The sequence below is a fragment of the Corynebacterium sp. AOP40-4SA-5 genome, from assembly GCF_052377355.1.
Taxonomy (GTDB): Bacteria; Actinomycetota; Actinomycetes; order Mycobacteriales; family Mycobacteriaceae; genus Corynebacterium.
Window position 1 is genome coordinate 1 of sequence record NZ_JBQSWS010000024.1, and the last position, 49,305, is coordinate 49,305.

The 49,305-nt window shown below is 67.6% G+C and carries 53 protein-coding genes and 1 tRNA gene; 21 read left to right on the forward strand and 33 right to left on the reverse strand.

Annotation, left to right across the window (positions count from 1 at the left end; genetic code table 11):
• The coding region (locus ACT3S3_RS12705) for a YkvI family membrane protein (protein ID WP_444626864.1) at positions 1 to 1,311 on the forward strand (1,311 nt) is incomplete at its 5' end.
• Between the two features lie 12 nt (positions 1,312 to 1,323).
• Here the strand turns inward: ACT3S3_RS12705 and ACT3S3_RS12710 are convergent.
• The 3 genes from ACT3S3_RS12710 to ACT3S3_RS12720 are packed head-to-tail and all read right to left on the reverse strand — an operon-like array spanning position 1,324 to position 4,329.
• The gene (locus ACT3S3_RS12710) at positions 1,324 to 2,322 is read right to left on the reverse strand and encodes a ferrochelatase (protein WP_441582495.1); all 999 of its coding nucleotides are present in this window, start codon (positions 2,320 to 2,322) and stop codon (positions 1,324 to 1,326) included.
• Positions 2,323 to 2,332: 10 nt separating this feature from the next.
• Entirely contained in the window at positions 2,333 to 3,700 is a 1,368-nt protein-coding gene (locus ACT3S3_RS12715; RefSeq protein WP_301443006.1) for a TIGR01777 family oxidoreductase, read from the reverse strand.
• A complete protein-coding gene (locus tag ACT3S3_RS12720; protein WP_441582494.1) occupies positions 3,697 to 4,329 on the reverse strand; it encodes an RNA polymerase sigma factor in 633 nt (210 codons plus the stop codon). Before ACT3S3_RS12720 ends, ACT3S3_RS12715 begins: the two co-directional genes overlap by 4 nt.
• Before the next feature lie 265 nt (positions 4,330 to 4,594).
• Here ACT3S3_RS12720 and ACT3S3_RS12725 point away from each other — a divergent pair, with 265 nt between their 5' ends.
• A complete protein-coding gene (locus ACT3S3_RS12725; RefSeq protein WP_301443008.1) occupies positions 4,595 to 6,208 on the forward strand; it encodes a catalase in 1,614 nt (537 codons plus the stop codon).
• 278 nt (positions 6,209 to 6,486) lie between these two features.
• A complete protein-coding gene (locus tag ACT3S3_RS12730; protein WP_444626908.1) occupies positions 6,487 to 7,242 on the forward strand; it encodes a GDSL-type esterase/lipase family protein in 756 nt (251 codons plus the stop codon).
• Positions 7,243 to 7,245: 3 nt separating this feature from the next.
• Here ACT3S3_RS12730 and ACT3S3_RS12735 read toward each other — a convergent pair whose 3' ends face one another.
• The 6 genes from ACT3S3_RS12735 to ACT3S3_RS12760 are packed head-to-tail and all read right to left on the reverse strand — an operon-like array spanning position 7,246 to position 14,323.
• Complete coding sequence (locus tag ACT3S3_RS12735; protein ID WP_301443010.1) at positions 7,246 to 7,671, reverse strand: Na+/H+ antiporter subunit G; 426 nt, start codon at positions 7,669 to 7,671, stop codon at positions 7,246 to 7,248.
• 5 nt (positions 7,672 to 7,676) lie between these two features.
• Positions 7,677 to 7,955, reverse strand: a complete 279-nt coding sequence (locus ACT3S3_RS12740) for a monovalent cation/H+ antiporter complex subunit F (RefSeq protein ID WP_301443011.1) — start codon at positions 7,953 to 7,955, stop codon at positions 7,677 to 7,679.
• Complete coding sequence (locus tag ACT3S3_RS12745; protein WP_444626868.1) at positions 7,952 to 9,103, reverse strand: Na+/H+ antiporter subunit E; 1,152 nt, start codon at positions 9,101 to 9,103, stop codon at positions 7,952 to 7,954. The genes ACT3S3_RS12740 and ACT3S3_RS12745 overlap by 4 nt, the downstream gene beginning before the upstream one ends.
• The gene (locus ACT3S3_RS12750; RefSeq protein WP_441582492.1) at positions 9,103 to 10,731 is read right to left on the reverse strand and encodes a monovalent cation/H+ antiporter subunit D family protein; all 1,629 of its coding nucleotides are present in this window, start codon (positions 10,729 to 10,731) and stop codon (positions 9,103 to 9,105) included. The genes ACT3S3_RS12745 and ACT3S3_RS12750 overlap by 1 nt, the downstream gene beginning before the upstream one ends.
• Positions 10,731 to 11,159, reverse strand: coding sequence for a sodium:proton antiporter (locus ACT3S3_RS12755; protein ID WP_301443685.1), 429 nt, complete (start codon positions 11,157 to 11,159; stop codon positions 10,731 to 10,733). The genes ACT3S3_RS12750 and ACT3S3_RS12755 overlap by 1 nt, the downstream gene beginning before the upstream one ends.
• On the reverse strand, positions 11,156 to 14,323 hold the full coding sequence (locus ACT3S3_RS12760; protein ID WP_441582491.1) for a DUF4040 family protein: 3,168 nt from the start codon (positions 14,321 to 14,323) through the stop codon (positions 11,156 to 11,158). Before ACT3S3_RS12760 ends, ACT3S3_RS12755 begins: the two co-directional genes overlap by 4 nt.
• Before the next feature lie 233 nt (positions 14,324 to 14,556).
• Between ACT3S3_RS12760 and ACT3S3_RS12765 the strand changes: the two genes are divergently transcribed.
• Both ACT3S3_RS12765 and ACT3S3_RS12770 read left to right on the forward strand, forming a co-directional pair.
• Complete coding sequence (locus tag ACT3S3_RS12765) at positions 14,557 to 15,420, forward strand: aldo/keto reductase (RefSeq protein ID WP_301443683.1); 864 nt, start codon at positions 14,557 to 14,559, stop codon at positions 15,418 to 15,420.
• 13 nt (positions 15,421 to 15,433) lie between these two features.
• A complete protein-coding gene (locus tag ACT3S3_RS12770; RefSeq protein WP_301443682.1) occupies positions 15,434 to 16,114 on the forward strand; it encodes a response regulator transcription factor in 681 nt (226 codons plus the stop codon).
• A 54-nt stretch (positions 16,115 to 16,168) separates the two neighbouring features.
• Here the strand turns inward: ACT3S3_RS12770 and ACT3S3_RS12775 are convergent, their stop codons facing one another.
• Together ACT3S3_RS12775 and ACT3S3_RS12780 are read right to left on the reverse strand one after the other, a co-directional pair.
• Positions 16,169 to 16,450: a GlsB/YeaQ/YmgE family stress response membrane protein gene (locus ACT3S3_RS12775; RefSeq protein WP_444626909.1), complete on the reverse strand. Its 282-nt coding sequence runs from the start codon at positions 16,448 to 16,450 to the stop codon at positions 16,169 to 16,171.
• Positions 16,451 to 16,467: 17 nt separating this feature from the next.
• Complete coding sequence (locus tag ACT3S3_RS12780; protein WP_444626870.1) at positions 16,468 to 17,775, reverse strand: ISL3 family transposase; 1,308 nt, start codon at positions 17,773 to 17,775, stop codon at positions 16,468 to 16,470.
• Between the two features lie 243 nt (positions 17,776 to 18,018).
• On the opposite strand from ACT3S3_RS12780, the gene cmtR reads away from it, so the two are divergent.
• The 3 genes from cmtR to ACT3S3_RS12795 all read left to right on the forward strand — a co-directional run bounded on the left by cmtR (position 18,019) and on the right by ACT3S3_RS12795 (position 20,666).
• Positions 18,019 to 18,378 carry a Cd(II)/Pb(II)-sensing metalloregulatory transcriptional regulator CmtR gene (gene cmtR, locus ACT3S3_RS12785; protein WP_027019174.1) on the forward strand — a complete coding sequence of 120 codons (360 nt, stop codon included), beginning with the start codon at positions 18,019 to 18,021 and terminating at the stop codon, positions 18,376 to 18,378.
• Positions 18,336 to 18,974, forward strand: a complete 639-nt coding sequence (locus ACT3S3_RS12790; RefSeq protein WP_444626872.1) for a cadmium resistance transporter — start codon at positions 18,336 to 18,338, stop codon at positions 18,972 to 18,974. The genes cmtR and ACT3S3_RS12790 overlap by 43 nt, the downstream gene beginning before the upstream one ends.
• Before the next feature lie 384 nt (positions 18,975 to 19,358).
• On the forward strand, positions 19,359 to 20,666 hold the full coding sequence (locus ACT3S3_RS12795) for an ISL3 family transposase (RefSeq protein ID WP_444626874.1): 1,308 nt from the start codon (positions 19,359 to 19,361) through the stop codon (positions 20,664 to 20,666).
• Positions 20,667 to 20,758: 92 nt separating this feature from the next.
• On the opposite strand, the gene ACT3S3_RS12800 is transcribed toward ACT3S3_RS12795, so the two are convergent.
• The 5 genes from ACT3S3_RS12800 to ACT3S3_RS12820 all read right to left on the reverse strand — a co-directional run bounded on the left by ACT3S3_RS12800 (position 20,759) and on the right by ACT3S3_RS12820 (position 25,734).
• Complete coding sequence (locus ACT3S3_RS12800; protein ID WP_301443457.1) at positions 20,759 to 20,956, reverse strand: CsbD family protein; 198 nt, start codon at positions 20,954 to 20,956, stop codon at positions 20,759 to 20,761.
• 226 nt (positions 20,957 to 21,182) lie between these two features.
• Complete coding sequence (locus tag ACT3S3_RS12805; RefSeq protein WP_444626876.1) at positions 21,183 to 22,229, reverse strand: hypothetical protein; 1,047 nt, start codon at positions 22,227 to 22,229, stop codon at positions 21,183 to 21,185.
• A gap of 140 nt (positions 22,230 to 22,369) precedes the next feature.
• Positions 22,370 to 22,443: transfer RNA gene (locus ACT3S3_RS12810), tRNA-Pro, on the reverse strand.
• 118 nt (positions 22,444 to 22,561) lie between these two features.
• Complete coding sequence (locus ACT3S3_RS12815; RefSeq protein ID WP_301443462.1) at positions 22,562 to 23,452, reverse strand: metallophosphoesterase; 891 nt, start codon at positions 23,450 to 23,452, stop codon at positions 22,562 to 22,564.
• A 95-nt stretch (positions 23,453 to 23,547) separates the two neighbouring features.
• Positions 23,548 to 25,734: a transglycosylase domain-containing protein gene (locus tag ACT3S3_RS12820; protein WP_444626878.1), complete on the reverse strand. Its 2,187-nt coding sequence runs from the start codon at positions 25,732 to 25,734 to the stop codon at positions 23,548 to 23,550.
• Positions 25,735 to 26,323: 589 nt separating this feature from the next.
• Here ACT3S3_RS12820 and ACT3S3_RS12825 point away from each other — a divergent pair.
• The 4 genes from ACT3S3_RS12825 to ACT3S3_RS12840 all read left to right on the forward strand — a co-directional run bounded on the left by ACT3S3_RS12825 (position 26,324) and on the right by ACT3S3_RS12840 (position 28,315).
• Positions 26,324 to 26,728: a WhiB family transcriptional regulator gene (locus ACT3S3_RS12825; RefSeq protein WP_301443459.1), complete on the forward strand. Its 405-nt coding sequence runs from the start codon at positions 26,324 to 26,326 to the stop codon at positions 26,726 to 26,728.
• 26 nt (positions 26,729 to 26,754) lie between these two features.
• Complete coding sequence (locus ACT3S3_RS12830; RefSeq protein WP_301443460.1) at positions 26,755 to 26,907, forward strand: DUF4177 domain-containing protein; 153 nt, start codon at positions 26,755 to 26,757, stop codon at positions 26,905 to 26,907.
• A complete protein-coding gene (locus ACT3S3_RS12835) occupies positions 26,907 to 27,386 on the forward strand; it encodes a RidA family protein (protein ID WP_444626880.1) in 480 nt (159 codons plus the stop codon). Before ACT3S3_RS12830 ends, ACT3S3_RS12835 begins: the two co-directional genes overlap by 1 nt.
• Before the next feature lie 104 nt (positions 27,387 to 27,490).
• The gene (locus ACT3S3_RS12840; RefSeq protein ID WP_301444189.1) at positions 27,491 to 28,315 is read left to right on the forward strand and encodes an MBL fold metallo-hydrolase; all 825 of its coding nucleotides are present in this window, start codon (positions 27,491 to 27,493) and stop codon (positions 28,313 to 28,315) included.
• Between the two features lie 62 nt (positions 28,316 to 28,377).
• Here the strand turns inward: ACT3S3_RS12840 and ACT3S3_RS12845 are convergent, their stop codons facing one another.
• From ACT3S3_RS12845 to glxR, 3 genes are all read right to left on the reverse strand, one after another.
• Positions 28,378 to 29,358: a DMT family transporter gene (locus ACT3S3_RS12845; RefSeq protein ID WP_444626882.1), complete on the reverse strand. Its 981-nt coding sequence runs from the start codon at positions 29,356 to 29,358 to the stop codon at positions 28,378 to 28,380.
• A complete protein-coding gene (locus tag ACT3S3_RS12850) occupies positions 29,355 to 29,933 on the reverse strand; it encodes a TetR/AcrR family transcriptional regulator (RefSeq protein ID WP_444626884.1) in 579 nt (192 codons plus the stop codon). The genes ACT3S3_RS12845 and ACT3S3_RS12850 overlap by 4 nt, the downstream gene beginning before the upstream one ends.
• Positions 29,934 to 30,103: 170 nt before the next feature.
• The gene (glxR, locus tag ACT3S3_RS12855) at positions 30,104 to 30,787 is read right to left on the reverse strand and encodes a CRP-like cAMP-activated global transcriptional regulator GlxR (RefSeq protein ID WP_441579686.1); all 684 of its coding nucleotides are present in this window, start codon (positions 30,785 to 30,787) and stop codon (positions 30,104 to 30,106) included.
• A gap of 237 nt (positions 30,788 to 31,024) precedes the next feature.
• Between glxR and nth the strand changes: the two genes are divergently transcribed.
• Genes nth through ACT3S3_RS12875 form a run of 4 tightly spaced genes read left to right on the forward strand, consistent with a single transcriptional unit; the run spans position 31,025 to position 34,582 of the window.
• On the forward strand, positions 31,025 to 31,741 hold the full coding sequence (nth, locus tag ACT3S3_RS12860) for an endonuclease III (protein WP_301444226.1): 717 nt from the start codon (positions 31,025 to 31,027) through the stop codon (positions 31,739 to 31,741).
• Complete coding sequence (locus ACT3S3_RS12865) at positions 31,738 to 32,478, forward strand: TlpA family protein disulfide reductase (RefSeq protein WP_444626886.1); 741 nt, start codon at positions 31,738 to 31,740, stop codon at positions 32,476 to 32,478. The genes nth and ACT3S3_RS12865 overlap by 4 nt, the downstream gene beginning before the upstream one ends.
• On the forward strand, positions 32,475 to 33,389 hold the full coding sequence (locus ACT3S3_RS12870) for an NUDIX hydrolase (RefSeq protein WP_444626888.1): 915 nt from the start codon (positions 32,475 to 32,477) through the stop codon (positions 33,387 to 33,389). Before ACT3S3_RS12865 ends, ACT3S3_RS12870 begins: the two co-directional genes overlap by 4 nt.
• Positions 33,386 to 34,582 (forward strand): MarP family serine protease, encoded by a 1,197-nt coding sequence (locus ACT3S3_RS12875; protein WP_301443374.1) that lies wholly within the window; start codon positions 33,386 to 33,388, stop codon positions 34,580 to 34,582. The genes ACT3S3_RS12870 and ACT3S3_RS12875 overlap by 4 nt, the downstream gene beginning before the upstream one ends.
• Here the strand turns inward: ACT3S3_RS12875 and ACT3S3_RS12880 are convergent.
• The 3 genes from ACT3S3_RS12880 to ACT3S3_RS12890 all read right to left on the reverse strand — a co-directional run bounded on the left by ACT3S3_RS12880 (position 34,575) and on the right by ACT3S3_RS12890 (position 37,111).
• Positions 34,575 to 35,501, reverse strand: coding sequence for an alpha/beta fold hydrolase (locus ACT3S3_RS12880; RefSeq protein WP_441582527.1), 927 nt, complete (start codon positions 35,499 to 35,501; stop codon positions 34,575 to 34,577). The genes ACT3S3_RS12875 and ACT3S3_RS12880 overlap by 8 nt on opposite strands.
• 35 nt (positions 35,502 to 35,536) lie before the next feature.
• Positions 35,537 to 36,043, reverse strand: a complete 507-nt coding sequence (locus ACT3S3_RS12885; RefSeq protein WP_441582520.1) for a phage holin family protein — start codon at positions 36,041 to 36,043, stop codon at positions 35,537 to 35,539.
• Between the two features lie 141 nt (positions 36,044 to 36,184).
• Complete coding sequence (locus ACT3S3_RS12890; protein WP_301443376.1) at positions 36,185 to 37,111, reverse strand: HAD family hydrolase; 927 nt, start codon at positions 37,109 to 37,111, stop codon at positions 36,185 to 36,187.
• 186 nt (positions 37,112 to 37,297) lie between these two features.
• Here ACT3S3_RS12890 and ACT3S3_RS12895 point away from each other — a divergent pair, with 186 nt between their 5' ends.
• The 5 genes from ACT3S3_RS12895 to ACT3S3_RS12915 all read left to right on the forward strand — a co-directional run bounded on the left by ACT3S3_RS12895 (position 37,298) and on the right by ACT3S3_RS12915 (position 42,523).
• Complete coding sequence (locus tag ACT3S3_RS12895) at positions 37,298 to 38,440, forward strand: hypothetical protein (RefSeq protein ID WP_444626890.1); 1,143 nt, start codon at positions 37,298 to 37,300, stop codon at positions 38,438 to 38,440.
• Between the two features lie 53 nt (positions 38,441 to 38,493).
• Positions 38,494 to 39,717, forward strand: coding sequence for a CpaF family protein (locus tag ACT3S3_RS12900; protein ID WP_444626892.1), 1,224 nt, complete (start codon positions 38,494 to 38,496; stop codon positions 39,715 to 39,717).
• A complete protein-coding gene (locus ACT3S3_RS12905; protein WP_441582517.1) occupies positions 39,626 to 40,810 on the forward strand; it encodes a hypothetical protein in 1,185 nt (394 codons plus the stop codon). The genes ACT3S3_RS12900 and ACT3S3_RS12905 overlap by 92 nt, the downstream gene beginning before the upstream one ends.
• 73 nt (positions 40,811 to 40,883) lie before the next feature.
• Positions 40,884 to 41,096, forward strand: a complete 213-nt coding sequence (locus ACT3S3_RS12910; RefSeq protein ID WP_444626894.1) for a hypothetical protein — start codon at positions 40,884 to 40,886, stop codon at positions 41,094 to 41,096.
• On the forward strand, positions 41,093 to 42,523 hold the full coding sequence (locus ACT3S3_RS12915; protein ID WP_444626895.1) for a recombinase family protein: 1,431 nt from the start codon (positions 41,093 to 41,095) through the stop codon (positions 42,521 to 42,523). Before ACT3S3_RS12910 ends, ACT3S3_RS12915 begins: the two co-directional genes overlap by 4 nt.
• 321 nt (positions 42,524 to 42,844) lie before the next feature.
• Here the strand turns inward: ACT3S3_RS12915 and ACT3S3_RS12920 are convergent, their stop codons facing one another.
• From ACT3S3_RS12920 to ACT3S3_RS12970, 11 genes are all read right to left on the reverse strand, one after another.
• Positions 42,845 to 43,393, reverse strand: a complete 549-nt coding sequence (locus ACT3S3_RS12920; protein WP_444626897.1) for a hypothetical protein — start codon at positions 43,391 to 43,393, stop codon at positions 42,845 to 42,847.
• An 11-nt stretch (positions 43,394 to 43,404) separates the two neighbouring features.
• Complete coding sequence (locus ACT3S3_RS12925) at positions 43,405 to 43,800, reverse strand: DUF2190 domain-containing protein (protein WP_444626898.1); 396 nt, start codon at positions 43,798 to 43,800, stop codon at positions 43,405 to 43,407.
• An 18-nt stretch (positions 43,801 to 43,818) separates the two neighbouring features.
• Positions 43,819 to 44,721: a major capsid protein gene (locus ACT3S3_RS12930; RefSeq protein ID WP_444626899.1), complete on the reverse strand. Its 903-nt coding sequence runs from the start codon at positions 44,719 to 44,721 to the stop codon at positions 43,819 to 43,821.
• A gap of 310 nt (positions 44,722 to 45,031) precedes the next feature.
• Positions 45,032 to 45,511, reverse strand: a complete 480-nt coding sequence (locus ACT3S3_RS12935; RefSeq protein WP_444626900.1) for a hypothetical protein — start codon at positions 45,509 to 45,511, stop codon at positions 45,032 to 45,034.
• Positions 45,508 to 45,660 (reverse strand): hypothetical protein, encoded by a 153-nt coding sequence (locus ACT3S3_RS12940; RefSeq protein WP_444626901.1) that lies wholly within the window; start codon positions 45,658 to 45,660, stop codon positions 45,508 to 45,510. Before ACT3S3_RS12940 ends, ACT3S3_RS12935 begins: the two co-directional genes overlap by 4 nt.
• Positions 45,641 to 45,772, reverse strand: coding sequence for a hypothetical protein (locus tag ACT3S3_RS12945; protein ID WP_444626902.1), 132 nt, complete (start codon positions 45,770 to 45,772; stop codon positions 45,641 to 45,643). Before ACT3S3_RS12945 ends, ACT3S3_RS12940 begins: the two co-directional genes overlap by 20 nt.
• A 136-nt stretch (positions 45,773 to 45,908) precedes the next feature.
• Positions 45,909 to 46,211: a hypothetical protein gene (locus ACT3S3_RS12950; RefSeq protein ID WP_444626903.1), complete on the reverse strand. Its 303-nt coding sequence runs from the start codon at positions 46,209 to 46,211 to the stop codon at positions 45,909 to 45,911.
• Positions 46,212 to 46,333: 122 nt separating this feature from the next.
• The gene (locus ACT3S3_RS12955; protein WP_444626904.1) at positions 46,334 to 47,089 is read right to left on the reverse strand and encodes a hypothetical protein; all 756 of its coding nucleotides are present in this window, start codon (positions 47,087 to 47,089) and stop codon (positions 46,334 to 46,336) included.
• A 111-nt stretch (positions 47,090 to 47,200) separates the two neighbouring features.
• Positions 47,201 to 47,455 (reverse strand): hypothetical protein, encoded by a 255-nt coding sequence (locus ACT3S3_RS12960; RefSeq protein ID WP_444626905.1) that lies wholly within the window; start codon positions 47,453 to 47,455, stop codon positions 47,201 to 47,203.
• Positions 47,452 to 47,685, reverse strand: coding sequence for a hypothetical protein (locus ACT3S3_RS12965; protein ID WP_444626906.1), 234 nt, complete (start codon positions 47,683 to 47,685; stop codon positions 47,452 to 47,454). The genes ACT3S3_RS12960 and ACT3S3_RS12965 overlap by 4 nt, the downstream gene beginning before the upstream one ends.
• A gap of 186 nt (positions 47,686 to 47,871) precedes the next feature.
• Positions 47,872 to 49,065: a hypothetical protein gene (locus tag ACT3S3_RS12970; RefSeq protein WP_444626907.1), complete on the reverse strand. Its 1,194-nt coding sequence runs from the start codon at positions 49,063 to 49,065 to the stop codon at positions 47,872 to 47,874.
• Positions 49,066 to 49,305: the final 240 nt, after the last annotated feature.

A 49,305-nucleotide genomic window follows, 5' to 3' on the forward strand; every position in this document is an offset into this window, starting at 1 on the left:
GTGAAGAAAGCACTCGTCATCGCGCTGGCGTACTTCGGTGTGACCGTGGGCGCAGGCTTCGCCTCCGGGCAGGAGATGCTGCAGTACTACGCGTCCTACGGATTCTGGGGCATCGCCGGCGCGGCGGTCGTGGTGGTCCTCATGCCGATCACCGCCATGGTCATCCTGCAGTACGGCAGCTACTTCCGGGCGCGGTCCCACGAGAAGGTCTTCACCGGGGTCACCTCGAAGCCGGTGGCGGTGTTCCTGGACTACTCGCTGTCCATCGCCCAGTTCTGCATCGGCTTCGTGATGATGGCCGGTGCCGGCTCCAACCTCAACCAGCAGTTCGGGCTGCCGTTGTGGGTCGGCTCCGCACTGATGGCCGCCCTCGTGCTCATCACCGGCATGCTCGACGTCGACCGGGTCACCCAGGTCATCGCCATGATCACCCCGGTGATGATCCTGCTGCTCATCGCCGCGGGCATCTACGCCGTGTCGTCCCCGCCGGAGTCACTGCAGGCCGTCAGCGACTACGCCGTGGCCAACGTCGACTCCCCGGTCTCCGGCTGGCTGCTCGCCACCCTCAACTACGTGGGCCTGGCGATGTTCAGCGGCATCTCCATGGCCATCCTCATCGGCGGCAGCAACTGGAACACCCGCACCGCCGGGTGGGGCGGGTTCATCGGCGGCTCGCTGTTCGCCGGCATCCTGCTGCTGATCACCGTCGCCCTGCTGTTCCGCATCACCGACGTCGCCGACAAGGCCCTGCCCACCCTCGAGCTGATCAACCAGATGAGCCCCGGCATCGGCATCGTGGCGTCCGTGGCGACCTACCTGATGATCTTCAGCACCACCCTCGGCGTGCTCTACTCGTTGGGCAAGCGGCTCACCGTGAACCGCGCCACCGGCTACCGTCCGGTGTTCGTGGTGCTCACGCTCGCCGCCTTCGCCCTGAGTTTCTTCGACTTCGCCCTGCTGGTCAACAAGGTCTTCCCGATCCTCGGCTGGCTCGGCATCGCCCTCGTCGCCGTGCTGCTGGGCACGTGGGTGGTCAACGGCCGGAAGCGCATCGGGCGCGAGGTCCTGCGCCGCGACCGCATCCGCACACTGATCCTGCGGCTCGTGGACCCGAAGGGGAAGTTCACCCGCAAGGACTGGGCCACGCTGGAGAAGTCCTTCAAGGAGTCCAGTGTGAGCGCCGGTCAGCTCCGCGACGACGTCACCGAGGACGTCGTCCAGGAGCTCGACGGCGACGACGACATCGACTTCTCCGCCGAGGACTTCGACGCCGAGGAGTTCTGGGAGGAAACCCGCGACGAGCTGCGTTAGCCCGCTAGTCCGCTAGTTCACCTGGTCCGGGACCAGGTCCAGGATCATCTCGGTGAACTCAGGGGTCGGGCCCGGCGTGGCGGCGCGGACCATCGTGATCCCCAGTTCGGCGGCGGTCTCGGCGGCCTCGTTGTCGAGGTCCCACATCACCTCCATGTGGTCGGAGATGAAGCCGATCGGCACCAGCACGATCGGTCGCCGGTCGCCGGCACCGACGGTCTCCTCGAGGTGGTCGCAGATGTCGGGGTCCAGCCACGGGATGTGCGGCGGGCCGGAGCGCGACTGCCACACCAGCTCCACGTCCGTGCCGTCCTCCCCGTCGGAGGCGAAGCTCGTCAGCTCGCGGACCTCGCGGGCGGCGGTGAGCACCTGCCCGGAGTAGCGGTGCGTGGAGTCCGAGGAGGCCGTCTCGTCCGCCGACACCGGCACGGAGTGCGCGGTGAACAGCAGGCGGGCGTCCTCCCGCACGTCGGCGGGAAGCTCCTGCCGGGCGGCGTCCACCAGGCGCGCGAAGGAGGACAGGAACAGCGGGTGGTCGTGGAAGGGGCGGATCTTCGTCATCGTCGGCGGGGTCAGGCCCGCGTCCCGGCAGGACTGCAGCGCCCGCTCGATGTCCTCGCGGTACTGGATGTCGCCGGAGTAGCCGCCCCAGGCCGACGTCGCGAAGACCACGACCTCGGTGATGCCGTCGGCCACCATCTGCCTGGTGGTGTCCTCCACGTAGGGCTCCCAGTTACGGTTGCCGAAGTAGACGGGGAGATCCAGGCCACGTGCGTCGATCTCGGTGCGCAGGTGGTCGATGATCTCCAGGTTCTGGTCGTTGATGGGGCTCTTGCCGCCGAAACGGTAGTAGTGCTCACCGACCTCGGCGAGACGCTCGCGGGGGATACCCCTGCCGCGGGTCACGTTCTCGAGGAACGGGACCACGTCCTCCTCTTTCTCGGGTCCTCCGAAGGAGAGGACGAGCAGTGCCCTGCGGGCGGTGGTGTCAGACATGCCAGACTCAGCCATGCCCGCGATTCTACTCGCCGGGTAGTCCCAACTCGTGGATCAGGGCACTGCGCAGGGTGGTGTGGCGGAACACGTGCCCGAGGTCCTCGAGCACCCGGGGCGAGACGTTCTGGTCGGCGAGGGCGAGCTCCTCGGCCCCCTGCACGCCCAGCAGCATCGCCGGGGCGGCCGCCGGCACCGGCAGGGACAGCGGGACGCGCACTCGTTGCAGGCCGGACAGGGTCGCGGTGAACTCCGCGTTCGTGACCATCTGCGGCCCCACGCCGTTGACCGCCCCGGTCAGGGTGTCGTCCACCACGGCACGGACGTAGACGTCCACCAGGTCGTCCACCGAGATCCACGGGAAGTGCTGCCGGCCCGAGCCGAGCACGCCACCACCGACCCGGCAGGACGCCGCCAGCGCGGTGAGCAGCGGCGAACCGCCCGCCAGCACCAGGCCCGTGCGCACCGCGACGACGCGACGTCCGGCGTCGGCCGCCGGGGAGGCGGCGTCCTCCCAGTCGGAGACGACCTCGGCGAGGAAGCCCTCGCCGGCACCGGCACGCTCGTTGACGCGTCCGGCGCGGCTGTGGCCGTAGAACCCCACGGCGGACGCACCGATGAAGGTGCCGACCCCGTCGGTGGCGGCGGCGAGCTCGGCGAGTCGACGGGTGGGGCCGATCCGCGAATCGCGCACGGCCGCCTTGTGCTTCTCGGTGAACCGTCCGGCGATGGGAGCTCCGGCGAGGTGGACGACGGTGTCCACCCCGTCGAGCAGGCCGCTGGCGGGGGAGTCCGGGTCCCAGATCCGGGCGTGCGGTTCATGCGGCATCCGCGAGCGCGACAGTGGGATGACCGTATGCCCGAGATTGCGCAGCAGTGCGACCAAGCGGGTGCCGACCAACCCGGTCGCCCCGGTGACCGCCACGGTGTGGTGGCCGGTCACCTCCGCCGAACCCACGCGGGCGCGGTGTGCCAGGTCGTCGGCGAGCTGGCGGTGGCGGTAGGTGAACACCCGGTCCAGCAGTGCAGCAGGGGCGTTGGCCTGCACGGAGTCGGTGAGCACGGTGCCCGCCGACCCGATGGCCCCGTCCTCGCGCAGGGTGTGGTTGTGGCGCCAGCCGGTGAGCTGGCGCAACGGGGTGCTCACGCACTCGTCGGTGAAGGCGTGGCCGTCCCTGAATTCGCCCGGCACGTGACGGGCCTCCCAGATCCGCAGGCCCGGCACGCGGCCGGGCAGGGAGAGCAGGGTGGTCCCGTCGCACAGGGAGTCCGCCTCGGCGGCGACACGGATGCGGGAGAAGCCCGGGGTCAGACGCGTCACCGCGCCCGGGCGGGTGTGCCAGTCCCAGACGTCCTGACGTGGGAACCGGAGATGCTGGTGGTGGAGGTGGGTCACGAACCCCAGTGTAGGACCGGTCCGGGATCTGTGTCGCCGGTGTCGCGGCCGGACGCGGCGAGCAGGTCCGCACGCGCCCGCGCCACGCGCGACCGGATCGTCCCCACACGCACGCTGCAGATGTCCGCGGCCTCGGCGTAGGTGTGCCCCAGGATCTGGGTGAGGATCAACGCCTCACGACGGTCCGGGGCGAGGTTGTCCAGCATCGCCCGGGCATCCACCAGCTCCGCCCACGTCTGCCCGCCGGTGGTGTCCGGGGAGGTGGTCAGCTCGGTGGCGTCCTCCCACTGCTCGGCGGAGCGGCGGGGACGGGCCATGTCGTGGCGCACGCTGTCGACCCAGGTGTGCCGGGCCAGCGCCAGCAGCCACGTGCGGGCCGACGAGCGGGCGGCGAACCGAGGCAGGCCGCTGAGCGCGCGCAGGTAGGTCTCCTGGGTGAGGTCGTCGGCGCGGTCGGCGTCCGCCAGGTGGGCCAGCAGACGCCAGACGTCGGCGTGGGTGGCCTCGATGAAGTCGTTGAGGGCCCGCCGGTCGCCACCGGCGGCACGCAGGGCGAGGTCGGTGACCGCGCGGTCCGACTCGGACACGGCGGAAGTGTCGCGGGCCGACTGGGCTGAACTTCTTCGCACGGTAGAGAATTCTAGCAGGACCGGCCGGTGACCGGCCACACCACAAGTCATAAATATACCCATTAAATCCGTCAGGATTGATAGTGCGAGGCATCGAGGTGGAGTGTATAACGGGAACCAGGCGGCAGGACGCCCCCGACAGGGCCTGCGAACCATCCCCGTGACCGACCATCACGGACAGGACCCTCCGGGAGCTCGACCGTCGACCACGACTGACACGTGCGCGACGCGTGCACGACACGGCAGCACCCAGGAGGGAACACTCATGAGCACGGACAAGCACACGAGCTCGAAGGACATCGCCCACCGCGGCGTCTGCCCGTACTCCGGGCACTCGACCAACGCCAACGGCTCCCCGGTCACCACCGAGGAGCACTCCGTGACCGTCGGCGAGCAGGGCCCCATCGCCCTGACCGACGTCCACCTCGTCGAGAAGCACGCCCACTTCAACCGCGAGCGCATCCCGGAGCGCAACGTGCACGCCAAGGGCTCCGGTGCCTTCGGCGAACTGACCGTCACCGAGGACGTGTCGCGCTACACCAAGGCCGACCTCTTCCAGAAGGGCCGGGTCACCCCGATGCTCGCCCGCTTCTCCACCGTCGCCGGCGAGCAGGGCTTCCCCGACACGGTGCGTGACGTGCGCGGATACTCGCTGAAGTTCTACACCCGCGACGGCAACTACGACATCGTGGGCAACAACACCCCGGTGTTCTTCCTGCGCGACGGCATGAAGTTCCCCGACTTCATCCGCTCCCAGAAGCGCCTGACCAACGGGCTGCGCAGCGCGGACATGCAGTGGGACTTCTGGACCCGCAGCCCCGAGTCCGCCCACCAGGTCACCTACCTCATGGGCGACCGCGGGATCCCGAAGGACTTCCGCCACATGGACGGCTTCAGCTCGCACACCTACCAGTGGATCAACGCCGCCGGCGAGCGCTTCTGGGTGAAGTACCACTTCAAGACCCGGCAGGGCTGGGAGTTCTTCACCGACGACGAGGCCAGCAAGGTCGTCGGCTCCGGCGACTTCGACCACTCCCGCGCCGACCTCTACGACGCCATCGAGCGTGGCGAGTACCCCACCTGGGACGTCAAGGTGCAGATCATGCCGCTCGATGAGGCCGAGGGCTACCGCTACAACCCCTTCGACCTGACCAAGACCTGGTCGCAGAAGGACTACCCGCTGATCGACGTGGGGCACTACACCCTGAACGCCAACCCGCAGAACTTCTTCGCGCAGATCGAGCAGGCCGCGTTCGCACCGTCCAACATCGTCCCCGGGATCGGGTTCTCCCCGGACAAGATGCTGATGGCGCGCGCCTTCGCCTACGCCGACACCCAGCGCTACCGCCTGGGCGCGAACTACCCGCAGCTGCCGGTGAACCGTCCGGTCGTCGAGGAGCGCAACTTCTACACCATGAAGGACGGCGCGGCGGCCTACGAGTTCCCCGCCGACGGCACGCCGGTGTACTCGCCGAACCGCTTCGAGCGCGGTGAGGGCACCGACGACGTCTCCGACGGATCCGGCGTGGTGGAGAAGGGCGTGGCGCCGGGGGAGTCGTCCTACGGTTTCGGTCGCGGCCAGGAGTCCGCCACCGGCCCGGCCGACGACCTCGGCCTCTTCGACGACAACTACGGCGGCGACCTCACCCGTGGCGCCTACGTGCGCCACCCGGAGGACGACGACTTCGGCCAGGCCGGCAACCTCGTGCGCGAGGTGCTGGACGACGCCGCCCGTGAGCGTCTCGCCGGCAACATCGCCGGGGCGATGCAGGGCGTCTCCGAGCAGGTCGAGGGCCAGTGCTGGACCTACTGGGGCCGGGTCGACGAGAACCTGCGCGACCGTGTGAAGGAGATCTACACGGAGCTCAAGAACAGCTGAACATGCTGAGGGTGGGCTGAACTGGAGCGGGCAAGCTTCTGCCATTAGTGTGGTTTCTGCATCCATATACCCTGTACATGACTGCAGGCGCCACACCAAGAGGAGTTCACCCATGCCCGCCACCACACCATCCAGTACCCCTACCGGTCCGCGCAGGACGTCCCGACGTGGTCGGCTGACGTCCCGCGTCCTGGCGGCTGGCACCGCCCTGCTCGCCTCACTGGGCCTGGGCGCCACGCTCGCCCCGGCCGCCCACGCGGCCGCCGGGCACCGGAAACATCGTCGCCTTCGGCGACTCCTTCGCCGCAAAACCCGACCAGGTGCGCAACACGCTGCACGGCGTTCCGGGGCCCATCGGCGACTGGGCGGACGACTACCCGCAGACCGCGGGCTGCCTGCAGTCCCCGCAGAACTTCCCCCGGCAGCTCAGCCAGGTCACGGGACGGACGGTCGACGACTACTCCTGCTCGGGGATCAGCTCCGGGTCGATGATCACCCGCATCAACCAGGCGATCAACGCCGGTGTGCTGAACAACGACTCCACCGTGGTCCTCGCCGTCGGCATGAACGACTTCGGGCCGTTCGGCTACGCCGAGAACGGCACGGGGCTGATTGATCCGGTCAACGTGGCCGCCAGCTACCGCTCGAACATGGCTTCCGCCGCGGCGCGGATCCGCTCGGTGGCCCCGGGGGCCTCGATCGTGGTGCCCGGCACCCTGCCCACCGTGGACCGCGACACCATGATGTACTGCCCGCTGAACGTGGTCCCCAACATGCCGGCCGGGCTGCCCATCCCGCTGCTGCGTGACGTGGAGAACTGGAACCGTGAGAACCAGAAGACCGCCGCGGCCGACATCGGGGCCACCTACGTCGAGGTCATCGACGGTGCCCGTGGCCACGACAGCTGTGCCACCGACACCGAGCGCTACGTCGCCGGCATCATCGACACCACGACCCCCGGGTACATGATGATGTTCCACCCCTCGACCGCGGGTTCCCGGTACCTCGCGGAGACCGTCGCCCCCCACGTGTGACGGTCAGCTCGTCTCCTTGGCCCTCTCGCCACCGGACAGGGGGACGGTGTGGTCCCACAGTGTGGCGTGCAGGGCACGGCCCATCACGTAGGATCCCACGGCCTGGACGATGAGTAGTGCGAGGACGGCGACGATCCCCCTGACCAGGTAGCCGACCACGAAGCCCTCGGTCGCCCAGGAGTGGACGAAGTCAGCTGCCACGAGGAGCGGCAACCCCATGCCGAGCGCGGGACCGATCATGTTGACCTGGCTCAGCGCGTCCGGGGCGAGGTACATCGCCACGGCCGAGACCAGGACGTAGAGCGAGCCGATGACGGCCAGGACGCTGACGATGATCGCCGGGATCCAGCCGATCTCGCTCGTCTCCTGGACCACCCCGGCCTCGGCGGCGAGCAGGTCGACGGTGGACTGTGTCTGTGTGAGCATCATTTCTCCTACCTGCGTCCGCGGGTGATGATCCGCGCGAAGGCCATGGTACTGATCGCGCCTCCCAGCCCGGCGAGCAGGACGACGTCGTAGGTGATCGACGAACTGTAGAACAGGCTGTAGACGAGGAAGCCGGCGATGATGGTCAAGAAGACCATGTCGGCCAACACGGCACGGCGGGCGTCGTTACGGGTGGATACGGTCCGCCACAGAACGAGGGCCATGGCCGCGGCGATGATCACCGCGGAGACCCCGGCGAAGATCCACAGGAATTGTGTCGGTGTCACTTCGAGTCGTCCTCTCTCTTGTCACCGTCGGCGGGTGGGGTGTCCTGGTCACCGGTGTGGGGTTCCTGACCGGTGGCGGGACTTCCGTGCCGACCGCGGAGCCGGGACAGCGGTGTTCCGGGAAGACCCCGGCGACCGCTGAGGTCCAGGTTCGGCTGCGGCAGGCGGGAACGAACCTCCAGGGCGTTCACCAGCGAGGCGATGGGGGAGGTGCGGCGGCCACTGCGGGAGGCCTTCGTGCCGTCGGCGGTGGGGGACTGGTCGTGCGCCTCGGACATGGCGGAGATGCCGCCGTCCTGGGACGGGGCGACCCGTGCGGGGTCGATGCCGCCCTCGGAGTCCTTGGCGTCGTCGTCGGCGTCGTCGAGGTCGAGGGCCGGCGGGCTGAGTTCTTCGGCGAGCTTGCGCCGACGGCGCTTCTCCTCGTCCTCGATCCGACGGCGCTTCTCCTCGGCGGCCTTCCTCGCGTGGGTCTTGGCGATCTTCTCGCGTTCCTCGCGGGAGAGGTTGTCGAAGTCGTTGACGTCGAGGTTGTCGTCCTGGCGCATGATCGCCGCGACGAAGGCGGCGGCGTGCGGGGTGGAGTCGACCTTCTCGATGTCGAAGACGCCGTCCTCGCTGGCACGACCACCGCGGTTGCCGCGGTAGCCGCGGGGCCCGGGCACGCCGCGCTCCACGAGGTGCTCCACGTCGAACTCGATCTTGCGCTTGCGCACGGAGGGGGAGATCTTCGCCTCCATCACCGCCAGCGAGTGCAGCAGCTCCTGCGGGTCGGCACCGTACATGGCGTGCACGGCGAGGAAACGCTGCACACGGGTGAGACCGTGGGTACGGAACTCCGAGGTGGCCACGGAGCTCACGTCGCTGAGGTTGCGCTTGCTGGCGTTGGCGTCTTCGTCGACCTCCTTGGGGCCGGTGACCCCGAGGGCCAGGGTGCCCGGCGTCATGGTGATCGAGGCGATGAAGATCGCGATGTCACGTTCACTGGTCAGGCGCAGCGGGTAGTAGATCATCACGGGCGCGATGTGACGACCGGTGGTGAAGGTGTCGTAGGCCATGATGGTGGACTCCTTCACGATCTGGCCCGCGAGCCAGACCGAGTAGGACGTCCAGTGGCCGATCTGCTGGAAGATGTTCTTCTTTTCCATCACCGGGTTCCTTCCGCTGCGGATTCGGTGTGCGCCAGGCCGTACTCCTCGGAGGGCAGGACGACCCCGACGGCCTCGTCCGGGTCACCGAGGATGGCGTGGACGTAGTCCGTGGTGTCCGTCAGCGACGCCGCGGCGTCGCCGGTGACCTGGGTGATCGCGCCGATGCCGAGGAACATGGCGATGCTGATGACCATCATCGCCGCGCTCGGCAGGGTGAGCCGCACGCTGACCGCCAGGCTGGGGTCCATGTCCTGCTTGTCCATCGGCTTGCCCCAGAAGCACTTGCGCCAGACGTGCAGCATGCTGAGCAGGGCGCCGATGGAGGCGACGACGACCGCGCCGACACCGACCCAGACCATCGGCCCGGAGTCGCGGACCATGGCGAAGATCAGCATGAGCTTGCCCCACAGGCCGGAGAACGGCGGGAAGCCGATCAGCGACATCGCGGCGGCGGCGAAGACCACGGAGATCATCGGGTCGCGACGCATCAGGCCGGACAGCCGGCGCAGCCGCCCGGTGCCGTAGGTCTCCTCCACCGCACCGGCGGCCATGATCAGCGCACCTGCGGTGATCATGTGGTGCAGCATGTAGAAGATCGCCGCGGAGAGCATCAGCTCGGCGTTGCCGCCGAGGAAGGCCAGTGCGACGAGGATGAACGGGATGCCGTTGACCATCTGGTAGGAGATGACCCCGCGCAGGGTGGTCTCGCCGAGGGCGGCGAACCCGCCGATCATCATGCCGATCACGGCGAAGACCAGGATGGTCAGCGCCCAGCGTTGGTCACCCTCGAAGATGGTCATGAAGATGCGCAGGATGGCGTACACGCCGACCTTGGTGTGCAGCCCGGAGAACAGGGCCATCACCGACGGGGAGGTCGATCCGTAGGCGCGGGGGAGCCAGGTGTGCACCGGGGCGGCACCGGCCTTCACGGCCAGGGCGATCAGCACGATGCCCAGGGCGAGCCAGAGCTGCCACTGGGTGCCGTAGATGCCCTCGGCGAACCCGCCGGAGGCACGTTCACCCGCGGCTCCGGCGAGGGCGGCGATGTTGGTGGTGCCGACCACCGCGTACACCAGGGCGACACCGGAGAGCAGGGTCAGCGAGGTCACCAGGTTGACCAGTACGAAGGTGCGTCCTGCGGCGAGGCGCGCCCAGGTGCCGGTCATGGCCAGCAGGCCGAAGGACGGCATCAGCATGACCTCGATGAACACGAAGAGGTTGAACAGGTCGGCGGTGAGGAAAGCACCCCACACGCCGGCCAGCAGCATCAACGTCATCGCCGGGTAGAACCGTGCCTGAGACTCGCCGACGGCCTCGGCGAACCAGTTGGCGGTGAAGGCGACCACGGAGGTGGCCACGATCATCACCGCGGAGAGCGTGTCGGCCGCCAGCGGGATCGAGACGCCGCCGATGAAGTCGCCGACGTTGTCGGCGACGACGGTGGTCTCACCGCCGCCGGCAACCTGGGTCAGCAGCAGGACGCCGCCGACGATGCCGGCGAAGGGGACGATCAGGCCGAGGGCCCGCCGGGGCAGGCTCCAGGGCAGCGCCGCGGCGATGCCCGAGGACATCAGCGGGACGACGATGAAGAGTGCGAGGAGCGGGCCGAGGGTGTCCGGGTTCATCAGTAGTCCACCTCTCGGTCGCGCCGGCGCTTGGCCTGTGCGGAGTGTTCGTCGATGCGGTGGGCGGAACGCTGGCCCACGGTGTCCAGGGCGCGGAATTCGCGGCGGGCGCGCTGGACGTCCTCGCCGGAGCGGGTGTCGTCGTCACGGCCGAGGGCCGCGAGGGCGAGCAGGACGGCGGTGGTCGCCATCGAGATGACGATGGCGGTGAGGACGAAGGCCTGGGGGAGCGGGTCGGCGGACTCCGCGGGCAGCGTCCGGTCTGCCAGCGGGTCGGAGCGCCAGGCCCCGATGCCTGCGGCGAGCAGCAGCAGGTTGACCCCGTGGCTCATCAGCGTGGTGCCGATGATGACGCGGACCATGCCGCGCTGCATCACCATGTAGACGCCGGCCGCGACGAGCAGGGCGATGATGGCCGCGATGATCATTGGTCGTCACCGTCCTTCTTCTCGTTCTTGTCTGTCTTGTCTGTCTTGTCTGTCTTGCCTGTCTTGTCGGACTTCGGGGCGGGGTCCGCCTCGTCCGGGTGTTTCTGTTTGTTCCGGCGTTGCTCCTCGGCGACGGCCGAGGGGTTCAACGGGACCGCTGAACCACCGGCGGTGACCGCGACCTTCGAGCCGGCGAGGGCCTGGAGCTCAGGGCGCTGGGCCATCATCTTTGAGGACTCCACCGGACTGGCCTTGGTGAGCTTGCCGGGCTCGGCACCGGGCCGGTCGCGTCCGCCGAGCGAGTTGAGGACGATGACCACGATGCCGATGACCGCGAGGTACACGCCGCCGTCGAAGAAGAGCGAGGAGCTGAAGTGTTCCGAACCGATGTAGAAGTGGATCGGTGCGAGGAAGCTGCCCTCAAAGAAGCCGAAGAGTCCGGTGACCAGTGCCAGGACGATGCCGCCGCCGACGAGCTGGTAGCCGAGGTCGGCCTTCCCGATCTTCTTCGCGTTCGGCTGCACCAGGTACCAGAACACCAGGCCGAGGGCGAGCATCAGGGCGGCGAGGAAGCCACCGCCGGGTGCCTGGTGACCGCGGTACAGCGTCACCGCGGAGTAGACCACGAGGACGGCGAGGAACGGCCAGACCACGTTGCGGCCCAGGATGGAGTTCAGGTGGGTGCTGCGCAGGTACTTCGAGTAGAAGGGCGCGAGCTCCGGGATCTTGTGCACGTCGGGGAACTTGGTGGACCCCTCCTTGCGGAAGAGCTCGGCGGTGGAGCCGGGACCGTAACCGGGGACCGGGGACTTCGGCACCGAGGCGACGATCGCCGCGATGACGATTCCGGCCATGCCCAGCACGGACAGCTCGCCGAGCGTATCGAGTGCACGGAACTCCACGAGGATCGCGGCCACGATGTTGTTGGCGCCGGACACGTCCGGGGACTCGGTGATGTACCACTGGGCCAGCTCGGGCCGCGGGTGACGGCCGATGAGCAGCCAGACACCCACGAAGACGACCAGGCCGACGATCGTTGCGAGGGTGACCGCGAACTTCGTGCGGTTCTCACCCTCCTTGAGGTAGAGCCTCGGCTGGTGGCGGACGACGAGCATGAGGAACACGGTGACGATGAACTCGACCATGAGGTTGGTCATCGCCACGTCCGGGGCACCCAGGGTCAGCATGATCCAGGAGACACCGGCACCGGCCACGCCGACCAGGACCACGGACCCCATCCGCGAGCGGGTGGAGATGATCGCCATGGTCACGAGGAGCATGATGAGCAGTCCGGCGATGTCGGTGATGTTGTCGATGCCGGAGACCCGCGGCTGCAGGGCGCCGAGGTTCTCCAGCCCGCCGGGGCCGAAGAACGCCGCGGTGCCGAGCACCAGGAGCATCACGAAGATCCACAGCAGGTGGCTGTTCGGGCTCAGGGCGTTGCCCAGGCGGCTGACCAGGCGGCCCCACCGGCTGGCCATGCGCAGTGTGAAGGCGATGAGCTCGTTCCCGGTGAAGGGGAAGAGCCGGTGGTCCTCCATCCAGTCGGTGAAGGCGCGGTGGCGCATGGCCACGAGGATGCAGCCGACCACGATGACGGCGATGGTGATGTAGAGCGGGATGCCCGGGCCGTGCCACAGCGCGAGGTGCGAGTGCGGGTCGCCGGAGCCGATGGAACCGACGATGGCGTCCATCGGGGCGTCGAACAGCGACAGGAAGAGTACGACCGGCAGGGACAGCACACCGGGGATCGCGGCCGGCAGCCAGAAGGACGCCGGTGCCTCCTTCACCTCGTCGACAGGGACGACCTCGGCGGTGTCGACGGCCGAGCCGGTGTCGATGAAGGCACCGATGAGGTACTTCGCGGAGTACATGAAGGTGGCGACGGCGCCGACACCGGCGGCGATGAGCATCACGATCTCCCAGCCCGGCAGCAGCGGGGACTCGGTGAAGGACTCGAGCATGCCCTCCTTGGACACGAATCCGAGCAACGGCGGGATGCCGGCCATGCTCGCCGCGGCGATCGCGGCGGCGGTGAACGTGGCGGGCATGCGACGCCAGATCGAGCCGAGCTCGCGGATGTCGCGGGAGCCGTTCTGGTGGTCGATGACGCCGATGACCATGAACAGCGAGGACTTGAACATCGCGTGTGCCGCGGTGTGCAGGACGGCCGCAGCCAGGGCGAACGGGGTGCCGATACCGATCGTCGCCACGATCCAGCCCAGCTGGGAGACCGTGGAGTAGGCGGTGAGCCGCTTCAGGTCCGTCTGCTGGTAGGCGAAGACCGCGGCCATGACCGCGGTGGCCATACCCGAGATGATCAGCATCAGGTTCCAGACCAGCACGTCGGAGAAGATGCCGGAGAAACGGAGCAGCAGGTAGATGCCGGCCTTGACGACGGCGGCGGCGTGCAGGAACGCGGAGACCGGGGTCGCCGCGGCCATGGCCTCCGGCAACCACACGTGGAAGGGCAGCTGGGCGGCCTTGGAGAACCCGGCGAGCGCGATGAGCACGGCGACGATGACGGTCACCGAGGCGTCCTGCCCCCAGACGTCGCTGTTGATGATGCCGGAGATGTTCGACGTCCCGGTGGCGGCGACGGCGACACCCAGGCCGACCAGCAGGCTGAGCCCGCCGGTGAAGGTGAGGATCAGGGTACGCACGGCACCGGGCTCACCGGTGTGGCCGGCGCGGGCGATGAGGAAGAAGGACGCCAGCGAGACGAGCTCCCAGCCGATGAACAGCACGGAGACGTCGTCGGCGAGGAACAGGACGACGACCGACACCATGAACGCCGTCATCAGGACGTAGAAGTTCATGATGTGCTCCCCGCGGTGCAGGTACCGCGAGGAGTAGGCGAACACCGCTGAACCGATCAGGAGTGCGAGCAGGGTGAAGAACATGCCCAGGGGGTCCATGCGCAGGGCGAACTCGAGGTCCGTCCCGCTGCCGTCCACGCCGGGCAGGACGTCGCGGACCCAGGTCGCCGAGAAGACGGCGTCCTGTCCGTCGAGGATGTCCCCGGCGTAGGAGAGTACGTAGGCGGCCAACCCGAGGAACACGGCGGCCAGTGGCCAGCCTGCGTTGCGGTCGAGTGTCTTGACCAGGACCGGGGTCAGTGCGAGAGCTATGGCAAGCACCACAGGAACGACGATCAGGGTCACGGTCTCACCAACACCTCACATTTGTTCTGACTCGGTAGGCGCCCCATGGTTCCTGCGGCTGTCGGGTCTTTCGGACCGAACCACCTGCGGATCCGGTCAGGATCCGAGTAACCTCATGCGACGGGCCAAGTTTATCAGGCGTGTCGGACACGGGTACGGGCAGGACTTTGCAGTAGGGGCCCCTGCCCTTACCCGGACACGCCCGGACGGCGACCTTGTTACGATCGGGCGGCATGTCTCATACAGCGTCTGAAACGCCCGACCGACAGTCCAACTCCGCATCGCTCGAACTGCCCGCACTGGGGTTCGGCACCTACAAGTTGTGGGGTACCGAGGGCGCCGATGCGGTCACCGGAGCCATCGAACTCGGCTACCGCCTGATCGACTCGGCCTACAACTACGAGAACGAGGGGACGGTCGGGGCCGGCATCCGTGCGGCCGTGGACCGGGGCCTCGCCGCGCGCGACGAGATCATCTACACCAGCAAGCTCCCGGGCCGCTACCAGGAGCGCGAGAAGGCGTTGGCCGCGGTGGAGGAGTCCTACTACCGGGCGGACGTCGGCCCGATCGACCTGTACCTCATCCACTGGCCGAACCCCGGCCAGGGCCACTTCGTCGAGGCCTGGCGTGCGTTGATCGAGGCGCGGGAGCGTGGCCTGGTCAAGCACATCGGCGTGTGCAACTTCCTGCCGGAGCACATCGAGACCCTGGAGAAGGAGACCGGTGAGCTCCCGGAGGTCAACCAGATCGAGCTGCACCCCGCCTTCCCCCAGGTCGGCGCCCTCGAGTGGAACAACTCGCACGGGATCATCACCGAGGGGTGGAGTCCGCTGGGACGCGGCGCCGCGCTGGACAGCGCCCCGGTGCAGGACGCCGCACGTACGCACGACGCCTCCGCCGGGCAGGTCGTGCTGGCGTGGCACCGGGCCGTCGGCTCCCTGGCGATCCCGAAGGCGTCCAGCCGGGAACGTCAGCAGGAGAACCTCGACTCGCTGAAGCTCGAGCTCCGCGACGACGAGGTCGCGGCGATCACCGCCCTGGGGCGTCCCGACGGGCGTCTGAAGGGCCAGGATCCGGCGAGCTACGAGGAGTTCTGAGACAATCGGCTGCGTGCCCACGCAAATCACCCACCCCCTCAGACTCCGGCTGCTCAACGACTACGAGGTCGTGGTCGCCGGACTCCGGTCGATCCTCGCCCCGTACGAGGGCAGGATCCACATCGTCGAGACGGACGTGGGGACCACCGGCGAGCGCCCGGTGGACCTCACCCTCTACGACACCTTCGGGCTGACCCAGGCGGACGGCCAGGAGATCGACGCCGTGCTGGCCGACCCCACCGCCGGGCGCGTGGTGGTCTACAGCTGGAACATGCAGGCCGACCTCATCCAGACCGCCCTGGACAAGGGGTGTCACGGCTACCTCGACAAGTCGATGGGTGCCGGGGTGCTGGTCGAGTGCCTGGAGGCGATCGTGGAGGGGCAGGTGCTGGTCTCCGACACCGCGGAGTTCGCGGGTGCCGCGGCCTCCGACCCGGTGCCGGTGCGTGGCGTCTGGCCGGGACAGGCGGAGGGGCTCACCGCGCGGGAGGCGGAGATCGTCACGTTGATCACCAGGGGGATGACCAACGCGGAGATCGCCGAGCGGAGTTTCATCACGATCAACTCGTTGAAGTCGTGCATCAGGTCGGCGTACCGCAAGATGGGCGTCGAACGGCGCTCCCAGGCGGTGCGGTGGGGGATGGAGCACGGGATGACCCCGCCCGGACGTGAAAAGACCCCCCAGCCGAGCTGAGGGGTAACTCCCGGTGGTGGGGAGGAGGGGTCCGGCCCGCGGGGGCCGGGGACGTCACCTCTTCTTGGTCACCAGTCCCACGATCCACAGCAGGATCACCGCGCCGATGAGGCACGTGATGAAGCTGAAGATGATTCCTCCGCCGGCCACGTCCACGCCGAAGAGGGTCAGCAGCCAGCCACCGAGGAAGCCGCCGATCACGCCGACGACGATGTTGAGGATGATCCCCATGGAGGCGTCGGTGCCCACGACCTTCGAGCCGATCCAGCCGGCGAGACCGCCGACGATGATCCAGCCGATGAAGCCGAGGGGCGGGGCCGAACTGGCGGCGAGGATAAGCGGCCCTTCCGGTTTTAGAGTGCATTGATCTTGGCCTGGAGTCCTCCGGAGTGAATTAAGGACCGCAAGATGTAGTGGGTCAGATTTCTGAAACCCAGTGCGATGCCGCGCAGATGTTCCAGGCGTCCGTTGATCGCTTCGACCGGCCCGTTGGACACACCGTGGTCGAAGTAGGCCAGGATCTCGTGTCGGCGTTTCCACGTCGTTCTGCCCAACTGCCCCAGCTCTTGGACCCCTGTTGGTAGGCCGGTGCGGATCCGACACAGCACCTTGTACATCCAACGTTTCCCGATCTTCTTGTTCGGATGCCCGTACGCGGCGATGATGTCCTGATAGATGTGGTGAGTCACGTCCACCGCGGCGTGGTCTTCGACCGCCAACACAGTGTTCAGCTTGGTGAGTTGTTTCTCGGTCAGCAGTTCCATCCGGGTCAGCATGATCCGCCGGATCCCGTACAACGGATCCCCGGACCTGCCGCGATGCCCACACGTGGCCTGCTGGATCCGCTGCCGGGTCTTGGTCAGTTTGTCCGCTGCCAGATGCACGACATGGAAGGGGTCCATGACCTTCTTCGCCTGTGGCAGCTGCTCACCAGTGGCGGTGTGGTAGCCGGCGAACCCATCCATCGACACGACCCTGACCCGGTCCCGGAAAGTCTGGTCCCGATCTTTCAACCAGCGGCGCAGCACCTCGGCCGACCGGCCCGGGACCATATCCAACAACCGTGCTGGGCCGGTGCCATCCACGTTGGGAGTCAGGTCCACGATCACGGTGACGAAACTAGGATCCCCTTGGCCACGGCGGTGTTTCCACTTGTGTTCATCCACCCCAAGGACCCGTACCCCGGCCAGATGGTTCGGATCGCCGTAGACCAGCTCACGGGCCTGGTCCAGGGCGACCTGGTTGACGGTGTCCCACCCGATGTCCAGCGACTTCGCGATCGCGGCGACACTCATCCGGTCAATGGCCAGACGTTGCAGGATCCAGCGGGTGCATCGTAGGGTCATCTTCTGTTTTGGTGGTGCGCAGTCGAGTTGCTGTTGGAAGATCCGCGTCCTGCACTCAGGGTTCGTGCAGGTGAACCGGGGTAGTTGAACCCGCAGGCGGGTCGGGTGTCCGACCACGGGCAGATCCACGAGTTGGCGGGTGACGTGGTCACGGCCCCGTCCTGGTTGCCCGCAGGACGGGCACGTCGGGTCCTGGTGGACGGGTTGGCAGGTGATCCACGTGTGGTGGTCGTCGATCGCGGCCCCGGTGATCGTCAGTCCGAGTTCCACGGTCCGGATGATGGTGTCGGCGACTAGAGACGTAGAATCGGGCATAGGTCCTCGGTGTGATGAATGGTTGGAAGTGGGACACCTTGATCGGTACGTGGGCCACCGCTGGCCTGGGCCGGAAGCTGCCGGCAATAGCCCTCACCTTTAAATCACGTCGGGAACACCGCCAACTAGGCAGCCGCTTCCTTCCTGCGCAGTGAAGGCCTCAGCCTGAAAGTGCAGACGACCTCTGGCAACGACGCCACCCCATGTCGAAGTTAGTTCAGCAACAGCTGTATAGTTCAGCACATGCTGACTATTGCTTCTCGTCTAGACGTGATGAACCGGTTGGGTCGGGCCATGGCGGATCCGACTCGTTCCCGCATTCTCCTGGCGCTGCTGGAGGGGCCGGCCTACCCGGCCGCTCTCGCCCAGGATCTGGAACTGACGCGCTCGAACGTGTCGAACCATCTCGCCTGCCTGAGGGACTGCGGAATTGTTGTCACCGAACCGCAGGGGCGACAGACCCGCTACGAGATCGTTGATGCTCATCTGGCGCAGGCGTTGAACGCGTTGCTGGATATCACCCTGGCCGTCGATGACAACGCCGAATGCATCGACGCCGGATGCGCCGTACCTGGGTGTGTCACTGGACAGGAGAGTGCGTAGTGGTAACCGGTCTACTGTCGGCGATTGGTCTGTTTATCGCCACCAATATCGACGACATCATCGTGCTCTCGCTGTTTTTTGCCCGCGGGGCGGGGCAAAAAGGGACCACGCTTCGGATTCTGGCTGGTCAGTACCTCGGCTTCATGGGCATCCTCGCGGCCGCAGTCCTGGTCACGCTGGGGGCAGGAGCATTCCTACCTGCTGAGGCGATCCCGTACTTCGGACTAATTCCCCTGGCCCTGGGACTATGGGCGGCCTGGCAGGCCTGGCGAAGCGATGATGACGACGATGATAATGCGGAGATCGCCGGGAAAAAGGTGGGTGTGCTGACCGTCGCCGGTGTGACGTTTGCCAACGGTGGCGACAATATCGGCGTCTACGTCCCGGTCTTCCTCAACGTGGACACTGCCGCCGTCATCATCTACTGCATCGTTTTCCTCGTCCTGGTGGCAGGCCTGGTCCTGCTGGCAAAGTTCGCGGCCACCCGCCCGCCCATCGCAGAAGTCCTTGAGCGCTGGGAGCACGTGCTGTTCCCGATCGTCCTGATCGGCCTGGGCATCTTCATCCTCGTCAGCGGCGGCGCCTTCGGCCTTTAATAAGCCCATCCCGAGCGCCCGGGTGGCCTATCCAGGTGTTGCCATCGGCGTCGACTGAACCGCCATTCGAAGCCGCGGAAAAACCGCCAAACGAAGCTGCAAGTCACAGCCTCCACGCTTCTTCTTTCGTTTCTTGCCGCTTTTCTTGGATGGAGGGGGCGACTCTACGCGGAAAATATAGCTTGCCTCTTCTTCACACCAAGTTCCATCAGGTGCTGCATGCCCACTAAAATGAGTTTCCCCAAGGTAAACGGCTCTTCCGGATCTGGGGTGCGTGGCCGGGATGAGGTACCAAGTATGAGGATCGGGACCCACCACAAGATGTAGGGGTCCCCGGTGTGAAGATGAAAGCTCCTACACAACCATCTTTCGCCCCGAGGACCTATGCCCGATTCTACGTCTCTTATTGCTGACACCATCATCCGGACCGTTGAACTCGGCCTGACCATCACGGGCGCCGCGATCGATGAGCGCCACACGTGGATCACCTGCCGCCCGGTGGAACAGGATGCCTCCTGCCCGGCCTGCGGGATGAAAGGCCGGCTGCGTGATCACCGGATCCGTGAACTCGTGGACCTGCCCGTCGTCGGGCATCCCACCCGGTTACGGATCCGGCTACCCCGGTTCACCTGCACCAACACCGCCTGTGCGACAAAGATCTTTCAACAGCAACTCGTGTGCGCGAAGCGGAAAGCCAAGCTCACCGACCGCTGCACCCGCTGGATCCTCCAGCGCCTGGCGATTGACCGCATGAGCGTTGCCGCGATCTCGAAGTCCCTGGACATCGGCTGGGGTCTGGTCAACCAGGTAGCCCTCGAACAGGCCTGGGAGCTGATCTACGCTGATCCCACCCACCTGGCCGGAGTCCGCGTGCTGGGGGTGGACGAGCACAAATGGAAACACCGCCGTGGCGACGGTACTCCCGGTTTCGTCACCGTCATCGTCGACCTGACGCCGAACGTGGACGGCACCGGGCCCGCCCGGCTGTTGGACATGGTGCCGGGCAGATCCGCTGAGGTGCTGCGCCGCTGGCTCGCCGCCCGGGAGAAGTCCGTCCGCGACCGGGTGAAAGTCGTGTCGATGGACGGATTCGCCGGCTACCACACCGCCACCACCGAGCAGTTGCCGAAGGCGAGGAAGGTGATGGACCCGTTCCACGTCGTGCACCTGGCTGCCGACAAGCTGACTATGACCCGGCAGCGGATCCAACAGGACACCTGTGGGCATCGCGGCAGGTCAGGGGATCCCTTGTACGGGGTGCGTCGGATCCTGTTGACCCGGATGGGACTGCTGACCGACAGGCAGAAGGCGAAGCTGGACGCGGTGTTCGCTGATGAGCGGCACACGGCTGTGGATGTCACGCACTGGACGTATCAGGACATCATCGCAGCCTATGAGCATCCTGACCGTCGGGTCGGGAAGAGGTGGATGTACAAAATCATGTGCCGGATCCGGAAAGATCTCCCCGCCGGGGTCCAGGAGCTGGGGCAGTTGGGTCGGACGATGTGGAAACGACGGGCCGAGATCCTCGCGTACTTCGACACCGGCGCTTCCAATGGCCCCGTCGAGGCCATCAACGGACGGTTGGAGCACCTGCGTGGCATCGCACTCGGGTTCAGGAACCTCAGCCACTACATCTTGCGGTCACTGATCCACTCCGGAGGGCTCCAGGCCAGGATCAACGCACTCTAAAACCGGAAGGGCCGGATAAGCGTATTCGAGTCCATGTCATTCTCCGTTCATGAGTCGTCGTTCCGGGACGGGGCGCAGGGGTCTGCGGTCCGCTAGTTTCCGGTGATCTTGTTGATTCCCTCGGAAATCTTGTCCTTGGCGTTCTCTGCGGCGTCCTTGACACCGGACGCCGCCTGGTCGGTCTTCCCGTCTCCCTTGAGACGGTCGTTGTCGGTGACGTCACCAGCGGCTTCCTTGGCCTTGCCGGTGGCGTCCTGAGCCTTGTTCTTGATCTTGTCGTCGAGACCCACGGTGGTTCTCCCTTTCGGTCGTCGGAAACAAATGTTCGTTCCCAGTGTACGTCATTGTGTCGAAAGTGTGACGGGCATTTTCCGTCGTTCGCGGCCTCTCCGGTCATGAATAAACCGAAAAAGGCATGACAAAATAAACGGTGTGTCTATATGTCAATACACTCCCGCAATTGACTGCACTCGCTCGCAACTCGCTCGAATCGTGTTGTCGTTCAGCGGCGGGGCATCACCGTCCGCCCCAGACCGTCGGCAGGCCCTGGAGGGCACTGGCACCCACGGTCACGAGATCCTCCCGGGGACGGTGGGTGCGCAGCGCGTCCCGCAGGTTGCGCACCTGTCGGGCGCGGGCGTCGTCGTCACCGTCCGGACCGCTCCCCGGGGCAGCGTCCAGGGACCGTAGGACGCAGGAGAGCGTCGTCTCGCAGGCGTCGTGGACGATGCCGCGGACCCGCAGGGCCTCAGCCCACTCCGGTGCCCCTGTGGCACCGTCGCGGTCCACGACGCCGGCGAGTCGCTCCAGGACCGCACCGCCGGCGAAGAGTGCCGTGTCGCAGCGTCCCAGGTCCCACAGTTCCGTCCTGTTCACGGCGTTCATGGCGTCCGGTGTCGGCCGGGCGAGCCGCAGGTGCAGCTTCTGTGCGAGGCCACAGGCCGCGCCCCACCACATCGCCGCCTCCCCGGCCGCCGCGAGGGCGTGCCCGGGACGCGACGTGTACCAGTCCTGCGCTCCCACGACGTGCGCGTGGGCCCGCAGGAACCTCACACTCCCACCGTCCCGGGCGTCGACGGTCACACCGTCGTCGTGAAGCCGGACGGAGAAGAGGCTGTGTGCCGCTCCGTCGGTGCGGGCGCTGACGAGCGCGTGGCTCAGCGAACCCACCGCCGCGGACCCGGACACTCCTCCGGTGAGCAGCCAGCCGCCGGTCGGCGTCCGCTCGGCGTGCACCTGTGCCGCGGAGTCGTCGGTGAAGACGCCCCAGGTCGACCCCGCCGGGGCGAAGACGACCAGGTCGAACTCGCGCGCCTGCTGCAGGATCGCGAGGGCCTCCAGGTGTGGGCCCAGACACCGGGCCGCGGTGAGGTTCAGCGCGCCGAGCTCCGCCAGGCCGCGCCACATCCGTCGGGTGTTGCCGGGGGACTGCAGCCCGACGGCCCGGCGGACGTCGTCGGCGAGCGCCAGGGCGCGTCCCGCGTCGTCCCCGGCACGCAGGATCCGTGAGCGCAGCGCGGTCGGCAGGACGCGGCCCGCGCCGGACGGGGTGAAACTTGTCATCGGTTCCACGCTAGAAGTGGCGGCCTACGCGGGAAACACCCCTGAGGGTGGCCTCCTGCGGCCGGTCACCCGGATCCCAGGCAAAGAAAAGGAACACCCTCCGTCCTGCGTCTGCAGGTCGGAGGGTGTTCCTCTGGCTGTCGGGGTAGCGGGATTTGAACCCACGACCTCTTCGTCCCGAACGAAGCGCGCTGCCAAGCTGCGCCATACCCCGGTCTGGAACGGCACGGATCAACCCTCGCGGGTTTCTCTGTGTCGCAACAGGTAAGCACTATAGACGGACTTCCGGCCCCGTGGCAAAACACCTGCACACGGCCGCGTAGCGGGTCGCGTCAGGACTCCCGCTCCACCACCCGGACCAGGGTCGCCGACGGGCGGCAGAACATTCGGAAGGGCACGTACTTCGACGTCCCCAACCCGTTGGTCACGTGCAGCCACATCCGCTCGGACCACCGCGACAACCCGGAGACCCGGGAGCGGTCGATCCCGCAGTTCGTCACGATCGCCCGCCCGCCGGGCAGACACAGCTGACCGCCGTGGGTGTGCCCGGCCATCATCAGCTGGTAGCCGTCGGCGGCGAACTCGTCGAGCACCCGGGGCTCCGGGGAGTGCGCCAGGCCGATCGCCAGGTCGGCCTCGGGGTTCGGCGGGCCGCCGAGGGCCCCGTAGTCGTCCCGGTCGAGGTGCGGGTCGTCCACGCCGCCCACGGCGAGCTTCACCCCGGAGGTGGCGAAGTCCACGCGCCGGTGGGTGGCGTCCTCCCAACCGTGCTCCACGAAGGCGGCGCGCATGCCGCGCCACGGCAGCTCCACGTCGCTGGGCTTGTTGCGCTTGCCCAGCAGGTAGTTGAACGGGTTGACCGGGTGCGGCGCGTAGTAGTCGTTGCTGCCGAAGATGAACACACCCGGACGGCGCAGCAGCGGACCCAGCGCACGCAGGACGCCCGGCACAGCCTGTTCCTCGCCGAGGTTGTCGCCGGTGTTGACCACCAGGTCGGGTTCCAGGGCGTCGAGCGAGGCGACCCAGCCCTGCTTGATCTTCTGGTCGGCGAGCATGTGCAGGTCGGAGACGTGCAGGATCCTGAAGTCGTCCTGCCCCTCCGGCAGCGTGCCCGGCTCGAGCGCGGGCACGGTCACCTCGTGCAGGACGAAGGCGCGGGTCTCGACGACGGCGGCGGCCGCCGTGGCCACGCCGAGCGCGGCGAGTGCGCCGGTGGTGCGCAGGGCGGAGGAGAGGACGCCGCGGGCGCGTGCGGAACTGTTGTCTGGGAGGTCTCGGCTAGTCACCCTGCCCAGTGTAACGGCGGGCGGGAGGTGGCCTAGTCGAACTCGTCGAGGGTCATGTCCCAGCCGGTCTCACGGGTGGCCGTCCCGGACGATCCTGTTCCGGACGCACCGCCCGTCGCCGTGTCGTTCGCCGCACTGCGGTAGCGCGCGGGGTTGCCGCGGTCGTAGTCACGGTTGTAGGAGGGCAGGCCCGCACCGCCGTAGCTGCCGACCATGGAGTTCGCCGCGGTGAAGAACGCCCGCGCCGGCTCGTTGCCGCCGTAGAGGTTGCCCTCGCCGCACTGGCGTAGCGGCCCGGTGCACAGCGGGGAGGCCTGCGAGCCGTCGTTGAAGGCGTACGTCGCGCCCGCCAGGCCCGGGGTGAAGCCCAGGAAGGCCGCCGACAGGCTGGTCTCGGTGGTGCCGGTCTTCGCCGAGATCGGCCCGCCCCAGCCGGACGCGTCGGCCGCGCCGGACGCGGTGCCGTCCGCGACGTCCCCGCCCATGCCGTTGGCCAGGGCGTCCGCCACACCGGAGGAGAGCGCCTGCTCGCAGTCCGGGGTGTCCAGCGCCACGTCCTGCCCGTCGTGGTCGGTGACCGACAGGACGGGGGAGGGCTCGCACCAGCGGCCGTGGTCGGCGAGGCTGGCGGAGACGTTCGCCAGCTCCAGGGGGTTGACCTCCAGCGGGCCCAGCACGAAGGAGCCCAGGTTGCTGTCCTTGATGAAGTCGGCCACGGACTGCTCGCCGTCGTAGGAGCCCGCCTCGCCGTAGGAGCGCAGGCCCAGGTCCACGGCGATGTCGGTCATCCGCTCGGTGCCGAGCTTCTCCGCCATGGCCACGAAGGGGGTGTTGGGGCTGGTGGCCAGTGCCTCGCGCAGGCTCATCTTCGACTTGAAGTCGCCGGCGTTCTCCACGCAGTAGCGGTTGGCCGGGCATCCTTCCGCACCGCCGCTGCCCATGCCGGAGACCTCGATGCGGTTGGGAACGTCGAGGCTGGTCTTCATGCCCATGCCGTTCTCCATGGCGGCCGCGGCGGCGAAGATCTTGAACACGCTGCCGGCGCCGTTGCCCTCGGAGGTGTGGGTCACCGGCAGGACGGTCTCGCTGACGTCCGCGTCGAGCCCGTAGGTGCGCGAGGACGCCATGGCGACGACCTCGTGGGCGTCGTCCGTCGGTGCGATGAAGTTGGAGGTCAGCGACACACCCGGGGTGGACGGGTCGGCCTGGGCGCGTACCGCGTTCACGGCCGTCTCCTGGGCTGCCGGGTCCAGGGTGGTGCGCACCGTGTAGCCGCCACGGGCGAGCTCGGCGGTGTCCAGGTCGTGGTTCTCCAGGTACGACAGCACGTAGTCGCAGAAGAAACCGGCGTTGTCCGCGCCGATGCAGCCGTTCGCCTGGCCCACGGGGCTCTCGTTCACGCCGAGGGGTTCGGCCACGTAGCGGTCGCGCTCGGCGGGACCCAGGGCGCCGGTCTCCACCATGGAGTTGAGCACGGCGTCGCGCCGGGCCTGGGCGCTCTCCGGGTTCGTCCACGGGTCGTGGGCGCTGGTGGACTGCACCATGCCGGCCAGCAGGGCGGACTGCGGCACGGTGAGCTGGTCGGCGGTGGTGGAGAAGTAGGTGCGCGCGGCGGCCTCGATGCCGTAGGCGCCGTTACCGAAGGAGATGAGGTTGAGGTACCGGGTGAGGATCTCGTCCTTGGAGTAGCGCTTCTCCAGGTCGGTGGCCATCTTCATCTCGCGCAGCTTGCGCGACGCCGAGGTCTCGGTGGCGGCGGCGCGTTCCTCGTCGTCCGCGGCGTCGATGAGCAGCAGGTAGTTCTTGATGTACTGCTGGTCGATGGTGGAGGCACCCTGCTCGACCCCGCCGCTGGAGAAGTTCGCGGCCAGGGCGCGCAGGGTGCCCCGCACGTCCACCCCGTCGTGCTCGTAGAAGCGACGGTCCTCGATGGCGACGATGGCGTCCTTCATGGTGTCGGAGATCTCGTCCGCCCCGGCGGAGTAGCGGCGCTGGTCGTAGAGGGTGGCCAGCGTGTTGCCCTCACGGTCGGTGACGGTGCTGACCTCCGGCAGCGACTCGTTGTCGTCGATGTCGGCGAGGTCGCTGTCGACGGTGTCCGAGCCGGCGTTGACCACCAGGCCCGCGCCGCCGACCAGTGGGACGACGGCGAAGGCGGTGAGTGCGCCCACCATCACGACGGCGAGGACGAGTGTGGCTGCGCTCTTGAGGTAAGTCACACACAGCAGCGTATCGGATGGCCCCTGTGATGGGGAGCCCGTGCCGGTATCGCCGATCGGTCCCCGGCAGGGGGAGCGTGCGGGGGTGGCGCAGGGCTGCGCCGTCGGACGTTCCGCGGAGGTCGTGTGCGGGGTTTCGGAGGGGCGGCGGTGAGGCGCCGCCGGGGGTCGTCGGTAGCAGCGACCGTGGCCGGGTGGCGAGGGAACGGTCAAGTGGTGACAGACATCACATTGTACCGTCATTGTGGTGCCGTAGTGTGATGACCAGCACATCTTCTGTGGCGATCATTCCATTCCGCTGCGCGACGGCGCCGAGTGTGCCGTGGGTGGGTGAGAAGGCACTGTGGCGGGGCCCGTGGTGGAGCAGTGGCGGGCCGGACGGTGCGACGGGCCGCGCGGGCATGGCCCGGACCCTCGTCGCGGGCGCCCGGTGATGTGCCGCACAGGTTCTCGGCATATGTGCGATTCGACACTTCTAAATCTGTGTGAATACACTTACACCCAGTTTGCTGATGATCACTTCCGGGGTCAGATCTCCGGAGCCGGGGATCATCAACCCCCCGGCCACCATCCACAGCGGAAGGACATCATGACCGCTTCACTCCAACGCCCCGACACCTCCACCGACGTTGAGGCCGCCGCAGCCCCCGATGTTCGCAGCGGCAGCCAGGGTGTGCTGCACCGCACGGCCGGGCAGGTCACCACCCGCGAGTCCTTCAACAACCGTGGCGAATGGATCACCCAGGCGCACTGCCGCAACATCGACCCCGAGGAGCTGTTCGTCCGGGGGGCCGCGCAGCGCAAGGCCGTGGCCATCTGCCGCCACTGCCCGGTCGTGCTCCAGTGCCGTGCGGACGCCCTCGACAACGACGTGGAGTTCGGCGTGTGGGGCGGCATGACCGAGCGTCAGCGCCGTGCCCTGCTGCGCAAGCACCCCGAGGTCGAGAGCTGGGCCGACTTCTTCGCCGGCCAGCTCGAGGCGTCCCAGGCCTGAGCCGGGACATTTGTATACTCGTCGACATGACTCAATGGGAATACGTCACCGTTCCGCTCCTGACCCACGCCACCAAGCAGATCCTCGACAACTGGGGTGAGGACGGCTGGGAACTCGTCTCGGTCCTCCCCGGCCCGACCGGTGAGCAGCACGTCGCCTACCTGAAGCGGGAGAAGTAGTGCCGGTCGACGGGGGCCGCGTCTCCGCCCGGCTCGGTGAGCTCGGTCTCACCCTCCCCCCGGTCGCCGCGCCGGTCGCGGACTACGTGCCCGCCGTGCGCACCGGTGACCTCGTGTTCACCTCCGGCCAGCTGCCCTTCGTCGACGGCCGGTTGCCCGCGACCGGCTCCGTGGGTGCGGAGGATGCCGCGGTGTCCCCCGAGGACGCTGCGGCGTACGCCCGCACCGCCACGCTCAACGCCCTGGCCGCCGTCCACGACCTCGTCGGCATCGACAACGTCGTGCAGGTCGTCAAGGTCGTCGGCTTCGTCGCCTCGGCCGCCGGATTCGGCGGACAGCCCGCCGTCGTCAACGGTGCGTCCGAACTCCTCGGCGAGGTCTTCGGCGACGCCGGGGCGCACGCCCGCAGTGCCGTCGGCGTCGCCGAGCTCCCGCTGGGGAGCCCGGTCGAGGTCGAGCTCATCGTCCGCGTGGCCTGAGCCGTCCGCCCGTCCCGTCCCCGCCACCGTGGCCGCTTCCGGGACGGGTGGACCCACCCCCGCCCGGACTGACCGTGGGCGGTCCCCGCAGTAGGATCAGAGCCATGGAGCATCCCGCGTACAGCCAGTTGCGTTCCGTCACCCCTTCCACCGGAGTCGTCCTGTGCGACAACCCCAGCTACCAGGCATTGGAGGGCACGAACTCGTGGGTCATCCGGGCACCGGGTGACAGCCGGAGCGTGATCGTCGACCCCGGGCCGCAGGACGAGGGACACCTCAACGTCCTGCGCGCGAAGGCCACCGAGGGTGGCGCGGAGGTCGCACTGATCCTCCTCACCCACCACCACCCCGACCACGAGGACGGGGCCGCCCGCCTGCGCCAGCTGCTGGGGGCACCGGTGCGCGCCATCGACAAGCGCTACTGCATCGGCGGGGACGTCCTGGAGGACGGCGAGGTGATCCGGTTCGAGGGGCTGACCCCGTCGATCGAGGTCATCGCCACCCCGGGCCACACCGATGATTCGGTCTGCTTCGCCGTCCACACCGACGCCGGTGACACCGATGCCGACGTCGAGGCCATCATCACCGGTGACACCATCGCCGGACGGCACACCACCATGATCTCGGAAACCACCGGTGACCTGGGCGACTACCTGGAGACCCTGCGGCTGTTGATCCGTCGTGGGGCCGGGGTGCACATGCTGCCGGGCCATGGTCCGGACCGCGAGGACACCGCCGAGCTGGCGCAGAAGTACCTGGAGCGTCGGGAGTTCCGGCTCCAGCAGGTGACCGAGGCCGTGGCGAAGCTGGGGGACGAGGCCACCGTGGGCCAGATCGTCGACGAGATCTACACCGACGTCGACCCGGTGCTGCGTGACTCCGCCAAGCAGTCCACGCGTGTGGCGCTGCGCCACCTCGGCAAGCTGTAGGAGTCCCGGCGCCGGCCCGTGTCGCCGGATCACCCTTCCAGGCAGCGATTCGGCCCCTTTGCCTACCTGGAAGGGTGAGTATCTTCGGGCTCGGGCAACGGGGTGATGTCGCCGGTGCTCCCGGTGCCGTCGCTACGTTCATCGTCCCCGCTGTGCTGCGGGGCGAACGCGAGGATCAGCAGCACCAGGGCGATCAGTGCCAGGCCGACCCACCCCAGAGGGGCCAGGCGCTCGCCGACCACCGCCACGGCCAGCAGCGCGGCCACAGCAGGTTCCAGCAGCGTCACCGTCGTCGCCGTGCTCGGGGCGAGTGCGGTCAGTCCGTAACCGAACAGGACGTAGCCGAGGAACATCGGCACCACCGCGATGTACGCCGACACCGCCACGTTGTTCCACGAGTCCAGGATCGGCGCACCCGTCAGCAGCAGGACCGGGATCAGCAGTGTGCCGCCGACACCGAACACCGAGCCCATCGCCGCGCCGCGTCCCGCCCCGACGACCATGAGCCGAAACGCCGCCCACGCGTAGACGGCGTAGGACACCCCGGCGACCAGGCCCAGCACGATGCCGGCGAGCATCGCGCCCGAGTCGGAGTCGCCGGAGTCCCGCTCACCGGACGCGACACTGATCAACACCGCGCCGGTCACGCCCAGTGCGGCGGCGGACGCCCACCACGGCCCCAGCCGTGCCCCGCCGGTGAACTTCTCGATGAGTCCGGCCGCCAGCGGTGCCGAGGCCAGGGAGATCACCGTGCCGACCGCCACACCTGACAGGTGCATCGAGCTGTAGAACGCCAGGGGGTAGGTGAACACCGCCACGCCGCCGAGCAGGACGGTGCGTCGGTGCGTCCGGAGCAGGGCTCGTTGCCGCCGTAGCTCGGGGACGGCGATGAGCGCCTGGAGGAGTCCACCGACGCCGAGTGACACCGCGCCGATGGCGAGTGGTCCGACGTCGCCGGCGAAGGTGGCCGCCGTGCCGGTGGTTCCCCACAGCACCGCGGTCACCGTGACCGCCAGCAGGGCGGGGAGTCGCGGGGACGTCATGCGGCGAGCGCCCTGATGATCTCGCGGGCGTGGTGCAGGTGGGTGGTGGTTCCGTCGAGTCCGGACCGGCTCATCGCGCCCTCGAGGAGGAAGGAGATGTGCAGGGCCGTGGCTCGGTCGCTGGCTCGGTCGCTGGCTCGGTCGCCGGAACCCAGGGCGGTGGCGACGATGTCCTCGACCTCCTGCTTGTGCCGGGCGACCTGGGCGCGCGGGGCCGAGCCGAGGGGGAACTCCGCGGCGCTGTTGAGCAGGCCGCACCCGCGGAAGTGCGTGCCGTCGGCCTCGGCGTGGTCGATGTAGGCGTCGACCACGGCGAGGACCTGCTCGGCCGGGGTGCTGCCGGCGGCGCGGAGCCGTGCCTGGTGCAGGTCGAGCCACTGGTGGTGCCGGCGTTCGATGAAGGCGGCGATGAGCTCGTCCTTGGAGGCGAAGTTGTTGTACAGGCTCTTGCGGGCGACGCCGGCGTGCTCGACGACGGCGTCGATGCCGGTGGCGGCGATACCGCGCTCGTAGAACAGGGTGGTGGCGCTGGTGAGGATGCGTTCACGTGCCGGTCGGCGGCGGGTCTCGGCCACGGGGTGTCCTCCTGCGCGGGGGCCTGGGTCGGGCCTGGGTCGGGTGCTGGGCGGTCCAGTTAAGTAGCCAGATCAGTCTACCTACTCCGGCGGGCGCAGAAAAACGCAGGGCCCGCAGGCCGCTGCGTTGGACGAGGAGGGGGTGAGAAAGGGGAGGGGTGGCGAAGGCGCTAGCGCGCGCGCTTGGCCAGCCGCTCCGTATCGGAGATCAGCACGGACTTGCCCTCCAGGCGGATCCAGCCACGGTGGGCGAACTCCGCCAGGGCCTTGTTCACCGTCTCGCGCGAGGCGCCGACGAGCTGGGCGATCTCCTCCTGCGTGAGGTCGTGGTGGACGCGCAGCGCGCCGCCCTCCTGCACACCGAAACGGTTCGCCAGCTGCAGCAGCGCCTTGGCCACGCGCCCGGGAACGTCGGTGAAGATCAGGTCGGCCAGGGTGTTGTTCGTGCGGCGCAGACGTCGGGCCAGCACGCGCAGCAGCTGCTCGGAGATCTCCGGGTGGTCGGAGATCCAGTCGTGCAGCATCTGGGAGTCCATGGTGGCCGCGGTCATCTCGGTGACGCAGACGGCCGCGGAGGTACGCGGGCCCGGGTCGAAGATGGACAGCTCGCCGAACATGTCGGACGGTCCCATGATCGTCAGCAGGTTCTCGCGCCCGTCGGGGGCGTGGCGTGCGAGCTTCACCTTGCCGTTGATGATGATGTAGAGGCGGTCGCCCGGTTCACCTTCGTCGAAGATGGTGGTTCCGCGCGGGTAGGTCACCGACTCCAACTGCTCGATGAGTGCGTTGACCGCTGTGGCCTCGACACCCTGGAAAATTCCGGCGCGAGACAGGATCTCAGGTACTTCACCCATTACTCGTCTGACTCCTGGTCTTGGTACTGTTCGTCTGCTGTTCGGTCGAAAGCTGGCGGTGCCGGCGATGCTGTGGCCGTGGTGACGGATCGGTCACACAGGCCCCCGAAAAGGGTCACTCCACACAATACAGCCTGGGGGGCGTGTTCTGTGGAACGCCGGGGGAATCATCGTGGCACGGGCGGTGATGTTTCGTGTCGGGTCCATGTCCGTCGGCGGGGTTAGACTGTCTCCACCATGGTCACAACCTCTGCATCCCGTTCTGATTCCCGCGCCACCCACCGGACCGGTACGACCGGCACGTCCGGCTCGTCGCTGGCGTTGACGCGCCGGACCCGCTGGGTCAACCGGACGTTGGCGGGGGAGTACCCGGACGCGCACTGCGAGCTCGACTACACCACGCCGTTGGAGCTGCTCGTCGCCACCGTTCTGTCGGCGCAGTGCACGGACAAGCGGGTCAACCAGGTGACCCCGGGGCTCTTCCGGGAGTTTCCGGACGCCGCGGCGTACGCCGGCGCCGACCGTGAGCGCCTGGAGGAGGTCATCCGTCCGACGGGGTTCTTCCGCAACAAGGCGTCCAGTCTCATCGGCCTGGGTGCGGCGTTGTGCTCCGACCACGGCGGCGAGGTGCCCGGTTCGATGGAGGAGCTGGTGGCGCTGCCGGGGGTGGGCCGTAAGACGGCGAACGTGGTGCTGGGCAATGCGTTCGGTGTGCCGGGTTTCCCGGTGGACACGCACGTCGGCCGGGTGCTGCGTCGGCTGGGGCTGACCACGCAGACGGACGCGGTCGCGGTGGAGCGTGAGATCACCGCGAGGGTGGAGAAGAAGGAGTGGACGATGTTCTCCCACCGCCTGATCTTCCACGGTCGGCAGGTGTGCCACTCGAGGCGTCCGGCCTGCGGGCAGTGCGTCCTGGCGGCGAAGTGCCCCTCGCGTGAGGACGGTACGAGGTGACGCGCGGGGAGGACGCAAGGCCGTCGGACGCGCGTCTGCGCGGCATCCTGCTGGCGGTCGTGGTCGTCGTCGGCCTGGCGGTCGCCGCGGTGCCGATGGTGATCTCCCTGACCGGAGGGGACGGGGCCCAGAACGCGCAGGACGCGCCGGGCGCGGCGGCGTCGGCCTCGCAGTCGCCGGCGGAGCCGTCCGGTGAGGCGACCGGCGAGCCGGACCCGGACGGGACGTCCTACGACGTGCCGGAGGCCCAGCGCGTCGCCTGCCCGTCGCCGGAGGCCGGGGCGCAGGACGCTGAGGTCGCTGAGGACGCCGAGCTCGCCGACGTCGTCCTGCCGTGTCTGACCGACGGAGGTGGGCAGTCGAGCGCGTCCGTCGCCGAGATGCTGTCGGGCAGGCCCACGCTGGTCAACGTGTGGGCGTGGTGGTGCGGGCCGTGCCGCCAGGAGCTACCCGTCCTGCAGGAGGTCGCCGAGAAGCACCCGGAGTGGAACATCGTCGGGGTGCACTCCAACGAGCGCGGCCAGGCAGGTGTGGACCTGCTCAACGACCTGGACGTGCGTTTCGCCAGTTTCCAGGACTCCACCGGGCAGGTCGCGGCCGCGGCGTCGTTGCCGGCGGTGGTGCCGTTGTCGGTGGTCTACGGTGCCGACGGTTCCCGCCAGGAGCTGCATCCCGGGGAGTTGATCTCCGTGGAGCAGGTGGAGGACCTCATGGCACGTAGTATGGGGAACTCATGAGCCGACCCACCGAACCCGAGCGTGACAACGCCGGGGAGTACTCACTGCAGGACTGGCTGGAGTCTGCGCGGACCCAGCCTGCACTGCCGGACGACCTCCCGGACTGGGTCCGTCGTCTCGCCGAGGTCACGGCCCCGGGCGCTGACCCGGATGCCGGGGAGAGCGGCATCGGCGCGATCTTCAACGAGCCGGCACGTACCGTCCCCGAACTCGGGCCGGACGGCACCCCGCCGCGCTACTCGGCGGTGCTGGTGCTGCTGGGCGATGGTGACGGCGGGGAGCACTCGGGGGAGACGACCGTCCTGTTGACGCACCGCAACCCGCGCATGCGCACGCACTCCGGGCAGATCGCCTTCCCCGGCGGCCGTCGGGAGGCGCAGGACGCCGACCCGGTCGCCACCGCGGTGCGCGAGGCGGTCGAGGAGACCGCGCTGGACCCGACGTCGGTGGTGCCGGTGAGCGTGATGGCGCCGCTGTACATCGACCGGACGAACCACGCCGTGATCCCGGTCGTCGCCTGGTGGCGTACCCCGGGGCCGGTGCACCCGGCCACGCAGGAGTCCGACTGGGTCCGGGCCTTCCCCGTCGCCCGGTTGGCCGACCCCGCCAACCGCCGCCGTATCGGCTTCCTGAGCTGGCACGGCCCCGCCTTCGACGTCGACGGGTACCTCCTGTGGGGGTTCACCGGCGGGGTGGTGGACGCCCTGCTCACCATCGCCGGCTGGGAGCGGCCCTGGGAGGAACCCTGGGCCGACGGTGAGCCGGCGGCCGTGGCGGACCTCTTCGCGGCGCTGGAGGCCTCCCGCAACGGGGAGAACCTCGCCGCCGAGGCGCTCGGCGACCGGCTCGACGGGGAGTTGGAGAACGACAGGACACACGACAGCACACACGACAGGAAGGAAAGCCGATGAGCGGTTCGGTCATCGTCGACGTCGCCCTGGGCGTCGTCGCCGTCTTCGCCCTGATGTCGGGGTGGCGGCAGGGCGGCTGTTCGGCGGTGCTGTCGCTGGCCGGCGTGCTCGGTGGTGGTGTCCTGGGCCTGCGGATCCTGCCGTGGGTGATGGGGTACGTCGACGGCGACACCCAGCGTTTCCTCGTCGCCCTGGCGGTCGTCGCCGGGTCCGTGGTCATCGGCTACACCATCGGTTCGGTGATCGGCGGGCGTCTGCGTGACCTGATCCGTACCCGCGCCGTGCTGCGGGTCGACTCGGTGGTCGGTGCGCTGGTCCAGGTCGTCACGACCGTCGTGGTCGTGTGGCTGATCGTGGTGCCCGTGGCCGGCAACAACTCCGGGGACCTGGGCAAGGCGGTGCGTGGATCCTCGATCCTGTCCGGGGTGAGCAAACTCGCCCCGTCGTGGCTGGAGGCGTTGCCGCAGCAGACGGCGTCGTTCTTCAGCGACTCCGGTTTCCCGGTCATCACCGACCCCTTCGACGAGGTGCCCTCCGCCGAGGTCGCGGCCCCGGACTCCGCGCTGTCGGACGATCCGGTCGTCGCCGAGGCCCGCCCGTCGCTGGTGCGGGTGCTCGGTGAGGCCGAGCAGTGCAGCCGGATCCTGCAGGGCTCGGGCTTCGCGATCGAACCGGACCTGGTGATGACCAACGCCCACGTGGTGGCAGGCACCGGCCGGGTGGCCCTGGAGACCGTCGACGGCGACGCCGAGGGCGAGGTCGTCTACTACAACCCGTCGCAGGACATCGCCCTGATCCGCACCACCGACGGCACCACGATTCCCACCCTCGACTGGGCGGACCAGCCCGCCGCACAGAACGACGACGCGATCGTCATGGGCTTCCCCCTCGGCGGGCCGTTCCAGGCCACCCCGGCACGCGTGCGGGAGATGTTCACGGTCTCCGGGCCCGACATCTACGCCGACGCACGGGTCGACCGTGAGGCGTACACACTGCGCGGCACCGTGGTGCAGGGCAACTCCGGCGGACCGCTGGTGGACACCGAGGGCAACGTGCTCGGCCTGGTGTTCGGCGCGGCGGTCGGGGACTCCGACACCGGCTACGCCCTGACGAAGAACGAGGTGCTCTCCCACGTCGGCGACACCGCGTCCTACCGCTCGCCGGTGGACACCCAGGAGTGCGTGGTCAGCTGAGTGGCTCGGCGTCGCGGATGATCGCCGCGACGGAGGGGGCGTCCTCGATGTGGGGGAAGTGGCCGACACCGTAGAGCAGCTCGGCGGAGGAGCCGTCGGCACCACGCGTGGCGGAGCGCCGGGCGATACGCGGGGAGTAGGCGGGGTCCATCGACCCGTCCACGCACACCGCGGGAGCCTCCGTGCGGGCCGGGAAGGTCCGGTTGAAGTCGCCGCCCTCCGGGCGCAGCCGGCTACGCAGCGTCCACCGCCGGTATTCGCAGGACAGGTGGGCGACCTTGTCGATCTGCATCGCCTCGCGGCGAAGTTCCTCGTGCTCCCGGCAGGTTGCGGTGTCCCGGAAACCGGGGGCGACCTGCTGACGGAAGGACTGGGCGACCGCCTCCGAGCCGTTGCGGCGCAGGGCGCGTTCCGGCAGGCGGGGCAGCTGGGCGTAGAGCGAGGCGCGCACCCGCGGCCACTGTGAGACCGGGTGCAGCAGGACGGACCGGGCGAGCACCAGGGGGTGCGCGGAGGAGAGGGTGACGATGCCGCGCACGCGGCGCGGCTCGTGGGCGGCCATCGTCCAGGCGATGAGCCCGCCTTCGCCGTGGCCGACGACCAGGGCGTCGGTGTGGCCGAGGGCGCGGATCGTGCCGCACATGTCGGAGGCGGCGGTGGTGAGGTCGTAGCCGCGCGGAGTCTTGTCGGAACGACCGTATCCGCGCAGGTCGACGGCGGCGACGCGCACCGGCGGGGAGGGGTTCCCGGCGTCGGTGGTGCCACAGAGTTCGGGCATCAGTTCACGCCAGTCGAAGTGCCCTCCACCGAAACCGTGGATGAGCAGTACCAGGGGCGCGTCGGGGGGACCCTGCACCAGGACGTGCAGGCGGATGCCGCGGGTGTGGACGTACTTGTGGGCGGCGTCGGCGCTGCTCATGGCGTTGGAAGAGGGTCCGGTCAAAGCCGGACGGTCTAGGTGTACAGCCCGTTGTCGGCGGACTCGTTCTTCTGCCCGCTGGGGACCACGGACTTCAGTTCGTTGACCGAAGCGATCGTGGCCTGGGGTTTCTTGACGCCCTTGACGAACTTCACGCCGAGCAGGGCGAGCAGGGCGACGAGCACGACCATGATGCCGAAGACGATGAGGAAGGCCGACCAGCGCGGCAGCCAGTTGTCGAGCAGCTCGGCGAGGAAGAAGAAGAAGAAGAACGAGCTGTAGGCCAGCACCACACCGGCGGCACCGAACATGGCGACGGCGATGCCGGCCTTCTTCGCGCTGGCGGAGATCTCCGTCTTGGCGAGCTCGACCTCGGAACGGATCAGGGAGGACACCTGGGCGGTGGCGTCCTTGACGAGGTCGGCGATGCTGCCGCCACGGCCGGCGGCCTGGGCGTCCGCGTCGGACAGCGGGATGGAGTTGACCTTGGGGTTGAAGCTGTCCTGGTCAGTGAACAGGCCGTTGCTGTTCTTGTCGCTCACTACGCACTCTCCTGGGTGATGGTCCGGTTCGAAAATCCCGGTTCGGTGATCCTACGGTGATCCTACCGTGTCGGTTCTCCACGCTATTGTGCCAGAGCCGCCCGGATGGTGAGGCAGAAGCCGCACTCTAGTGGGTCGGGGTCACTCGTCCTCGCGTCCGCGCAGCCACACCAGGAGCCCTGCGGCGACGGTGCCGACGAGGGCTACGGCGGCGGACGTGCCGGCGATGGCGCCGGTGTGTTCCGGGAGGGTGAACAGCGGCTCGGCGCGTCCGAAGCGGGCGATCGGCCACTCGCGGGTCGTGGCCTCGCGGCGCAGCGCGCGGTCCGGGTTCACCGCGGTGGGGTGGCCGACGGCCTCCAGCAGCGGGAGGTCGGTGGCGGAGTCGGTATAGGCGTAGCTGGCGGTGAGGTCGTAGCCCCCGGCGTCGCAGAGCTCGCGGAGCCCCTCGACCTTGGCAGGGCCCTTGCAGAAGAAGGGGACCTCGCCGGTGAACAGGCCGTCGTCGTCGACGGCGAGTTCGGTGGCGATGAGGTGGTCGGCGCCGAGTTCGTCGGCGATGGGCGACACCAGCACGCGGGCGGAGGCGGTGATGATGGCGACCTTGTGGCCGAGTTCGTGGTGGCGGGCGATCAGGTCGCGGGCCTCGGCGTAGATGACCGGGACGATCACGTCCTGCAGGGCACCGTGGGCGACGTCGGCGAGGTCGTCGCTGCTGCGGCCGCGGACCATGGCGACGAGGGTGTCGCGGGTGGTGTTCAGGGAGTTGTCGTCGTGTCCGCTGATCATGTAGTTGCCGAGCATCATCAGCATGCGCAGCATGTCGGAGGTGCTGATCAGTCCGCGGTCGGCCAGCGGCTTGCGGTAGGCCATGGACGCCGAGGTGTCGATGATCGTCTTGTCCAGGTCGAAGACGGCCAGGACGTGCGAGGGGTCGACGCCGGGGTCGGTGGCGATGGCCCTGCTGAGGTCGGCGACGGGCGTGGCCGGGGCGTCGGGTGTCCCGTTGGTGGTGTGGGAGGCGGTGGTGCCGTCCGGCTCGCGTGGTTCTCCCTGCGGCGTAGTCACACCTACACCATACGTTCCAGGAGCCTCATTCGTTACCTTGAGTATCATTCATTCCTTTCCCCGCGAACGTTGTCCACAGGGGGTGGGGACAGTTTCGCGAAACCGCCACGGAAGTTATCCACAGGAACCTGCCGTCTCGCCGGTCCCTCTTCCACTGTGGTGGCCCTGCTGTCACTATCTACCGCCATGAGGGGAACACGAGGTGTCAGGGGAGTGGCCGGGAAGTTCACCGGTGGTGCACGTTCGGCGGCGCGGCTGGGTTCAGGGCCGGGGTCAGCTTCGGGGCCGGCTTCGGGACCGGCTCCGGTCCTGCTGCGGTTGGCGGACCCGGGCCTCGTCGACGAGGTGGCGATGGTCGTCGCGGCGACGGGGCGGCGTCTCGTCGGTGAGGACGAGGCCGCCGGGCTCCCACGGCTCGTCGTCGTCACCGACTCGACGGAGGTACCAGGTGCACTCGGTGGGGAACCGCAGGACGCCTCGGCGTCGGTGCGCACCATCCGGGTGACCGGCATGCCGTTCACGCAGGACGGCGACGGTGACGGGGTGGCCGGTGACGGGATGTCTGCATTGCAGATCCCGGAGGCCGTCGGGGAACTGGCGGCGACGATCGGGAGCCACGACCTCGTCGACATCGCCGTCGCCGGCATCGTCGGCGGGGCGGGGACCAGCGTCTTCGCCGCCGCGCTCGCCGGTGCCCTCGCCGCCGGGGCGACGACGTCCGGTGGGGCGGGCGGGGCCGGTCAGGCGCTTCTGGTGGACGAGGACCCGCTGTCGCGGCCCGGGCAGCTGCGGCTGCTCCTCGGGGCGGAGGACGACTCGGACGACTCGGACGACTCAGGTGACCCAGGTGCCCCGGTCGGGGCCGGTGCGGCAACGGTGAGATGGGTGCAGGACGTCGGGATCCTCGAGGCCGACAACGGCGGTGCCGAAGCCTCCGAAGGTTCCGAAGGTTCAAAGGGAGCCGGTGCAAGGGCGGTGGCCCACCCGTCCCGTCCGGTGGTCCGTGACTGCGGACGCCGCGACCTGGTCGCCGTCGGCGGTGACGTGACCGCGCGCGTGCTCGTCGTCCCGCAGTCGGTGCCCGCCGTGCTGGCCGCACGCCGTGCCCTGCAGGACGCCGACGGCGTCCACGTGGTGCTGCGTGAACTACCGCGCTCCGGGTTGACGTGGAACCAGACCCTGAGCCTGCTCGGCAGGGCACCGGCGGTGACCTGGGAGGACGACCCCTTCCTCACCGTCGACGTGGACCGCGGAGACTTCCGCACCACCGGCAGCGGCGCCGGGACCGCCGGGCCTGCGGCCCTGCGTCTGCTCGAGGCACTGCGATGACCGGGCGGCTGACGGGGCGGCTGACGGGGCGGACAAGACTGACCAGGCAGAGCATGGCGGGGAAGAGCGCGGAGATTCCGGGGCAGGACAGCCCGCCGAGCCTCGTCGACCGGGTCCGCGACGGGCTGGTGGACCGTGCGGTGGACAGGCCGACCCAGGCCGACATCGCCGGGGTGGTCGGCGCCCTGGACGACGCCACCGGCGCCGGCGTCGAGCAGGTCCGTACCCTGACCCGCGAGTTCTCCGGGTTGGGTGAGCTCGCCGTGCCGCTGTGCGACCCGCAGGTCACCGACGTGCTGATCAACGGTCCCGGTCCGGTGTGGGTGGACCGCGGACACGGGGTCGAACCCACCCACCTGCACGTCGGCGACGCGCAGACCTGCCGGCGCATCGCCGTGCGCCTCGCGGCGGCCTGCGGTGTGCGGCTGGACGACTCGCGTCCCTTCGCCGACGGCATCCTCACCGACCTGCCACCCGGCGTCGTCGCTGGCGGGGTGCGTGTGCATGCGGTGCTCGACCCGCCGGCCGCCTCAGGGGCGTGCGTGAGCCTGCGGGCACTGTCGCGCGGGCACGGTGACCTGGCGGCGTTGCAGCGCACCGGGATGTTCCCGGACGAGGTCGCCGCACGGTTGCGCGAGCTCATCGCCGCCCGACGGTCCTTCCTGGTCAGTGGTGGCACCGGGGCAGGCAAGACCACCCTGCTGGCGGCGTTGCTGCACGAGGTGCCGGCAGGCGAACGCCTCCTGCTCGTGGAGGACACCCCGGAACTGGTGCCGGAGCATCCGCACGTCGTGGGACTGCGCACCCGCGACGCCGGCGCGGACGGTGCCGGCGGGGTGGACATGCGCATGCTCGTGCGCCAGAGCCTGCGCATGCGCCCGGACCGCATCGTCGTCGGCGAGATCAGGGGAGCCGAGATCGCGGAGCTGCTGTTGGCGTTCAACACCGGCCACGGGGCAGCGCGGGCACGGTGCACGCCAACGGTCTGGCGGCGGTACCGGGCCGGCTCACCGCACTGGGAGCGCTCGCGGGGATGCCCGCGGAGACCGTCGCCCGGCAGGTCGGTGACGGGGTGGACACGGTCGTGCACCTGTCCCGCGTCGCGGGACGGCGCCAGGTCAGTCAGATCGGACGCCTCAGCGGCGACGACGGACGGCTCCGGGTCGACACCTGCTGGGACCGCACATGGTGACGGCGCTGGCACTGGCCGGCACCGGCGCGGCGGTGACGTTCACCGGCAAGAGGGTGGTGACGGCGGCGGTGGCCCTGTCGCGTGACCGGACCAGGATCAGGGAGTACCGCGACTTCACCGACGCCTTCGCCGTGGAACTACTCGTCGGCGCCCGGCCGGTGGACGCCGCCGAACAGGCCCTCACCACCGGACACGGGATCACCGCGGTCGTCGGACGCGAGGTCCACCGCATCCGCCTCGGGGCCGGGATCGGTACCGGCCCCAGTGCCGACACCGGTACTGACAGCGGGACTGGCACCGGTACCAACGGCGGCCCGGCCGAACTGCAGGTCCTGCTACGGATGTGGGCGGTCGCCGAGCGACACGGGCTGGCTCTGGGGTCGTTGATGCAACGGTGCGTCGAGGACCTCGACGCCCGGCTCACCCACCTCGGGCACACCTCCAGCGCCCTGGCCGGGGCACGGATGACCGAGGTCATCCTGCTCCTGCTCCCGCTCGGGGCACTCGGGATCGGGCAGTCGATGGGGCTGGCCCCGGTGGCGTTCCTGGTGGGCGACGTACTCGGTGTCCTGGTGCTGCTGGCGGGCACCCTCCTGGCCAGCGCCGGGGTGCTGTGGGTGGAGTCGTTGACGGTCACGGTGCTCGGCGGTGTCGGCGGGCGCGCCGGGCCCGGTGCCAGGGCAGGGGCCTCAGGGGGCTTGCGCATCCCAGGGGTCTCAGCGGCACCGGGTGTCGGCGCGCTCGTCGCCGCGCGGGTGCTCGACGTCTTCGCCGCGGCGATCCTCGCCGGACTGCCCGTGGCAGGGGCGTGGACGGCGGCGGTGCGGGCAGGCGTCCCGGGACAACTCGAGCTCACCGACCCCGTCGTGGGGGATCTGCTCCGGGTGTCCGCCCTGCTTGAACTGGGCGCGGGGGCGACCGCGTGGCACCACCTGGCGGCGGATCCGAACTTCGGCCCGGTAGCCCGTCGGGCGGCGTCCCAGGTGCGCAACGGTGGGCGGATGGCCGGTGAGGTGACCGCCCAGGCCGACCGACTGCGTCGACGGGCCGAGGACGCGGCCAGGGCAGGGTCCGAGCGGGTGCTCGTGGCCGTCGCCGCGCCGCTGACGTTGTGTTTCCTCCCCGCGTTCGTCCTGGTGGGTCTCATCCCGCTGGTCGTCGGCTTCGCCGGGGTGTGAGGAGGGGACACGGTCCACGTCACGAGGGCGAGGAAAAGAAATCACATGCAGGAACAACAGGAAGGACAGGAACATGACCACCAGGGGGAACACCATGGAATCCAACGGGGAGGACGATCAGTTCATCGGCTGGGAGGCGGACACCGGAGAGAACGCGGACACCGGGGACACCGGACAGGAGGCGGGGAACGAGGAGGTGATGCGCTGGTTCGGCGGTGACGACCAGGGGATGAGCACGATCGAATATTCACGATGTCAAGTAGAACTGCTAAAGTTTTTGCCATGACCTACCTGAACTACTGCCGAATCAGCCGCGACCTGCAAGGCGAAGGCGCGGGCGTGCGCTCGCAACAGGCCGCGTGCCAGGCACTCGCAGACGCTAACGGTTGGGAAGTGGCACAGACCTACACCGACAATGACGTGTCAGCGTTCAGCGGGAAGCAACGCCCCGCATGGGAACAGATGCTCCAACGCGTCAAAGACGGCGGCATAGACGGCGTGATCTGCTGGCACGTGGACCGCCTCTACCGGCGACCCGTGGACCTAGAACGGCTCGTAGACCTCGTGGAGGAAACAGGGGTGATGATCCACACCGTCAAGGCCGGGGATATTGACCTGAACACCGCCATGGGGCGGATGATGGCGCGTATCATCGCAGCGACGGCAGCGCACGAGGTGGACCACCAGATCGAACGGCAGAAAGCGTCCCACGCGTTCCGGGCGGAATCTGGGAAGTGGCGCGGCGGCCCCCCACCAGCCGGGTACAAGTCCGGGGACCATAAGGGCGAGATCGTCATAGACGACACCTACGCCCCCTACGTGCGCCTAGCGGTCCAGATGGTGCTGGAGGGCCGGTCACTCATGTCCATCGCTAAGCGGTTTAACGAGGACAGCCTACCGACCCGTGCCTACGGGCGTGGTAAGGCGGAGCGGTGGACGGCACGCGGTGTGAGGGCGGCAGTGATGAACCCCGCTATCGCCGGTCTGTCTAAGCATCACGGTGAGATCGTCGGCACCGGGCAGTGGGAACCGTTGGTGCATGAGGACGATTGGCGGGCGGCGGTGCAGATCCTCTCCGACCCAGCCAGGCGCACCCACGCGGGATCGGAGAAGAAGTTTCAGGGCACCGGACTGTACCTATGCGGCAGGTGCGGGCACAAGATGGGGTCAGCTAAGGGGAAGACGCGTCAGGCGGTCTCTGACGGCACGACAGACCGCGTGTACGCCTGCAAGCATTGCCACCGTTGTTCGCGGCGTATGGTGCCTGTCGATGAGGTTGTGGACGCGGTTGTGCTCGGGGTGTTGAACGATCCCCGCAACAGGCTTGCGATTGTGGACCGGGACCGGGGGGACGACGAGGACGATATGGGGTCTTTGCTGAACCGGTATAACGCGCTTGTGGGGAAGAAGAACGGGCTGGGCGCGTTGTTCGCGGATGGGGTGTTGGATGCGGGGCAGGTGCGGGCGGCGACTGAGGAACTGCGGGTGCAGATTGAGGCGGCGGCGGGTGAGCTGGCGCGGGCGCGTCGGCGGTCTCCTGCTGCGGATCTGGTGCTGGCGGATGGTGCGCTGGAGGATCGTTGGCGGGCGTTGCCTGCTGAGGTGCGGGGGCAGGTCATTGACGAGCTTATGACCGTCACTATCCTCCCGGCGAAGCGGGGGAAGTTCGATCCGTCGAAGATCCAGATTGAGTGGAAGACACCCCCGGTGTAGTGGACGCTCCACGCGGGCTAGGACGGGACTCACCGCAGACCTCCGGCAGGTGTCCCAATTTGGGACGCCCTACGCGGGAGAGGGTGGACCCTTCCGAGATGTAGTCATTGACTACACCTGACATGCGCTCCACGCGGGCAGGGATGGGAGGCTCACCAGGAATCAGGGTGTAACAATGTTACAGCGTGCCCCACGCGGGCGAGGACGGGAGGGACGCAGGTGCTAGAAATCTAACACCTGCCACGGACGCGGCACGCTACGGCGGTACTGCAAGTAGTCGGAGGCACCACATACGGTGATGCCCCCTGCTAACGGCAGTGCCTAGCGCACCCAACCAGACGCACGCGGCGACTCATCCACCGTCAGACCGTGCCCGATCTCGACCATGTGGGCGACCGGGCGGCGACGAAGCTGGCGGACAGTGTTCGAGGGGTCTTCCTCATACGATGCCAGCAGACGCTCTCGGTCAGCGGCCTGAGCGCGGCCAGCGCGGATGAACTGATCCACCACAGCCTCAGCCTCCAGGCGACCCTCCTGCCTCCGGGCGTTCAGCCCCAGCCGGATTGACTGCTGCATGTCCTCCCACGCGGCGGCATCGATGGTGACACCACCGTCACGGGAAGCCTTCACCTCGGTCGGGTCGGCGGGGGCCTGCTCCGGCTCCTCCTGGCCCTCCTCCTCGGTGAGCTTCTGTGCGGCCTCCACAACCTCGTCGGGGGTCGCATCGGCATCCAGGCTGAGTGCCTCTGTGAGGGCCTCAAACTGCTCGGCGGTGAACTCCACCGGGGTAGCGTCCTCCGCGCCGTCAGCGGGCTTCTCAGCGGGCTTCTCAGCGCCCTCATCGGCAGCGAACTTAACGAACGTAGCCATACGGCCCCCTCCTATCGGTTCAGGGACACCAGCGCGTCAGCACCAGTGACCACAGTGTTGAACGAGTAGCCAACCACCACGGCACCCTCGGTAGCCTTGACAGCCTTGCCTCCGGCACCCACGGCGATCTCGTCCCCGGCAGTGATAGCGCCGCCAGCCGTCACAGTGATGACTCGGGACGAGCCACGGGCCACACCGACCTTCTCGCCAGCGTCAGCGTCGTACTTGACGACACCAACGGTGTTGTTGCCGGTGGCGGCGGGCTTCACGGACAGCAGACCCTCTGCGGTCATATCGCCAGCGATAGCGGCGAAGGTCTTGCCGACCACGGCAGCGTTAGCCTGGGCGGTGATGTCGGAACCGTCGTTGTAACGATCCCGTGCGGTGTTATTAAATCCAACAGTCATGTTGAGATCCTTTCTAGATTAGGACTGAGTGCCGCGAATAACGGCAACGGCGGACGGCAGGGTGACACCCATCACGGGCATGGCGTAGGCCTGAACCCAGTGGAGTCGGTGCTCCGGGTCATCCCACGTGCGGACGGTCAGCGGCTCCTCGTATGCCACGAAGCCCATCTGCTTAGGATCGACCAGGTAAGCGTCGCCAGCGGCAACGTAGTTGCTGGTGAGCATGTCCAGGCCGTAGTCGGACAGCAGGGTACCCAGGGTCGCGCCGTAGGTGTTGCGCAGGTGGGCAGCGTTCTCGGGCGAGACAACGAGCTTGCTGTACTCAACGCCGAGATCCTGCCTCTGAGCATGGGCGATAGCGGTACCGAAGTCGGACCCCGGCAGCTGGCGCGGATCGGTCTTGGAAGCCTCCGGGCCGACAGCCAGGGTGGTGTTCCACGCGGCAGCGGCCTGAAGCTCCAGAACGTCCTCGGAGCCAGTCACAGCCGCATCGATGGTCTCCATAGCACGCTTGTTGAGTCGGCGGGTAATGGCGTTCGACAGGGTGGTGATCTCGTTGTCGAAGATAACCGCACTGTTACGGCGGCGGGCTTCCTCGGTGATGGACACCTTGCCGCCGAAATCCTGCACCTTAGCGAGTTCGAGCGGGGGCGGGGTGGAGTACACCTGGGCGTACTCGTCGCCCGGCGCACGGTCAGCAATATCAGCATCGGGGTACAGGTACTTCTCGGTGATCTTGGAGTAGATAACCGCGCCGCCTTGCACAGTCGGCCCACCGGGTGCGAACAGGGTATCAACCAGAACGTTGCCGGAGATCAGGTCAGCGACCCGCTCCTCGATAACGGCGGGGTTGGACAGGGCAGCATCAACGGACAGGGTGCCGTCATTGAGATCGACAGCGCCAGGATAAAGACCGGACATTCTAAAACTCCTTCTTAGAGTTGGAATTGGAATCGTACTGGACATCTCGTTCAAGATACCCAACAAGCCACGCGCCCAAAGATTCAATTGAATCGTAGACGGGGACATTAACGCCCTCCGGCAGAGTGCCGGGGGCGAGCGTATAACCTACCGGGTGTGTGGTAGGTCTGTTGGCCCAGTTTTGGGCGATTGGCGCATTAGCAAAGACCTCGCTAAGCGACACAGTGACTCGTGTAGTCATTGCGATTTTTCCTTTCTGTGTGCCTTTCTTTTGGTCACCTCCCGGCGAGCAGACAAGGCAGTAGAATGATTACGTGGAATAAAGGTCGCGGAGATCAGTCAGCGAAGATACGGCAGGCCACCGCTCCCCTAGCAGCGCCACGGCCTCCACAACGAACGGCCAAGTGGTCCCGTTGTCGCGGTAATCCAACTGCGCTTCGATGGACCGCTGCGGGTACGTCTCAGGCAGGACGTGGGACAACCAGCCGGGGATGTCGGTGAAGTCACCAACCAGCGTGTCCCCATCGTCTGCGACACGCAGGTTCACAACACGGCCAACAGCCGGTGCATCATCGCCTTGCAGCGTTCCCTCGTGCCCCAGCTTCAGCGACGGTGAGGGGAGGTGCGCGGATGCGTCCACCGCTGCGGCGAGATCCTCACGGGTCAGCGTTACTTCCCCGCCCATAGCGGCCCAGGTGCCTACCTTGACCAGCTCGATGCCTACGTAGCCGCCTCTGCGGAACCTGACCGGCTCCGAATACCACGTTGCTCCAGGTAGAACCCAGCTCAATTTGTCTCCTTGTTGTCGATGTATGCCTTGGCTTTGCCCGGGCTGTTGAAGATCTTTACGTCCGCGCTGTCGTGGCTGCGGATGATCGTCCGCCCGCCCGGTTGCCATCGCATCGTGTAGCCCCGGTAATCAGTCGTTGTCGGCTGCATTGCCCCCCTCCTTCCACGCCTCATAGCGCTTCCACTGCTCGTAGGACTCCACAGCGTCCGCGAGAGCGTTGGCTACCTCCAACGCGTCCTCAACGGTGAGTAGATGTGTCACGGCCCCGGACTGCACCATCACGGGTGTGCCGTGCGAGTTGTCCGCGACCTTCACCCATAGGGTTGCGGGGTATACCTCGTTGCCGCCCTGGGCAGCAGAACGGTGCCGTCGGACAGGCGTGCGGATCTTGAACGGGCTATAGGTGCTCTGCATCATCACTTTCCAGGTAGAGTTCGCGTGCGTCGGCGGCGAGGTCCAGAGCCTCGGCCAGCGCCCGGCCCTCCTCGACGGTCAGCCTCAGCCGCAGGTTGCCGTTAACCGTGAGCGACAAGTCGTAGCCTCGTGGATCTTCACGGTCGGCAAGTGATGAAACTTTCACCACGGAATCGCGGGGAATCCATGATCTGTTCGGCTTGTATTTGAAGAACATGCTGTCCACGATCATTTGCCACGATACGGCGGTTGGTGCTTTGCAACGGAATAAGCCATTAACGGCCATTTTGTTTCCTTTCAAGATGGTGCCCGGAATTGGGCAGAATTAAAGGCCGCACCCGGCGAATAGGGGCACGGCCTTGAAAAACGATCTAATATCTACACTAGCAGGTAGGGTGACACGCCTAATTACGCTGCGATCTTTCTAACGTCGGACAGCAATACCCATTCACCGAATGTGCTGAGAAGGCCTTTCGACTTCCAGCGTTGGATCGTCCGCTTCGACCTACCAACAATTACGGCGGCCTCGGACGGTGGCACCCAAACCTGGCCCACGACTGGGAATACGGCGTGGGAGACGGCCCGGACAGTGAGCACCCAGCCCTCAATAAAGCGTATGAGATCCTCGTCCTCTGCGATCTTGTCCGCGATCTCGGACAGGGCGATTGCGAGGTTGGCGACACGGGGGACACTTCGGTATCCACCGGCACGCCAAGCCGCGAGCATCGCACCCACAGACTGCGGCACGGGGAGGCCATCGGCCATGACAAGGCGGTGCCACCGGGCCGGCAGCATGTGCTGGCACTCCCACCACAGGTGCGCGACCAGCTCCGCCTCATGCCGTGCGTGATCGAGGGTGATCTCATTAGGCTCGCCACGCTTATCGAGGAAGCGGGACTCGAACTCGTACACCACCTCGACGGTCTCAGCCAGAATACGTTGCACGCCGTAAGCTAACGTGCCTGCCGGGAAGGTGACCTGAACCTCGGGGAAATCCGGTGCGACGGCGGTGAGCTGCTGCGGCACCTCACACCACGGGGACGGCCCCTCTTCGATCTGGCGGCGTAGGCTAGCTCTGTGCATCGACAGGCGTGCTCGACACTCCTGCTGATGAAGCAAGGAATCGCGGCGAATACGCTGGTGGGAACGGAAATCGGTTGTCATGTGGAAGTGTCCTTTCGGGGTAAAGGTGTTTCATATCGTGAGACTCCAGATCCCACGGAGAGAGAGAAGCGAGACTGCGGGGGGGCGGTGCCGAGTCGCGGACCCATAGCCCTAGATATTTCCGGGGGTGGGGGTCTGGATCATCTGCTGCGCGGTCTCGGCTGCGTCTACGATCTCGTCGGCTAGGGCGTGGGCCTGTGCGACGGTGAGTAGGTATTCACGGCTTCCACGCCGGACGAGGATGCCTAGTTCGTGCGTCTCGCCGGGTAGCCACGGGCGGATCGTGAGGGCGGACTCCTCAAACTGTTCGTCGCCCTTCTGTCGTGTGCGTGCTACGCAGGGCACGCGTGCGGTGAGTGGGTTCACGGGCGGTCCTCGGCGGCGGTAATGAGGGCTTCTGCGAGCTGCATAGCCTGTTCCACGTTCAACGTGTGTCGTGCAGCGGATGTGTGGACGTAGACGCTTCGCGGGTTGTCGTCGCGGTCGGTGTCGATGCTGTAGACGGTCGCGTGGTCATTGTGGAAGCGGCCACGTGCGTCGCGGGTCGTGAGTGGGATCTCGGTGAGGTTGTCTCGGATGTCTCGGCGGTTGGTCATGTGTAGTCCTGTCTGTAGGATGTGTATGTGTATGTGTATGTGTGTGTGTTGGTGTGGTTGGTGTGTGGTTAGCTCATGTGGCTCCTGCTGGGTTGCGGGGTGGTGTGGTGGGTGTGTGGACCCCTTGGGCGGTTGAGTCGCTCAGAGACCCCTTACAGCGCCGTTATGGGCATGTCTGGTCTGTGCCTAGAACGGGCAGTCGGCGTTGACGGCGTCACGGTCGCGGATGATCCTCTCGGCGCACTCGTCGGGGTTGGGGTGCTCGCCCATCCTCCCGGCCTCGTGGGCGCGGTGGATCTCCTCGTCTGTGATGCCGGCCTTCTGGAGCGTCGATAGGGCGGACAGGCACCGGGCCATGCCGGGGCGGGGGTTGGTGGTGAATAGGGCGCTGAAGCGCAGCGGGGTCATAGCGGTCTCCTCCTCGGCGTGGTCTTCTACGATCTCGGCATCAATGACAGGGGCAGGTGTTTCATCTGCGACAGGTGCGGTGTCGGCGGGGCCATCCCCAGCCAGGAACTCCTCGAAGCTCTGTGAGGGCCTAGAGGGCCTAGAGGAGTCGTGGGTCTCGCTCCAGTCACGGACGAACCCCTTAAACGCAGCGACCCAGTTCTTAGATGTCGAGCACCCCTTGGCTGAACTGAACTCGTCAAGCATGGAGTCGTAGTCCTCCCCGTTGCGGTCGCAGTGTTGGCTGAAGTCCCATCGCTTTTCTTTCTCTACGACGGCGGTGAAGTGATCGAAGTCTGTGGGTTCTTCGGTCGTGTGGTTGGGGGTACCCTCAAATCTTGTTTGAGGTTTAGTATTATTAGCCAGGGGACTTGCCAGGGGACTGCCAGGGGGTAGGTCACCGTATTCCGGTGTATGCGTTACACCGTATTCCGGTGTATGCGTTACACCGTATTCCGGTGTATGCGTTGTGGCATTCAGGTCATCGGGTGCAGGATTTGCACCTACGCGTACACCGCATTCCGGTGTATGCGTTGAGGGGAGCGACAACGCCCACACAGCGTTGTGAGCCTTAGACCGTTCGACGGCAGCACCGCCCAACCCCTGCGAAACAAGGACGAGGAACCCCGCATCACGCAACGCGCCAGTCCCGGTGTATGCGTTGTTCCGCTGCGCTCTCTCGGCAATACCGGCGAACCCCGCGTGCTCTGCAAGCATCACAGCCCCTCCTGTGAACGTGCCCCTGCGGTGATTGTCCGTCGTCTCTGTCCAGGAAAGCTGGTGTAGTGCTATCGCGATTCGGACGGCGGTGGCGTTGAATCGCTTGCCGGTTGCGCCTTTGTGCGCTAGCACTGCTGCGATCCAGCCGTCTCGTGCCTTGCGGTAATCGGTCCCGGACATGCCGGGCTTACTGAGTAGGTCGGTCGTCGTCATTGCGTCCCCCAAGGACTAGGTCGATGTACTTTGCGAGATCTCGGAGATCGTCGTCGTTGAACATGAGGTTTCGGCTGGTGCCCTCTATGCCGATCCGGTGCACGCGCTTGTTGTGGCGTGTCGAGTACCAGCTCTGCGTGGTGATCTTCACCGTGCGGCCTCCTCGGTCTTTGACCGCTCCAGGACGGCCACGGCGGTGTTGTAGGCGGCCCATTCGCGTTGTGACGCTCCAGGGCGGTC

Bases quoted from the DNA above. Each gene is read 5' to 3' on its own strand.
- ACT3S3_RS12710 (WP_441582495.1), bottom strand. From the start codon at position 2,322: ATGGCTGAGTCTGGCATGTCTGACACCACCGCCCGCAGGGCACTGCTC.
- ACT3S3_RS12725 (WP_301443008.1), top strand. From the start codon at position 4,595: ATGAGCACGGACAAGCACACGAGCTCGAAGGACATCGCCCACCGCGGC.
- ACT3S3_RS12735 (WP_301443010.1), bottom strand. From the start codon at position 7,671: ATGATGCTCACACAGACACAGTCCACCGTCGACCTGCTCGCCGCCGAG.
- ACT3S3_RS12745 (WP_444626868.1), bottom strand. From the start codon at position 9,103: ATGGAAAAGAAGAACATCTTCCAGCAGATCGGCCACTGGACGTCCTAC.
- ACT3S3_RS12750 (WP_441582492.1), bottom strand. From the start codon at position 10,731: ATGAACCCGGACACCCTCGGCCCGCTCCTCGCACTCTTCATCGTCGTC.
- ACT3S3_RS12755 (WP_301443685.1), bottom strand. From the start codon at position 11,159: ATGATCATCGCGGCCATCATCGCCCTGCTCGTCGCGGCCGGCGTCTAC.
- ACT3S3_RS12765 (WP_301443683.1), top strand. From the start codon at position 14,557: ATGTCTCATACAGCGTCTGAAACGCCCGACCGACAGTCCAACTCCGCA.
- ACT3S3_RS12780 (WP_444626870.1), bottom strand. From the start codon at position 17,775: ATGCCCGATTCTACGTCTCTAGTCGCCGACACCATCATCCGGACCGTG.
- cmtR (WP_027019174.1), top strand. From the start codon at position 18,019: ATGCTGACTATTGCTTCTCGTCTAGACGTGATGAACCGGTTGGGTCGG.
- ACT3S3_RS12790 (WP_444626872.1), top strand. From the start codon at position 18,336: ATGCGCCGTACCTGGGTGTGTCACTGGACAGGAGAGTGCGTAGTGGTA.
- ACT3S3_RS12795 (WP_444626874.1), top strand. From the start codon at position 19,359: ATGCCCGATTCTACGTCTCTTATTGCTGACACCATCATCCGGACCGTT.
- ACT3S3_RS12805 (WP_444626876.1), bottom strand. From the start codon at position 22,229: ATGACAAGTTTCACCCCGTCCGGCGCGGGCCGCGTCCTGCCGACCGCG.
- ACT3S3_RS12825 (WP_301443459.1), top strand. From the start codon at position 26,324: ATGACCGCTTCACTCCAACGCCCCGACACCTCCACCGACGTTGAGGCC.
- ACT3S3_RS12830 (WP_301443460.1), top strand. From the start codon at position 26,755: ATGACTCAATGGGAATACGTCACCGTTCCGCTCCTGACCCACGCCACC.
- ACT3S3_RS12840 (WP_301444189.1), top strand. From the start codon at position 27,491: ATGGAGCATCCCGCGTACAGCCAGTTGCGTTCCGTCACCCCTTCCACC.
- ACT3S3_RS12845 (WP_444626882.1), bottom strand. From the start codon at position 29,358: ATGACGTCCCCGCGACTCCCCGCCCTGCTGGCGGTCACGGTGACCGCG.
- glxR (WP_441579686.1), bottom strand. From the start codon at position 30,787: ATGGGTGAAGTACCTGAGATCCTGTCTCGCGCCGGAATTTTCCAGGGT.
- nth (WP_301444226.1), top strand. From the start codon at position 31,025: ATGGTCACAACCTCTGCATCCCGTTCTGATTCCCGCGCCACCCACCGG.
- ACT3S3_RS12870 (WP_444626888.1), top strand. From the start codon at position 32,475: ATGAGCCGACCCACCGAACCCGAGCGTGACAACGCCGGGGAGTACTCA.
- ACT3S3_RS12875 (WP_301443374.1), top strand. From the start codon at position 33,386: ATGAGCGGTTCGGTCATCGTCGACGTCGCCCTGGGCGTCGTCGCCGTC.
- ACT3S3_RS12880 (WP_441582527.1), bottom strand. From the start codon at position 35,501: ATGAGCAGCGCCGACGCCGCCCACAAGTACGTCCACACCCGCGGCATC.
- ACT3S3_RS12895 (WP_444626890.1), top strand. From the start codon at position 37,298: ATGAGGGGAACACGAGGTGTCAGGGGAGTGGCCGGGAAGTTCACCGGT.
- ACT3S3_RS12900 (WP_444626892.1), top strand. From the start codon at position 38,494: ATGGCGGGGAAGAGCGCGGAGATTCCGGGGCAGGACAGCCCGCCGAGC.
- ACT3S3_RS12905 (WP_441582517.1), top strand. From the start codon at position 39,626: ATGGTGACGGCGCTGGCACTGGCCGGCACCGGCGCGGCGGTGACGTTC.
- ACT3S3_RS12910 (WP_444626894.1), top strand. From the start codon at position 40,884: ATGACCACCAGGGGGAACACCATGGAATCCAACGGGGAGGACGATCAG.
- ACT3S3_RS12915 (WP_444626895.1), top strand. From the start codon at position 41,093: ATGACCTACCTGAACTACTGCCGAATCAGCCGCGACCTGCAAGGCGAA.
- ACT3S3_RS12920 (WP_444626897.1), bottom strand. From the start codon at position 43,393: ATGGCTACGTTCGTTAAGTTCGCTGCCGATGAGGGCGCTGAGAAGCCC.
- ACT3S3_RS12925 (WP_444626898.1), bottom strand. From the start codon at position 43,800: ATGACTGTTGGATTTAATAACACCGCACGGGATCGTTACAACGACGGT.
- ACT3S3_RS12930 (WP_444626899.1), bottom strand. From the start codon at position 44,721: ATGTCCGGTCTTTATCCTGGCGCTGTCGATCTCAATGACGGCACCCTG.
- ACT3S3_RS12940 (WP_444626901.1), bottom strand. From the start codon at position 45,660: ATGCAGCCGACAACGACTGATTACCGGGGCTACACGATGCGATGGCAA.
- ACT3S3_RS12950 (WP_444626903.1), bottom strand. From the start codon at position 46,211: ATGGCCGTTAATGGCTTATTCCGTTGCAAAGCACCAACCGCCGTATCG.
- ACT3S3_RS12955 (WP_444626904.1), bottom strand. From the start codon at position 47,089: ATGACAACCGATTTCCGTTCCCACCAGCGTATTCGCCGCGATTCCTTG.
- ACT3S3_RS12965 (WP_444626906.1), bottom strand. From the start codon at position 47,685: ATGACCAACCGCCGAGACATCCGAGACAACCTCACCGAGATCCCACTC.
- ACT3S3_RS12970 (WP_444626907.1), bottom strand. From the start codon at position 49,065: ATGACGACGACCGACCTACTCAGTAAGCCCGGCATGTCCGGGACCGAT.